Annotated in this window: 54 protein-coding genes, 4 tRNA genes and 2 pseudogenes (1 of these 60 only partly in view); 32 read left to right on the top strand and 28 right to left on the bottom strand. The window is 72.4% G+C overall.

The genetic code is table 11. The features are described from left to right. Window positions 1–545 carry the final stretch of a long-chain fatty acid--CoA ligase gene (locus tag ACZ52J_RS26620; protein WP_465622309.1) on the top strand. It extends 1,117 nt beyond the left edge of the window, so only the last 545 of its 1,662 coding nucleotides appear in the window; the start codon falls outside the window, past its left edge; its stop codon occupies window positions 543–545. A 94-nt stretch (window positions 546–639) separates the two neighbouring features. Here the strand turns inward: ACZ52J_RS26620 and ACZ52J_RS26625 are convergent, their stop codons facing one another. Further along, window positions 640–4,188 (bottom strand): hybrid sensor histidine kinase/response regulator, encoded by a 3,549-nt coding sequence (locus ACZ52J_RS26625; protein ID WP_465622310.1) that lies wholly within the window; start codon window positions 4,186–4,188, stop codon window positions 640–642. Between the two features lie 178 nt (window positions 4,189–4,366). Here ACZ52J_RS26625 and ACZ52J_RS26630 point away from each other — a divergent pair. From ACZ52J_RS26630 to ACZ52J_RS26655, 6 genes are all read left to right on the top strand, one after another. Beyond that, window positions 4,367–4,460: transfer RNA gene (locus tag ACZ52J_RS26630), tRNA-Ser, on the top strand. 241 nt (window positions 4,461–4,701) lie between these two features. Beyond that, a tRNA-Arg gene (locus ACZ52J_RS26635) sits at window positions 4,702–4,777 on the top strand. A 31-nt stretch (window positions 4,778–4,808) separates the two neighbouring features. Then, window positions 4,809–4,884: transfer RNA gene (locus tag ACZ52J_RS26640), tRNA-Arg, on the top strand. Window positions 4,885–5,290: 406 nt separating this feature from the next. Further along, window positions 5,291–8,158: an Ig-like domain-containing protein gene (locus ACZ52J_RS26645; RefSeq protein WP_465622311.1), complete on the top strand. Its 2,868-nt coding sequence runs from the start codon at window positions 5,291–5,293 to the stop codon at window positions 8,156–8,158. 315 nt (window positions 8,159–8,473) lie between these two features. Then, window positions 8,474–9,634, top strand: a complete 1,161-nt coding sequence (locus tag ACZ52J_RS26650; protein ID WP_465622313.1) for an SPFH domain-containing protein — start codon at window positions 8,474–8,476, stop codon at window positions 9,632–9,634. Next, complete coding sequence (locus ACZ52J_RS26655; RefSeq protein ID WP_360496502.1) at window positions 9,631–10,662, top strand: C40 family peptidase; 1,032 nt, start codon at window positions 9,631–9,633, stop codon at window positions 10,660–10,662. Before ACZ52J_RS26650 ends, ACZ52J_RS26655 begins: the two co-directional genes overlap by 4 nt. A gap of 72 nt (window positions 10,663–10,734) precedes the next feature. On the opposite strand, the gene ACZ52J_RS26660 is transcribed toward ACZ52J_RS26655, so the two are convergent. Further along, window positions 10,735–11,691 carry an aldo/keto reductase gene (locus tag ACZ52J_RS26660; protein ID WP_465622314.1) on the bottom strand — a complete coding sequence of 319 codons (957 nt, stop codon included), beginning with the start codon at window positions 11,689–11,691 and terminating at the stop codon, window positions 10,735–10,737. 154 nt (window positions 11,692–11,845) lie between these two features. Between ACZ52J_RS26660 and ACZ52J_RS26665 the strand changes: the two genes are divergently transcribed. Further along, a complete protein-coding gene (locus tag ACZ52J_RS26665; protein ID WP_360496496.1) occupies window positions 11,846–12,052 on the top strand; it encodes a hypothetical protein in 207 nt (68 codons plus the stop codon). Between the two features lie 54 nt (window positions 12,053–12,106). Here the strand turns inward: ACZ52J_RS26665 and ACZ52J_RS26670 are convergent, their stop codons facing one another. The 8 genes and pseudogenes from ACZ52J_RS26670 to ACZ52J_RS26705 all read right to left on the bottom strand — a co-directional run bounded on the left by ACZ52J_RS26670 (window position 12,107) and on the right by ACZ52J_RS26705 (window position 22,323). Continuing rightward, a complete protein-coding gene (locus ACZ52J_RS26670; RefSeq protein WP_465622316.1) occupies window positions 12,107–13,099 on the bottom strand; it encodes an endo alpha-1,4 polygalactosaminidase in 993 nt (330 codons plus the stop codon). 22 nt (window positions 13,100–13,121) lie between these two features. Beyond that, window positions 13,122–13,817, bottom strand: a complete 696-nt coding sequence (locus tag ACZ52J_RS26675) for a spherulation-specific family 4 protein (protein ID WP_360496490.1) — start codon at window positions 13,815–13,817, stop codon at window positions 13,122–13,124. Further along, the gene (locus tag ACZ52J_RS26680; RefSeq protein WP_465622317.1) at window positions 13,814–14,731 is read right to left on the bottom strand and encodes an NAD-dependent epimerase/dehydratase family protein; all 918 of its coding nucleotides are present in this window, start codon (window positions 14,729–14,731) and stop codon (window positions 13,814–13,816) included. The genes ACZ52J_RS26675 and ACZ52J_RS26680 overlap by 4 nt, the downstream gene beginning before the upstream one ends. Window positions 14,732–14,856: 125 nt before the next feature. Beyond that, a pseudogene (locus tag ACZ52J_RS26685) lies at window positions 14,857–15,558 on the bottom strand (nucleotidyltransferase family protein); the annotation flags it as partial. Between the two features lie 73 nt (window positions 15,559–15,631). Further along, a complete protein-coding gene (locus tag ACZ52J_RS26690; protein WP_465622319.1) occupies window positions 15,632–16,624 on the bottom strand; it encodes an SDR family NAD(P)-dependent oxidoreductase in 993 nt (330 codons plus the stop codon). A gap of 176 nt (window positions 16,625–16,800) precedes the next feature. After that, entirely contained in the window at window positions 16,801–18,327 is a 1,527-nt protein-coding gene (locus tag ACZ52J_RS26695; RefSeq protein WP_360496481.1) for a hypothetical protein, read from the bottom strand. Continuing rightward, on the bottom strand, window positions 18,324–19,838 hold the full coding sequence (gene pelF, locus ACZ52J_RS26700) for a GT4 family glycosyltransferase PelF (protein WP_465622321.1): 1,515 nt from the start codon (window positions 19,836–19,838) through the stop codon (window positions 18,324–18,326). The genes ACZ52J_RS26695 and pelF overlap by 4 nt, the downstream gene beginning before the upstream one ends. Window positions 19,839–19,950: 112 nt before the next feature. After that, window positions 19,951–22,323 carry a hypothetical protein gene (locus tag ACZ52J_RS26705; protein ID WP_465622322.1) on the bottom strand — a complete coding sequence of 791 codons (2,373 nt, stop codon included), beginning with the start codon at window positions 22,321–22,323 and terminating at the stop codon, window positions 19,951–19,953. A 416-nt stretch (window positions 22,324–22,739) separates the two neighbouring features. Here ACZ52J_RS26705 and ACZ52J_RS26710 point away from each other — a divergent pair, with 416 nt between their 5' ends. Continuing rightward, entirely contained in the window at window positions 22,740–23,621 is an 882-nt protein-coding gene (locus tag ACZ52J_RS26710) for a tyrosine-protein phosphatase (protein ID WP_360496472.1), read from the top strand. A 73-nt stretch (window positions 23,622–23,694) separates the two neighbouring features. On the opposite strand, the gene ACZ52J_RS26715 is transcribed toward ACZ52J_RS26710, so the two are convergent. From ACZ52J_RS26715 to ACZ52J_RS26735, 5 genes are all read right to left on the bottom strand, one after another. Further along, window positions 23,695–24,630, bottom strand: a complete 936-nt coding sequence (locus ACZ52J_RS26715) for an RNA polymerase sigma factor SigF (protein WP_360496469.1) — start codon at window positions 24,628–24,630, stop codon at window positions 23,695–23,697. A gap of 144 nt (window positions 24,631–24,774) precedes the next feature. After that, the gene (locus ACZ52J_RS26720) at window positions 24,775–25,575 is read right to left on the bottom strand and encodes an RNA polymerase sigma factor SigF (RefSeq protein WP_465622398.1); all 801 of its coding nucleotides are present in this window, start codon (window positions 25,573–25,575) and stop codon (window positions 24,775–24,777) included. 395 nt (window positions 25,576–25,970) lie between these two features. Further along, a complete protein-coding gene (locus tag ACZ52J_RS26725) occupies window positions 25,971–26,264 on the bottom strand; it encodes a Dabb family protein (protein WP_465622324.1) in 294 nt (97 codons plus the stop codon). Between the two features lie 180 nt (window positions 26,265–26,444). Next, window positions 26,445–26,609, bottom strand: coding sequence for a hypothetical protein (locus ACZ52J_RS26730; RefSeq protein ID WP_465622326.1), 165 nt, complete (start codon window positions 26,607–26,609; stop codon window positions 26,445–26,447). A 912-nt stretch (window positions 26,610–27,521) separates the two neighbouring features. Beyond that, window positions 27,522–27,992, bottom strand: coding sequence for a hypothetical protein (locus ACZ52J_RS26735; RefSeq protein ID WP_465622327.1), 471 nt, complete (start codon window positions 27,990–27,992; stop codon window positions 27,522–27,524). 337 nt (window positions 27,993–28,329) lie between these two features. Between ACZ52J_RS26735 and ACZ52J_RS26740 the strand changes: the two are divergent. Continuing rightward, a pseudogene (locus ACZ52J_RS26740) lies at window positions 28,330–28,548 on the top strand (site-specific integrase); the annotation flags it as partial. A gap of 280 nt (window positions 28,549–28,828) precedes the next feature. Here the strand turns inward: ACZ52J_RS26740 and ACZ52J_RS26745 are convergent. After that, on the bottom strand, window positions 28,829–29,530 hold the full coding sequence (locus ACZ52J_RS26745; RefSeq protein ID WP_465622328.1) for a histone deacetylase: 702 nt from the start codon (window positions 29,528–29,530) through the stop codon (window positions 28,829–28,831). Between the two features lies 1 nt (window position 29,531). After that, window positions 29,532–30,296: a GntR family transcriptional regulator gene (locus tag ACZ52J_RS26750; protein WP_465622330.1), complete on the bottom strand. Its 765-nt coding sequence runs from the start codon at window positions 30,294–30,296 to the stop codon at window positions 29,532–29,534. A 502-nt stretch (window positions 30,297–30,798) separates the two neighbouring features. Between ACZ52J_RS26750 and ACZ52J_RS26755 the strand changes: the two genes are divergently transcribed. The 17 genes from ACZ52J_RS26755 (at window position 30,799) to ACZ52J_RS26835 (ending at window position 42,835) form a co-directional block, all read left to right on the top strand. After that, a complete protein-coding gene (locus ACZ52J_RS26755) occupies window positions 30,799–31,077 on the top strand; it encodes a hypothetical protein (RefSeq protein ID WP_465622331.1) in 279 nt (92 codons plus the stop codon). 94 nt (window positions 31,078–31,171) lie between these two features. Further along, on the top strand, window positions 31,172–32,191 hold the full coding sequence (locus ACZ52J_RS26760; protein ID WP_465622332.1) for a DUF2637 domain-containing protein: 1,020 nt from the start codon (window positions 31,172–31,174) through the stop codon (window positions 32,189–32,191). Further along, window positions 32,188–32,538 carry a hypothetical protein gene (locus tag ACZ52J_RS26765; protein WP_465622334.1) on the top strand — a complete coding sequence of 117 codons (351 nt, stop codon included), beginning with the start codon at window positions 32,188–32,190 and terminating at the stop codon, window positions 32,536–32,538. The genes ACZ52J_RS26760 and ACZ52J_RS26765 overlap by 4 nt, the downstream gene beginning before the upstream one ends. A gap of 71 nt (window positions 32,539–32,609) precedes the next feature. Further along, window positions 32,610–32,921 (top strand): RRQRL motif-containing zinc-binding protein, encoded by a 312-nt coding sequence (locus ACZ52J_RS26770; RefSeq protein WP_465622399.1) that lies wholly within the window; start codon window positions 32,610–32,612, stop codon window positions 32,919–32,921. Window positions 32,922–32,964: 43 nt separating this feature from the next. Continuing rightward, a complete protein-coding gene (locus tag ACZ52J_RS26775; RefSeq protein WP_465622335.1) occupies window positions 32,965–33,414 on the top strand; it encodes a hypothetical protein in 450 nt (149 codons plus the stop codon). Window positions 33,415–33,480: 66 nt separating this feature from the next. Next, a complete protein-coding gene (locus tag ACZ52J_RS26780) occupies window positions 33,481–33,783 on the top strand; it encodes a hypothetical protein (RefSeq protein WP_465622337.1) in 303 nt (100 codons plus the stop codon). A gap of 159 nt (window positions 33,784–33,942) precedes the next feature. Further along, window positions 33,943–36,141, top strand: a complete 2,199-nt coding sequence (locus ACZ52J_RS26785) for a cell division protein FtsK (protein ID WP_465622339.1) — start codon at window positions 33,943–33,945, stop codon at window positions 36,139–36,141. A gap of 150 nt (window positions 36,142–36,291) precedes the next feature. Continuing rightward, window positions 36,292–36,546, top strand: coding sequence for a hypothetical protein (locus ACZ52J_RS26790; protein WP_465622341.1), 255 nt, complete (start codon window positions 36,292–36,294; stop codon window positions 36,544–36,546). 50 nt (window positions 36,547–36,596) lie between these two features. Then, window positions 36,597–36,785 carry a hypothetical protein gene (locus tag ACZ52J_RS26795; RefSeq protein ID WP_465622343.1) on the top strand — a complete coding sequence of 63 codons (189 nt, stop codon included), beginning with the start codon at window positions 36,597–36,599 and terminating at the stop codon, window positions 36,783–36,785. Window positions 36,786–36,798: 13 nt separating this feature from the next. Continuing rightward, on the top strand, window positions 36,799–37,011 hold the full coding sequence (locus ACZ52J_RS26800) for a hypothetical protein (protein ID WP_465622345.1): 213 nt from the start codon (window positions 36,799–36,801) through the stop codon (window positions 37,009–37,011). Continuing rightward, window positions 37,008–37,289, top strand: coding sequence for a hypothetical protein (locus ACZ52J_RS26805; protein WP_465622346.1), 282 nt, complete (start codon window positions 37,008–37,010; stop codon window positions 37,287–37,289). The genes ACZ52J_RS26800 and ACZ52J_RS26805 overlap by 4 nt, the downstream gene beginning before the upstream one ends. Next, complete coding sequence (locus ACZ52J_RS26810) at window positions 37,279–38,271, top strand: DNA cytosine methyltransferase (protein WP_465622348.1); 993 nt, start codon at window positions 37,279–37,281, stop codon at window positions 38,269–38,271. The genes ACZ52J_RS26805 and ACZ52J_RS26810 overlap by 11 nt, the downstream gene beginning before the upstream one ends. Window positions 38,272–38,286: 15 nt before the next feature. Continuing rightward, on the top strand, window positions 38,287–38,472 hold the full coding sequence (locus ACZ52J_RS26815) for a hypothetical protein (RefSeq protein ID WP_465622349.1): 186 nt from the start codon (window positions 38,287–38,289) through the stop codon (window positions 38,470–38,472). 85 nt (window positions 38,473–38,557) lie between these two features. Beyond that, window positions 38,558–39,412, top strand: a complete 855-nt coding sequence (locus tag ACZ52J_RS26820) for a bifunctional DNA primase/polymerase (protein WP_465622351.1) — start codon at window positions 38,558–38,560, stop codon at window positions 39,410–39,412. Window positions 39,413–39,414: 2 nt separating this feature from the next. Then, complete coding sequence (locus tag ACZ52J_RS26825; protein WP_465622353.1) at window positions 39,415–40,887, top strand: ATP-binding protein; 1,473 nt, start codon at window positions 39,415–39,417, stop codon at window positions 40,885–40,887. Window positions 40,888–41,325: 438 nt separating this feature from the next. After that, window positions 41,326–41,559, top strand: coding sequence for a helix-turn-helix domain-containing protein (locus ACZ52J_RS26830; RefSeq protein ID WP_465622355.1), 234 nt, complete (start codon window positions 41,326–41,328; stop codon window positions 41,557–41,559). A gap of 13 nt (window positions 41,560–41,572) precedes the next feature. Then, the gene (locus ACZ52J_RS26835) at window positions 41,573–42,835 is read left to right on the top strand and encodes a tyrosine-type recombinase/integrase (protein WP_465622356.1); all 1,263 of its coding nucleotides are present in this window, start codon (window positions 41,573–41,575) and stop codon (window positions 42,833–42,835) included. Window positions 42,836–42,920: 85 nt separating this feature from the next. Here ACZ52J_RS26835 and ACZ52J_RS26840 read toward each other — a convergent pair. The 4 genes from ACZ52J_RS26840 to ACZ52J_RS26855 all read right to left on the bottom strand — a co-directional run bounded on the left by ACZ52J_RS26840 (window position 42,921) and on the right by ACZ52J_RS26855 (window position 44,771). Then, a tRNA-Ser gene (locus tag ACZ52J_RS26840) sits at window positions 42,921–43,010 on the bottom strand. A gap of 93 nt (window positions 43,011–43,103) precedes the next feature. Further along, the gene (gene tadA / locus ACZ52J_RS26845) at window positions 43,104–43,631 is read right to left on the bottom strand and encodes a tRNA adenosine(34) deaminase TadA (protein WP_396287917.1); all 528 of its coding nucleotides are present in this window, start codon (window positions 43,629–43,631) and stop codon (window positions 43,104–43,106) included. 26 nt (window positions 43,632–43,657) lie between these two features. After that, window positions 43,658–44,215 carry a tRNA adenosine deaminase-associated protein gene (locus ACZ52J_RS26850; RefSeq protein ID WP_360496463.1) on the bottom strand — a complete coding sequence of 186 codons (558 nt, stop codon included), beginning with the start codon at window positions 44,213–44,215 and terminating at the stop codon, window positions 43,658–43,660. A gap of 319 nt (window positions 44,216–44,534) precedes the next feature. Then, window positions 44,535–44,771, bottom strand: coding sequence for a hypothetical protein (locus ACZ52J_RS26855; protein ID WP_360496460.1), 237 nt, complete (start codon window positions 44,769–44,771; stop codon window positions 44,535–44,537). Between the two features lie 211 nt (window positions 44,772–44,982). On the opposite strand from ACZ52J_RS26855, the gene upp reads away from it, so the two are divergent. Next, on the top strand, window positions 44,983–45,618 hold the full coding sequence (upp, locus tag ACZ52J_RS26860; RefSeq protein ID WP_360496457.1) for a uracil phosphoribosyltransferase: 636 nt from the start codon (window positions 44,983–44,985) through the stop codon (window positions 45,616–45,618). 88 nt (window positions 45,619–45,706) lie between these two features. Here upp and ACZ52J_RS26865 read toward each other — a convergent pair whose 3' ends face one another. Further along, window positions 45,707–46,396 carry a LytR C-terminal domain-containing protein gene (locus tag ACZ52J_RS26865; protein ID WP_360496454.1) on the bottom strand — a complete coding sequence of 230 codons (690 nt, stop codon included), beginning with the start codon at window positions 46,394–46,396 and terminating at the stop codon, window positions 45,707–45,709. 266 nt (window positions 46,397–46,662) lie between these two features. Next, window positions 46,663–46,959 carry a type II toxin-antitoxin system VapB family antitoxin gene (locus ACZ52J_RS26870; RefSeq protein WP_030061387.1) on the bottom strand — a complete coding sequence of 99 codons (297 nt, stop codon included), beginning with the start codon at window positions 46,957–46,959 and terminating at the stop codon, window positions 46,663–46,665. A 213-nt stretch (window positions 46,960–47,172) separates the two neighbouring features. Between ACZ52J_RS26870 and ACZ52J_RS26875 the strand changes: the two genes are divergently transcribed. Beyond that, window positions 47,173–48,771, top strand: coding sequence for a helicase HerA-like domain-containing protein (locus ACZ52J_RS26875; RefSeq protein WP_465622358.1), 1,599 nt, complete (start codon window positions 47,173–47,175; stop codon window positions 48,769–48,771). A gap of 74 nt (window positions 48,772–48,845) precedes the next feature. Here ACZ52J_RS26875 and ACZ52J_RS26880 read toward each other — a convergent pair whose 3' ends face one another. Together ACZ52J_RS26880 and ACZ52J_RS26885 are read right to left on the bottom strand one after the other, a co-directional pair. Beyond that, window positions 48,846–50,012, bottom strand: a complete 1,167-nt coding sequence (locus ACZ52J_RS26880; RefSeq protein ID WP_465622359.1) for a hypothetical protein — start codon at window positions 50,010–50,012, stop codon at window positions 48,846–48,848. Between the two features lie 107 nt (window positions 50,013–50,119). Beyond that, window positions 50,120–50,785, bottom strand: a complete 666-nt coding sequence (locus tag ACZ52J_RS26885) for a rhomboid family intramembrane serine protease (RefSeq protein ID WP_465622361.1) — start codon at window positions 50,783–50,785, stop codon at window positions 50,120–50,122. 84 nt (window positions 50,786–50,869) lie between these two features. On the opposite strand from ACZ52J_RS26885, the gene ACZ52J_RS26890 reads away from it, so the two are divergent. Then, window positions 50,870–51,388 (top strand): YbhB/YbcL family Raf kinase inhibitor-like protein, encoded by a 519-nt coding sequence (locus tag ACZ52J_RS26890; protein WP_465622363.1) that lies wholly within the window; start codon window positions 50,870–50,872, stop codon window positions 51,386–51,388. A gap of 163 nt (window positions 51,389–51,551) precedes the next feature. Here ACZ52J_RS26890 and ACZ52J_RS26895 read toward each other — a convergent pair whose 3' ends face one another. Further along, entirely contained in the window at window positions 51,552–52,520 is a 969-nt protein-coding gene (locus ACZ52J_RS26895) for a helix-turn-helix transcriptional regulator (protein WP_360496439.1), read from the bottom strand. Between the two features lie 150 nt (window positions 52,521–52,670). On the opposite strand from ACZ52J_RS26895, the gene ACZ52J_RS26900 reads away from it, so the two are divergent. Next, window positions 52,671–54,146, top strand: a complete 1,476-nt coding sequence (locus ACZ52J_RS26900) for an MFS transporter (RefSeq protein ID WP_465622365.1) — start codon at window positions 52,671–52,673, stop codon at window positions 54,144–54,146. 71 nt (window positions 54,147–54,217) lie between these two features. Continuing rightward, window positions 54,218–54,439, top strand: a complete 222-nt coding sequence (locus ACZ52J_RS26905; protein WP_465622366.1) for a KTSC domain-containing protein — start codon at window positions 54,218–54,220, stop codon at window positions 54,437–54,439. Here the strand turns inward: ACZ52J_RS26905 and ACZ52J_RS26910 are convergent. Continuing rightward, window positions 54,412–54,696, bottom strand: a complete 285-nt coding sequence (locus ACZ52J_RS26910; RefSeq protein ID WP_465622367.1) for a DUF2087 domain-containing protein — start codon at window positions 54,694–54,696, stop codon at window positions 54,412–54,414. The genes ACZ52J_RS26905 and ACZ52J_RS26910 overlap by 28 nt on opposite strands. A 43-nt stretch (window positions 54,697–54,739) precedes the next feature. Beyond that, window positions 54,740–55,384, bottom strand: coding sequence for an HhH-GPD-type base excision DNA repair protein (locus ACZ52J_RS26915; protein ID WP_465622369.1), 645 nt, complete (start codon window positions 55,382–55,384; stop codon window positions 54,740–54,742). Window positions 55,385–55,623: the final 239 nt, after the last annotated feature.

Here is a 55,623-nt window from a genome sequence, read left to right on the forward strand (position 1 = left end):
CGGGCGGCGAGCGGATGCCGCACGACGGCGTCTCGGCGGGCGAGCTGGAGGTGCGTGGCCCGTGGATCGCCGGGGCGTACTACGGCGGCGCCGGGCAGGACCCGGTCCGCCCGGACGACAAGTTCTCCGAGGACGGCTGGCTGCGCACCGGCGACATCGGCACCATCACCGCCGACGGCTACCTGACCCTCACCGACCGGGCCAAGGACGTCATCAAGTCCGGCGGCGAGTGGATCTCCTCGGTCGACCTGGAGAACCAGCTGATGGCGCACCCCGAGGTGGCCGAGGCCGCCGTGGTCGCCGTCCCGGACGAGAAGTGGGGCGAGCGCCCGCTGGCCACCGTGGTGCTGCGCCCGGGCGCGACCGCCGGGCTGAGGGAGCTGCGGGCCTTCCTGGCCGAGCGGATCGCCTCCTGGCAGCTGCCGGAGCGCTGGTCGATCGTGGAGTCGGTGCCGAAGACCTCGGTCGGCAAGTTCGACAAGAAGGTGATCCGGGCCGCCTACGCGGCGGAGGAGCTGGACGTCACGGTGCTCGGCAAGGAGTAGCCGCCGGGACGGAAGAGGCCGGCCGCCCCCGTACGGAACGGGGGCGGCCGGCCCTTCCACGCGTTCGGGGCGTGTCCCGGTGTCTCGGCGTTCCTCAGCCTGCGGCGGCGACGCCCGCCTCGCCCATCGCGCCGATCCGGCCGAGCAGGTCCACGATCCGGCCCTGGACGTCCTCGCTGGTCGAGCGCTCGGCGAGGAACAGCACCGTCTCGCCGGTGCGCAGCCGGGGCAGTTCGCGCGGGTCGAGGCCCATCGAGGTGTAGACCACCAGCGGGGTGCGGTGCAGCCGGTCGTTGGCGCGCAGCCAGTCCAGCAGGCCGACCCGGCGGCGGCGGATCTGCAGCAGGTCCATCACCACCAGGTTGGGCTGCACGCTGCTGGCCCGGGCCACGGCGTCGTTCTCGTCCACCGCGTGCTCGACGTGCATGCCGCGCCGCTCCAGGCTGCTGATCATGGCGGCGGCGATGTCCGGGTCGCCCTCGACCAGCAGCACCCGCGGGGCGTGGTGCTCGCCGTCGCGCGGCGCGAGGGCGCGCAGCAGTACGGCCGGGTCGGCGCCGTACGCGGCGTCCCGGGTGGCCTGGCCGAGACCGGCGGTGACCAGCACCGGGACGCGGCGGTTGAGCGCCGCGGTGCGCAGCGACTGCAGTGCGGTGCGGGTGATCGGGCCGGTCAGCGGGTCGACGAAGAGGGCGGCGGGGAAGCCGGAGACCTGGGCGTCGACCTCCTCGCGGGAGCTGACGATCACCGGGAGGTAGCCGCGCGCCTGGAGGGCCTGCTTGGTCGCCGGGTCCGGCTCCGGCCAGACCAGCAGCCGACGGGTGTTGGCCAGTTCGCCACCGGCGGCCGGCGGCTGCTCGTCGGCGGGCCGGGCGTCGCCGGCCGGGAGCTGGGCCATCGGGCGCGGGGCGGTCCGGGCCTCGGCCGGGACGGACTGGTGCGGGACGGACGGCTGCGGGACGGCGGGCATCGGCGCGTTGCCGAGCGGCCGCGGCGGGGCGAGCTCGCCCAGGCCGGTGCCGACCGGGCGCGGGCCCGACGGGTCCTCGGCGGCGGGCAGCGCGGGCCGGGCGGGCTCCAGCGCGGTGCCGGGGGCACCCGCGTCCTGGCCGGACGGACCGGACGGACCCGTCGGAGCGGGCAGACCGGACGGATCGGAAGGCACGGGGGACACGGCCGAACCGGGGGCGCCCACCGGCGCGTCCGGGCCGGGCCCCGGCGGGACGGCCAGCCGACGGCGGCGGCCGGTCGGCGCGGAGGCCGGCTCGGGCGGCGCGGGCACGGGCGCGGGGCCGGCCGGCAGGGCGTGCTCCAGGCCGGGGTACACCGGAGTGTCGGTCGCCCCGGGCAGTGCGAAGCCGCCGGAGGAGTCGTCGGCGGAGGGCAGGGCGCGGCGCCGGCGGGGCTTGGGCCCGCCCGCGGTCTCCTCCGGGGTGGCCCCGTCGGTCGGGGTGCCGCCCGGCGGGGTGCCGTCGGCGGCCGGGGTGTCGGCGGGGGCCGGGCCGAGCGCGAGCGGCTCGCGCCCGCCGGACCGGTTCTGCGGCGCCCGCTCGCCCTCGACGGGCACGGCGTAGGCGGGGCCGGAGCGGCCGTCGTCCTTGCCCCACGGGTCGCTCTGCACGCCGTCGGGGCCGGCCAGGCCCTGACGGCCGTACGCCGGGTCGTTGCCGGTGCCGTTCCACTGCTCGGGGACGGCCCGCTCGACCCGGGCGGGGGCGTTCGGCCACTGGTCGGCGGCGGCGTCGGGCGCGAGGTTCGTGGGGTGCGCCGGGGTCTCGGCGGCCGGTCGGCCGCGCCGGCCGCGCCGTTCGGTGGCCGGGGGCTCCTCGGCGGGTGCCTGCTCGGCCTCCGGGGCCGTGCGGCCCGGCTGCTCGGCGGGCTCGGCGGCCGCGCTGCTGCTGGGCAGCTGCGGGATGCCCGGCAGCTCGGGCAGGACGGCGCTGTCGCTCTCCTTGGGCCGGTCGGAGCGGCCCTCGGCGGCGGCGCGTTCGGCGGCGGCCTTCGCGGCGACCGGGTCCAGCGGCAGTTCGACGACGTACGTGGTGCCGGCCTTGCCGGGCAGCTCGTGTGGCTGGAGCACGCCGCCGTGCCGCTCGACCACCGCGCGGGCTATCGGCAGGTGGACGGGGCTGCCGCCGACGCCGGGGCCGCGGATCTCGACCCGGGCGACCTCGCCGCGCTGGGCGGCGGCCAGGACGACGGTCGGCGGCTCGGGGGCGGGTGGCAGCGCGGGCGCCGCGCCGCCGACCAGACCGGGCACGGCCAGCCCGGGGGAGGGGGTGGTGGGGGCGTCCAGCGCGAGGCGGACGCCGCTGACGTCGGCGACCAGGTGGGCCAGCGCCTGGGCGAGCCGCCGTTCGTCGGCGATCACCTCGACCGCGGCGGCGTGCACCGAGAACCGCACCCGGCCCGGGCCTACCAGCTCGCCGGCCTCCTCGACGGCCAGGCGGACCACCGTGTCCAGGGCGACCGGCACCCGTGCGGCGGCCTTCCGCCGGCCCTTGCCGTCCTTGGCGTCCCGGCCGTCCCCGCCGTCCTTGGTGTCCGTGCCGTCCTTGGCCTCCGCCGTGCCGCTCTCGCCGGCCTCGCTGCGCTGGTGGTCGAGGACCCCGTCGATCAGCTTCCCGAAGCGGCGGCACTCGTCGGCGAGCCGGCGCAGCGTCCAGTTGGCCTCCGGCCAGAGCTGCCCGGCCGGGTCGGCGGCGAGTGCGTCCAGCCGCTGGTTCAGCGCGTTCAGCGCGCCGCCCAGTTCGTTCTCCAGGACGGCGGTGAGGTGCTCGTTGCGGGCGATCAGGGCGAGTTCGCGGCTGCGGTCGGTGAAGGTCATCACCGCGCCGACCAGCTGGTCGCCGTCCCGGACCGGGGCGGTGGTGAGGTCGACGGTGACCGGACGGCCGTCCTTGCGCCACAGCACGGTGCCGCGCACCCGGTGCTTGCGCCCGGAGGTCAGGGTGTCCAGCAGCGCGGACTCCTCCAGCGCCAGCGGGCTGCCGTCGGCCCGGGAGTGCTGGATCAGCGGGTGCAGCTCGCGCCCGCCCAGCTCGCTCGCCCGGTACTCCAGGATGTGCGCGGCGGCCGGGTTGACCAGCACGCAGCGGCCTTCGAGGTCCACCCCGAGCACGCCCTCGGCGGCGGCGCGCAGGATCATCTCGGTCTGCTTGTGCTGGCGGCGCAGCTCCGCCTCGACGCCGAGCCGGCCGGAGAGGTCGCGGACCAGCAGCAGGAGCAGGTCGGAGGAGGACGGCGAGCGGGAGCCCTCGCGGTACGGGTCGTAGGGGACGAGCGGGGAGAGCGCGTAGCCGCGGCTGGTGTCGTTGTCGTCGGCGAAGTCGTTGCCGGAGACCTCGACCGGGAAGGTGGTGCCGTCGGTGCGGTGCGCGGTCATCCGGACCGGGCGCTCGAGGGCGTCGCCGTCGCGGGTGGCCGGGCGCATCGAGCCGGGGATCCGGCTGGGGTCGAACTCGGGGAGCAGGCCCAGCACGCCCATGCCGACCAGGGAGGTGCCCGGCGCCTGCAAGGCGTGGACCGCCGCGTTGTTGGCGTCCACGACGGTGCCGTTGCTGTTCACCAGCAGCAACGCGTCGGGCAGGGCGTCGAGTATGGCGGCGAGGCGAGCAGCGCCTCGGATCGGCCTGCTGCTCACGTCGACAGGTCTCCTCGGCTCGGGGCAGCTCCTCCGGATACGGCAGTATCTCATTCTTCTTTGCGGCGGGGACGACCCGCCTAGTAACGTTGGCGGTGGTTGGTGCCGAACCCCAGGGTTGTGGCATCATCATCGACACACGGAACGGGTCCGCTTCGCGCGGGTGTGCTCCATGTGGGGAGGCTTCGCCTAGTCCGGTCTATGGCGCCGCACTGCTAATGCGGTTTCGGGGTTATTCCTGATCGAGGGTTCAAATCCCTCAGCCTCCGCCAGTCGGGAGCCCCCGTCGACGATCTCGTCGGCGGGGGCTCTTCGCGTTCCCGGGGCAGGGCGGGCCGGGTCCGTGCCGGTCCCCGGCCCTCCCCGGTGCGGGCCGGGACCAGGCCCGGAGCAGGCCGGGAGCAGGCCGGGAGCAGGCCCGGAGCGGGCCCCGGGCCAATCGATTTCGCCCCACGTCGCAGGTCATGTAATGTTGTCCCCGCAACGCCCCGGAGGCAACGTTCACCAGGGCGAGCGCTCATAGCTCAACGGATAGAGCACTTGACTACGGATCAAGAGGTTGCAGGTTCGAATCCTGCTGAGCGCACCAAACTCCGCAAGATCGGGTTCGCCCGTTCCTTGCGCTCATAGCTCAACGGATAGAGCACTTGACTACGGATCAAGAGGTTGCAGGTTCGAATCCTGCTGAGCGCACCAGCGAGAAGCCCCCGGCCACCGGCCGGGGGCTTCTCTCGTTTCCCGGCCCTCGGCCCGCTCGCCGCGCCGACGGGGGCGTGCCCGGCCAGACTCCGCCCGGCGGGCGGGCGGGCCGGTCGGACAGATTTCTCCGATGAATGGTCAGGTCCCGGCCGCTGGGGTCCGCTGAATTAGCCGGGATTTCCCGTTGCTACGTCCGTGCGGGTGTGCCGATTACCGCCTACCGGATGGAATGCGGCGGTTTCGGGCAGGTCCCGTCCGGCCGCCCGGACGGCCGCCAAACGGGTGGGACACGGTCGAAAGCGCAGGTGTCGCAGGATGACCGGTCCGGGATCCGTGATTCCTTTTTGTCGGATCTTGTGCCCAGACTGCCCGTCCTCGGCAGCCGACCGCGAAGGAGAGCCGGATGAGCCGACAGTTCCCCCGCACCGCTGCCGCCCTGGCCGTCCTCACGGCCGGACTGCTGACCGGCTGGAACGCTCCGCTCTCGGTGGCCCAGCAGTCCCCTGACTCCTGGTCGGGGGACCACCGGGCGGTGCTGCCCTCCGGACTTTCCGTCCGGATCGATTTCGATGCCTCTCCCGGGGTGGCGGTCACCGCCGGATCGGGAGAATTGGCGGACCGATCCGCCGGGGGTCATTCCGCCGCCCGCTATTCGGACGGAATGCACCCCGGAAGCCCCGCGCAGACCTTCGAGCTCACCCCCAGCGGTCCGCAGACGGACGGTTCCTGGAGCACGGCGGGAACGCTCCGGCTGACTTTCTCCCGGCCCGTCCGCAATCCCCGGCTGCACCTCAGCGGGCTCGCCGCCGTCGCCACCGGGAAATCCGGCACCACCGGCACCGCGACCCGGCTGACCCTCACCGGCGGCTCGCCCACCGCCCCCACCCTGGTCAGCCGCACCGACTGGCCCGGCTGGACGGTCGACGGCACCACCCTCGCCCCCGCGGGCCGCGACGGCGCCTCCGACGGCGCGCCCGGCTCCGCCGCCGAGGGCTCGCTGGAGCTCGCCGGGACCTTCCGCACCGCACTGTTCCGGATCGAGCAGCGCTCCACCGCCCGGGCCGGCAGCGCCACCGCCCCACCCGTCCTGCGCCAGGCCTACACCGTCACCGTCGACGAGGACCTCGGCACCGCGCCGCAGGCTTACGGCAACGCCTCGCACGTGGTCTCCGACCTCTTCCTCGGCGCCGACGCCGCCAACCCGTCGCGGCGCGCCCGGAACCGCTCCGCCGAGGCCGCGGACGACGAGCCGTTGGTCCGGCTCGACCACGGCGCCTCCCTGCGCAGCCCCTTCGCCGGCCCGCCGCCGCCCAAGCTCCAGCCCGGCCGCGGCGAGTACCGGGGCGCCGACCCGTCGATCAGCTTCCCCGCCGAGGCCGCGATCGGCCGCTACTACCGGCTGACCGTCCCGGTCGCGGTCGGCGACCAGCCCGCCACCCTGGCCGGCTGGATCGACTTCGGGCACACCGGACGGTTCGAGCCCGCCGGGCGGGTGCAGACCGAGGTCCTGCCCGGCGCCGACACCGCGACCCTGGAATGGACCGTCCCACCCGGCGCCGCCTCCGGCGAGACCTGGGCCCGGCTGCGGATCGGCCGCGACACCAGCCAACTCGTCCCCTCCGGCGGGTTCGCCGACTCCGGACAGGTCTCCGACCAGCGGATCAAGCTGACCGTCGGAGCCGCCCGGCCGGAGATCGCCGAGCCCGTCGACGGCACCGTCCTCGCCGACGCCCGCCCGGAGGTCAGCGGCGAGGGCGCGGTGGCCGGCGCCACGGTCGAGATCCGGGAGGGCGACGCCGCGCTCTGCAAGGCCAAGGTCGGGCGTGGCGGCGACTGGTCCTGTCGCCCCGCCGCGGCGCTGCCCGCCGGCCCGCACAGCCTCACACCGGTCGAGACCACCAGCGGCGGCGTGGTGCTGCGCGGCGAGCCGGTCAAGGTCACCGTGAAGACCGCGCCGCCGACCGCCCCCGCACTCACCCTCCCGGCCTACACCAATGACCCCGGGCTGCCGGTCACCGGCACCGGCGACGCGGGCAGCACCGTCTCGGTGACCGACCGCCCTACGGGTGGCGAGCTGTGCAGCACGGCGGTGCGGAGGGACGGCCAGTGGTCCTGCCTGCCGGTCGAGGACCTGACGGAGGGAAAGCACCAGCTCACCCCGGTCGCGGTCGACGCGGCGGGGAACCGGACGGCCGGGCAGCCGGCCACGCTGGTGGTCGACACCGTTCCGCCGGACCGGCCGGTGCTCAACGCGCCGGCCCCGGGAGCGACCCTGCGGGTCAGCCGCCCCACGCTCGCCGGACGGGCCGAACCGGGCTCGAACGTGCTGGTCACGGCCGGGTCGAGCACGAGCTCGGACCAGCGGACCGTGCTCTGCGGGGCGACGGCGGCCATCGACGGCAGCTGGACCTGCACCGCCAACCGGGACCTGACGGACGGCGAGCAGTGGCTGACCGTCACGGCCACGGACCTGGCGGGGAACGGGACCTCGGCGGACCCGGTGCGCGTGCGGGTCACCGCTGCGGCGGTGGCGCCGACTGCGGCGGTGTCGGGCTCGCCCAGCCCGTCGGTGCCGGGTCCGACGACCCCCGGCCCGACGGCGTCGGCGCCGGTCGCGTCGAGCACGACCGTGGCTTCGGCTTCGGCTTCGGCTGCGGTTTCGGCCGCGGCGAGTCCGAGCCCATCCGTTGCGGTGGCGCCCGAGGTGCCGGTGCCGGTCCCGCCGGGGGTGCTGCCGATCCCCGTGCCGCCGCGGGTCGCCCCGTCGGCTGCGGCGAGCCCGGTGGTGTCCGGCCCATCGGCGGTTTCGTCGGGCACCGCGAAGCCGAGTCCGAGTGCGGTGGGTTCGACGGTGTCTTCGCCGAGGCCGGCTCCGGCTCCGAGCCCGTCCGTTGCGCCGGGGGCACCCGTTGCGCCGGTGGTTCCGTCGGTGTCCCCCGTCCCGACCGCTGCGAGCGCCGCGACTGCCTCTCCGACCCCGAGCCCGACCTCTGCCCTCGGTTCGTCCCGGGCGGCCGTCGTCGCCGTGATGAGCCGGCCGTCGCCGACCGGACCGGCCGGAGCCGCCGCCGGAGCCGCCGCTGAAACCGCGGACTCCGCCGAGGCCGCGGTCCGGCCGCTGCCTCTGCCGGAGGGTCCGCAGAGCGTGGTGGGCCGGTCCGGGGATTCCGGCTGGCGCGGTGGGCTCGCCGGGATCCTGCTGGTGCTCACCGGGATCGGGCTGATCACCCGTCGGGTGTTCGTCCACGGTCCTGGTGCTCGACGGCGCTGACCTGCGCCGAACTGTCCCGACCATCCGTTCATGTGCCTGCGCGTCAGGTCGGCTTTGGACGATTCGTCAGTAAATGTCGACACACCTCGGCTCAAATGTCGCATTTGATGACGTATGAACTTAGCCTGACCCTGGCACTGCCCGTCAGATCCGGGCCGCCCGTTGCGCGACACACCGACCCCAGAGGACCCGTGCATGGACGTCACCCGCGATTCTTCGCAGCGACCCGACAACCTGCCCCAAAAGCTCCCGCCGGCGCTGCCGGAACGTTCCGCCTCCGGTGCCAGTCCGCTGGCCAGAGTCACGGCAGTCACGATGGCCAAGGTCGCCAAACCGGTCGGCCCGGCCGACGGCGGCCCGGCGACCACCCCGATGGCCGTCGTCCCCGCGCCGTCGTCCGCCGACCCGGCGGACCTGCGGGATCCGCTGGAGACGGCGGCCACCCCGGAGACCGTCGAGCTGCCGGACGCCACCGCGGTCGGCTCCGCCACCGCCTCCCGGCGCCCGCCGCGCGCCGACCAGGCAGTGCGCGAGCACGGCGCCACCACGCTGCCCGGCTGGATCGCCCTGCTGGTGGTGCTGCTCGGGCTGGCCGGCATGCTGTTCCTCCTGCTGCGCACCGGCGTCGTCCCGCACTGGGACGTGCTGCCCGACCTGCGCGGCGCCGCCGCGCGGGCGAGCGGGCGGGCGGACGTGGATGCCACGTCGATCGCCGAGGTCAGCGCGGTCGGCCTGCTGGTGGTGGTCGCGCTCGCCGGGCTGCTGGCCAACGCGGGCGGCGAGACCCGGGTGCTGACCCGCTGGGGCCGCTACCGGGGCACCGTCCGCCGGACCGGTCTGGTGTGGGTCAACCCGCTGCTGCGCCGCCGTCGGATGGACGTGCGGCTGCGGCACTGGCGCAGTGAGCCGGTGAAGGCGGTCGACCGGACCGGCACGCCGATCGTGGTCCGGCTGCTGATCGTCTGGCGGGTCAAGGACACCGCGCGGGCGCTGCTGGCGATCGAGGACCACGAGGACTACCTGCGCGAGCAGATCCAGGCGGTGCTCACCCGTACCGCGTCCATGCTGCCCTGTGACAGCAACGCGGCGCCCGGGCCCGCGCTGCGCGACGGGCAGTGGTTCGCCGACGAGCTGACCAGGTCGCTGGCCGCCGAGGCCGCCCCCGCGGGCCTGGAGGTGTACTCGGTGCAGCCGCTGGCGCTGGACTACGCGCCGGAGGTCGCCGAGTCGATGCGCCGCCGCCGGCTGGCCGACCTGGACGCGGGCCTGCGGACGGTGCTGGTGGACGACGCGGTGGAGGCGGCGGCGCTCGCCGTCCGGCGCCTGGAGCGCGTCACCGCGCACGAACTGGACGAGGCCGCCCGCAGCGCGCTGATGGAACAGCTGCTGGTCGCCTTCGTCGCCCCGGCCGGAGTGGCCGCCTCGGTACCGTCCCCGGCCGCCCGTGCCGGGCGGAAGGAAGGACGACCCGCATGAGGATAGCCACCGGCGCGTACGCCGAACCCGCCGTCACGGTCGGCTCGGTCGGCCTCGACGAGGATCCCGGCCTGATCGGCTTCGAGGAGCGTCTCGGCAGCATCCCCGCGATCGCCGGCTGCGGCTGCCCGAACTGCGCCCCCCGGCCGCGCACCGCCCACGGCGCCGCGGCGGCCGGCGGCAGCCGGATACACCGCGCCGTGCGGAGCACCTGTCTGGCCACCACCGTGCTGGCGGGCGCCGGCGTGGTCGGCCTGACGGCCGGTGCCGGGTCCGCGCACGCCGCGGCCGGGAAGCAGGGCTGGGACGGGTCGAAGTACTGGTTCAAGAACAGTGCGGGCGAGTGGCGCTGGACCGGACACTACGACGTCTACGCGAGCCGCACCGGCCGGTCCACCGGCTCGAGCGGCTCCGGTGGGTCCGGTGGGTCCGGCGGGTCCACCGCCTCGGGCGCCAAGGCCGTCTCCAACGGTTCGGCCTCATCCTACGGCCTGCGCCAGGGCTGGGACGGGTCGAAGTACTGGTTCAAGAACGGCAGCGGCGAGTGGCGCTGGACCAGCCACTACGACGTCTACCTGAACCGCACCGGTCAGTCCGGCGGCGGTTCGGCCCCGGCGCCCGCCCCGCCCGTGAGCCGTCCGTCCGCGGACACCGCGCCGGCCTCCGAGAGCGAGGAGACCGCCGTCGACTACGCGCTCGCCCAGCTGGGCAAGCCGTACGTCTGGGGCGGCAACGGCCCGTCCGGCTACGACTGCTCGGGACTGGTGCAGCAGGCCTACCGGCGGGCGGGGATAAGCCTGCCGCGGGTGGCCGACGACCAGTACGCGGCGACCACGCCGATCAGCGCGGGGCAGCTGCGCCGCGGCGACCTGGTGTTCTGGTCGGACAGCGGCCGCGCCTCGGGGATCCACCACGTGGGGATATACCTGGGCGGCGGCACGTTCGTCGAGGCGCCCCGGCCGGGCAGGACCGTCCGGGTCTCGACCCTCAACTCGGGCTACTACCCGACCCACTTCGGGCGGCCGTAGCGCCGGGAGACGCCACCGGGCCCCCGACAGCATCGCGCTGTCGGGGGCCCGGTGGCGTGCGCGGGTCGGTGCTCAGGCGAGGGAGGCGGCGTCCAGCAGGGCGGTCTGCTCCGGGGTGAGCTTCAGCGTGGCGCCGGCCAGCAGCGGCGGGAGCTGCTCGACGGTGCGGGCGCTGGCGATCGGGGCGGCGACCGTCGGACGGGCGGTGAGCCAGGCCAGGGCGACGGCGGCGAGCTCGACCTCGTGCTCGGCGGCGACGGTGTCCAGCGCCTCCAGCACCTTGGGTCCGCGCGGCTCGTCGAGGTAGCGGGCGGCGCCCTCGGCGCGGGCGCTGTCCACGCCCGCGCCGCCCGGGCGGTACTTGCCGGTCAGGAAGCCGGAGGCGAGCGCGTAGTACGGGACGGTGGCCAGACCGTGCTCGGCGACCACGTCGGCCAGCGGGCCCTCGAAGGTGTCGCGCGAGACCAGGTTGTAGTGCGGCTGGACGGCGACGTACTTCGCCAGTCCCTCGCGCTCGGCGAAGGCCAGCGCCTCGGACAGCCGCTCGGCGCCGATGTTGGAGGCGGCGACCGCGCGGACCTTGCCCTCGCGGACCAGCTCGTCCAGGGCGGTGACGAACTCCTCGACCGGGGTGTCGTCGTCCCGGTGGGTGTAGTACAGGTCGATCCGCTCGACGCCCAGGCGGCGCAGCGACGCCTCGGCCGAGGCCTTGATGTTGGCGGCGCCGAGGCCGCGCGCGTCGGGGTGCATGCCGACCTTGGTGGCGATCACCACGCCGTCGCGGTTGCCGCGGCTGCGCAGCCAGTTGCCGAGGACGGTCTCGGACTCGCCGCCGGTGTTGCCCGGGGCCCAGGCCGAGTAGACGTCGGCGGTGTCGACGAAGTTGCCGCCGGCGGCCGCGTAGGCGTCCAGGACCGCGAAGGACTGCTGCTCGTCGGCCGTCCAGCCGAAGACGTTCCCGCCGAGGGAGAGCGGGAAGACGGACAGGTCGGAGGTGCCGAGGCTCACCCGGCTGTGGTTTCCGGTCATGATCGCAGTCAACCCGATTCCGCGGTGGGGCATTCCGTGCGCCGGGTGGTGTTCACGAGCCTGTCGTACCACCGTCGCACGCCGGGGTGGTGCGCCGGCCGGGAAGGGGGTCCGGGCTGTGCCTGAGGTGGGCCGATTCGTTAGAGTCCCTGCCATGGCTGACAACGACTACGACCCCGCCGGCAGCACCCAGATGTTCCGGGCGTTCGTCGACGAGACCCCGGCACGCCAGGAGCCGGGCAACGTTTCCACCTACGGCCGCAGCACCAGCGGCGGCGGCAACCGTACCGGCGTGATCGCGCTGGTCGCCGTCGTCGTGCTGGCCGTGCTGGGCACCGTCATCTGGCTGGCGGTCAAGTGACCCTCGCGCGGGTGACCCTCGTCCGGGTCACCCGCGCGACGGGAGTGGAACACCTCAGCAGGGCTTGCGCCAGGCGTTCAGCTCGAGCTTCTTCTGCATCGAACTGAAGCCCAGCGACTTGGCCTTGGCGCAGAACTGGTCCGTGTCGAGCTTGTACTCGACATGGAAGACCGCCTTGCCCGCCTTGACGAAGGGTGCGACGCGGTCGCACTCGTCGAACTGCGAGCACTCCTCGTTGACCGCGAAGTCGAAGTCCGGCAGCAGCGCGGGGATCTGGTCCAGGTCGTTCTTCAGGCCGATGGCCAGGCCGCGTTCGTGCGCGAGCCGGGCCAGCATCCGGTTGTACTTGAGCTGGTCGTCGGGCGTCAGCGGGAAGCCGCTGTTCTGGTTGTAGGCCTCGATGGTGTCCGGCTCGATGGCGTCGAAGCCCTTGCTCTTGCACATGTCGAAGCGGGCGGCCATCAGCGGCTTCAGCTGGTCGAGCTTGCGGATGTCGAACCACTTCTCGCCCTTCCAGCCGGTGTCCGAGCCCTGGAGGGCCTTGGCGAAGGCGGTGGCGTCCGGGCGGAAGTTCTCCCAGGAGCCGGCGTTGAGGTAGCAGATCACCTTGCGGCCCTTGGCGTGCAGCGCGGCCACCACCGAGGCGTCGTTCTCGAAGCCGTCGATGTCGTAGACCGGGACGTCCACCGACTGGTCCACGGTGCCGCCGCCGAGCTGCCACTGCCAGGCCAGGCCCGGGGTGGGCTGCCAGCGGGCGCCGGTCGGCGGCGGGGCGGTGGTGCCGGGCGGGGTGGTGCCCGGGGGAGTGCTGCCGCTCGGCGTGCCCGGGGTCGCGCTCGTGGCGGGGTCGCTGGGCGTGCCGTCGGGGGTGCCCGGGTCGGTGGTGCCGGGGGTGCCCGGGGCGGTGGCCGCGGGCGGGGTGCTCGGGGAGCCGTCGGCCGAGTCGCCGTCGTCCTCCGAGCCGGAGCTGCTGCACGAGGTGGCCAGCAGGGCGGTGGCGGTGGCGAGGGCCAGGGCGGCCGGCAGGAGCCGGGTGCGGCGGTTCACGGTAGTCGAACTCCGGATCGGGTCAGGTCAGTTCAGCAGCGGTCAGACCGTACGGCAGAGTGCGCCAGGGGTTCTCCCCGGCGCCGGGGACGGCGCAGCCGACACCGGCCCGACGGGCGGCGATCAGGGCGGTGGCGTCCTGGGCGTGCTCGGACGGGACGTCGTAGACCAGGTGGCAGAAGCGGGAGGCCGCGTGCCGGCCGGTCCACAGCGGTTGCGTCATCGCGCGGTAGGTGTCCCAGTCCCCCTCGAAGGTGACCAGCAGGTCGGCCAGGCCGACCTCGGCGTAGCCCGGGTCGGGGTGCTCGCCGTGGCCGAAGATCACGGTGCCGCAGCCGGCCGCGCGGGCCGCCGTGGCCAGCCGCCGGTAGTGCGCCAACGCGCCCGGGTGGGTGGTCACCTGGTCGAGGTAGACGCCGGTGATGCCATGTCGCTGGCGGTACGTCAGGATGTCCGCGACCACGGCCGCGTGGGACCTGTGGCCGTAGTCGGTGTCGGTGTACCCGACCAACGGCAGTCCCGCCGCGCGGAGTTCTTCGGCAGCCTCGGCGAAGACGTTGTCCGGGACCTCGCCCGGGCCGTCGGCGAGGTTGAGCACGACGGCGGCGATCCGGTCGGGGTCGGCGGCGGCGACCGCCTGCCAGGCCGCCGGGTCCACCGCGGGGTGGACGTACAGCGGCACCAGCAGGCGGCCGTCGGGGTGGTGCCCGGTGGTCATGCGACCACCGGGGTCGGCGTGGGCTCGGCGGTGCTGAGCCACAGGTCGCGCAGGGTGTCGGCGAGGTCCGTCTCCGGGTGCCAGCCGAGCTCCCGGGCGGCGGCCGAGACGTCGGCCTGCTGCCAGGAGACCGCGGCCGAACGCTCGGAGCCGGCCCCGCTCTCGTCGATCCGGCCGGTGAAACCGGCCGCGGCGACCAGGCCGTCGGCGATCGCCCGGACCTGCTTGGCCTGCCCGGAGGCGAGGTTGAGCACCCGGGGGAGCGGACGGTCGGCCGCGACCGCCAGGCCGACCGCCTCGGCGACGTCCCGGGCGTCGACGAAGTCGCGGTAGGCGGAGAGGTCGCCGACCGTGACCACGCCGTCGGTGCCCTCGGGCGCCACCCGGCGCAGCTCGGCGGCCAGCCGGCCGGGCAGCGAGCCCGCCGGTGCGCCGGGGCCGACCGGGTTGAACACCCGCAGCACGACGGCGTCCAGCGGCGAGCCGGCCACCGCGAGGGAGCCGGCCAGCTTGGTCGCGCCGTACACGCCGACCGGGCGGGCGTCGGCGTCCTCGGGCAGCGAGCTGCCCTGTGCGCAGACGCCGTACTCGCCGGCCGAACCGATGTGCACCAGGCGGGCCTTCGGGACGCCGAGCTGCAGCGCCTCGCAGAGCACCGCCGGGCCGCGGGCGTTCACCTCGGCGAGCTTGACCGCGCTGCCGGCCACCGCGCCGGCGAAGTTGACCACCGCGTCGGGGGCCAGCGCGGCCAGTTCCTCGCCGAGCGGGCCGGCCTGGGCGGTGGCCAGGTCCAGCCGAAGGTCGTGAGTGGACCGCCGGCCCGCGGTCAGCACGGTGGCACCGGGCAGCGACCGCAGGACGGTGGTGGCGTGACGGCCCAGGAAGCCGTCGCCGCCGAGGAGCAGGATTCTCACGCGGCCCGTCCGTCGCTCTCGGCGCCCGCGGCGGCGGGCTCGTCGGACGTGTCGTCCGGGGCGGTGCGGGCGGCCGGGAGCGGCAGCTCCGCCACGCCCGGCACGACGCCGACCGACTCGAAGGGCATCAGGACCGGGCGGATGGTCGAGAACTCGGCGTTGGCCCGATCGTAGTCGTCCGGGCGGCCGATGTCGAGCCAGTAGCCGCCGAAGTCGTACGCGGCCGGCGGGGTCTTGGCGGCCAGCAGGTCCAGCACCAGCTCGTCGAAGCCCAGCGGCAGGCCGGGGGTGTACTTGGCGAGCGCCGAGCGCGAGACGCCGTACACGCCCATCGAGACGCGGTAGTCGATGCTGGGCTTCTCCTGGAAGCCGGTGATGGTGCCGGAGTCGGTGGTCAGCACGCCGAAGTCGATCTTGACCTGGCGGGCGTAGGTGGCGATGGTCAGCGGGGCACCGGACGTCTCGTGGTGCTTGAGCACCCCGGCGAAGTCCAGGTCGGTGAGGATGTCGCCGTTCATCACCAGGAAGTGCTCGGGCAGGCGGTCCTGCATGGTGAGCAGCGGGCCCATGGTGCCGAGCGGGCTGTCCTCGACGGCGTAGCCGACCCGCAGGCCCCACTGGGAGCCGTTGCCGACGTAGGCGCGGATGATGTGGCCGAGGTGGCCGATGGCCAGGGTGACGGTCTTGAAGCCCGCGGCGGCGAGCTGGCGCATCACGATCTCCAGGATCGCGTGCTGGTCGCCGATCGGAACGAGCGGCTTGGGAAGCGCGGTGGTGTACGGGCGGAGGCGGACGCCCTTGCCGCCGGCCAGGATCACTGCGTGCATGGTTTTTCCCCCACGGAAAGGATGTGCAGGCCACGAACCTTGGTTACCAGGACGAACATGATCGTGAAGGCGGTCAGACGTTGTAGATGTCGGTCTTGTAGCGAGCCAGGTTGGCCGGGTCGCGGAAGAACTCGATGGTCTGCTCCAGGCCCTGCTCCAGGCTGAACTGCGGGGCCCAGCCGGTGGCCTTGCGCAGCCGGGTCGCGTCCGCGACCAGGCGCATGACCTCGGAGTTGGTCGGACGGATGCGCTGCTCGTCCTCCTTCACCACCAGGTCGACGCCCATCAGCTTGCCGACCAGGGTGACCAGGTCGCCGACCGAGATCTCGCCGCCGGTGCCGGCGTTGAAGGTGCGGCCGACCACCGTCTCGGCGGGCGCGGTGCCCACCGTGCGGAAGGCGTTGGCGGTGTCCTTGACGAACGTGAAGTCGCGGGTCGGGCGCAGGTCGCCCAGGGTGATCTCGGTCTGGCCGGCCGCGACCTGCGCGATCACGGTCGGGATGACGGCGCGCATCGACTGGCGCGGGCCGAAGGTGTTGAACGGGCGCAGGGTGACGACCGGGGTCTCGAAGCTGGCGTGGTAGCTGTCCGCCAGCCGGTCCCCGCCGGCCTTGGAGGCGGCGTACGGGGACTGGGTGTTGATCGGGTGGTCCTCGGTGATCGGCACGGTCTGCGCGGTGCCGTAGGTCTCGCTCGTGGAGGTGTGCACCAGGCGCGGGATCTCCAGGTGGCGCACCGCCTCCAGCACGTTCAGGGTGCCGGTGACGTTGGTGTCCACGTACGAGTGGGGAGCGCGGTAGGAGTACGGGATCGCGATCAGGGCGGCCAGGTGGTAGACCGCCTCGGTGCCCTTGACCAGGCCGTTGACCGAGCCCGGGTCCCGGACGTCGCCGAGGATGATCTCGACCGAGTCCAGCACCTCCTCGGACAGGGTCTCCAGCCACCCGAAGGAGGAGAAGGAGTTGTACTGGACCATCGCGCGGACGTGGTGCCCGTCGGCGACCAGGGTCTCGACGAGGTGGGAGCCGATGAAGCCCTCGGCTCCGGTAACCGCGACGCTGCTCATGCGGGGTTCGCTTTCTCGATCTGCCGGGGCGGCCGGACGCTCTGTGGTGGTCGGCCGCCGGTGGCCCGGTGGGTGTCTCAGGTGAAGCGGGTACAGCGGTGCACGCGAAGGAGGCGTGCGGGATATTCGATGTGGATCAGAACTGGTTCGGATGTGGTGCGGGTGGTGCGGGTGGATCAGCGGTGCTGGGTGGTGCGGCCGAGCGCGGGCCCGGCGATGGCGGTGAGGAGGACGGCGGCCGCCCCGCAGCCGGTCAGCTGCAGGACGATCGGATCCACACCGGTCAGCAACCCGGCGCTCTCGGCACCCGCGGCGGCCAGACAGATGAGGGCGGTGCTCCAGCTGAACCCGAAGGCGTTCAGCAGCAGCGCCAGCCAGAGCGAGCCGCCGAGGAGCAGCATCGCGCCGAGCTGCGGCACGCCGAGCGCGGGAGCGCCGGGCCACAGCACGGTCGCGGCGGCGTCCAGCGCGGCCACGGTGGTGAGGTAGATGAACAGGCAGCCGAGCAGGATCCCGCCGGTGCGGCGGGTGAACTGGCCGCTCGTGTGGCTGATGCGCAACGCGGCCACCGCCATCGCCCGGTAGCGGAAGAGCAGCCACTCGGCGAGACCGAGACTGAGCGTCAGCGCGATCATGGCCGGGCCGGTCGGGGTGGTCGACGTCGCCTGCGTGGCGTGGCCGCCGGTCTGCACGGCCTGGTGGATGGTCGTGCCCAGGCCGGCGATCAACGTGAGCGCGCCGCAGGCCAGGCCGAACAGCAGGTGCGGGACCTCCTGGCGGAGCGGCAGCTTCAGCGACACGGACTCGCGTTCACCGCCGCGGACACAGACCAGCAGCTCCCGGACGGCCAGCCCGGTGGCCAGCACCACCGAGGCGAGCAGCACGACCGTACGGACCACCTGCGGGACGTCCGCCGCCAGCACCACGCCCGCGCCGACCGAAGCCGGCGCCAGCGCCAGCAGCAGGAACTTCTCCCGGCCGAGCACCAGCAGCACGGTGGCCGCGCCCAGGTAGCAGGACTGCCCGGCGGCGAAGCACAGCGCCCCGAGCGGCCCGCCCACCACGTACGCGGCGGCGGCCGCGATCAGCGCGCCGAGCGGTGCGCCGACGGTCAGGCAGACCGCGGCCTCCCGACGGCGCAGCCGGCCCAGCCAGCGGTACGCGCGGTGCGCCAGGGCCTGGTTGAAGCCCCAGCTGACCAGCGTGGCGATCGACAGCGCGAGCATGCCCGAGGGCAGGCCGAAACGCATCCGGGCGGTCGCGAACAGGTTGGCGCCGAGCAGGTAGCCGAGGCCGGGCAGGGCGAACACCAGGCCGCGCACGACGCAGCGCCAGGGGTCGGCCCGCCAGGGATTGGCGAACTCGGAGCTCTGGCCGGGGTAGCGGCGCGGGACCTTCTCGAACAGCTCCTCGGCGACGGTGAACGCGTCGGGGCGGCCGTACAGCAGGGCCGCCTGCTCGTCCGAGAGGCCGTCGGACTCCAGGATGGCCGCGATCTCGTACGGGTGGACGGCGTCGGCGCAGATGTCCCGCAGACGCTCGGCGAGTTCGTCCAGCGGGTCCGCGGAGAGGCCGAGCTGCTCCTCGGGCCCGGGCTCGGGCTCGGTCGGGGCGGGACGGCGGAGCTTGAGCGGCAGCGTGCGCAGCTGCATCGTCCGCTCGGAACCGCCCTCGTCCGGAACAAGACGCAAAGGACCGCTCATGCGCCCACCTCGCTCGGCTCGGGCCGGGCGGTGGCCAGCTGCTCGTCCCAGTCGGGGCTGGGGGCCTGGTCGGTGACGGCCACCATGCCGCCGGGCATCCAGCGGGCGGTGCCCAGGAGCTCGGTGTAGATGCTGCGGAAGCCGTCGATGTTCTGGCGCAGCGTGAACTGTTCGATCACCCGCAGTCGGGCTCCTTCGCCGAGCCGGGCGCGCCGTTCGGCGTCGCGCAGCAGCTCGATCGCGGCGGCCGCCATCGGCTCGGGCTCGCGCGGCGGGACGACCAGGCCGGTGTCGCCGACGGCCTCGCGGACGCCGCCGACGTCGGTGGAGACGGTCGCGCGGCCGCAGGACATCGCTTCGATCAGGGTGAACGGGAAGCCCTCGCTGATGCTGGAGAGCATGACCACGTTGCCCGCCGCGTAGGCGTCGGTGATGTCGGCGACGCGGCCTTCGAAGGCCACCGAGTCGGCTATGCCGAGTTCGGCGGCCAGGGTTATGCAGCCGTCCCGGTAGGCCTCGCCGCCCTTGGGCGTGCCCCCGAAGAGCCGCAGCCGCGCCTCGGGGATCTCGCGGTGGACGATGGCGAAGGCCCGGATCAGCGTCTCCAGGTCCTTGATCGGGTCGACCCGGCCGGCCCAGCTGAGGGTCGGGGTCTCGGGTTCGGGGCCGGCGGGCGGGAAGGCCGCCGGGTCCACCCCGTTGTAGACGGTGCGGATGTGCGCGGACGGCGTGCCGCCGCGCTCCTCCCAGCGCCGGTTGTACCGGTTGCCGGGGGTGACCAGCGCGGCCACCCGGTAGCTCTCCTCGGCGAGCATCCGGTAGAAGCCGAGCAGCAGCGCCTTGACCGGCCAGCGGTACGGGCCGGTGCGGTAGCCGAGGTAGCGCTCGCGCAGGTAGATGCCGTGCTCGGTGAGCAGAAACGGTACGCCGTACTGCTGGGCGGCGATCAGCCCGGGCAGGGTGGCGAGGCCGCCGCTGGCCGCGTGCGCGACGCCGTCCTTCGGCGGCTCGACCGAGAGCGGCCGCAGGGCGTGCTCCAGCAGGTCGGTCGCGTTCAGGGCGTCGTGCAGGGTGGGCCGGGAGACGGCGGTGGGCAGGTAGTCCCGGGTCCACACGTGCTGGAGGGTACGGAGCGCACGCTCGCTGCGCAGCGCCGGGCTGAGCAGCCCGCGCCGGGCGAGGTCGGCGAAGCCGTACAGCTCGGTGCCGAAGTGCGTGGTGTAGACCGGATCGAGGATGGAGTGCAGGAAGCGCTCGTACGCGTTGAGGAAGCGCCGCATCTCCTTGCCGCGGGGCGGCCTGGCCTCGGAGGCCGGGCCCCACAGTGGAGCGGTCGTGACCGACTTGACGTTGGCGGGCAATTCCCAGGCCAGTGCTTCGTGGCCGGTCCCGGTGACGGCGATGACGTCGAAGTCGACGTCCGGCATGCCCTGAACGAGCTGGTCGCACCAGACACTCACGCCGCCGTGCTGGTGCGGATACGTCCCCTCGGTGAGCAGGGTGACGCGCATCTCCTGTCCCCCCTCCTGTTCTTGCGTCGGTTCCGGCCTGGGTGGCCGGAACGGGCGCCGTGGCGGGGTCGGGCCGGTTGTCCGGTCCGACCCCGTCAGCGGCTGGTACGGGTTACCGGTTGCCGGAGCGTCCGGTGGTGCTGATCGGCGTGGCCGTCCCCCCAGAGGCCTTGCCGTTCTTCGCCGCGGTCTTGTCGCCGCGGCCGTTCTGGCCCTTGTCGCCGTGACCGTTGTTATCAGCGGTCACGCCCTTGCCGGGCACCGGGGCCCCGCTGCCCGGCACCAGGGACGGGGCCGGCTTGCGGGTGGTGTCGCTCGGGCCCACCGGGACCGGGGTGGCGACGCCCTGCGGGACGACCGTCTTGTCCGCCGGCGCCGGGGCCGGGACGGACTTGGCGGCGACGCTCGGCGCGACGGGCGCCGGGGCGGCCGGGGCGGACGGCAGCTGCAGGGTGATGTTGCTCTGCAGGGCGCCCGGGGACACCCAGCCGGAGAGCGTACCGGCATAGGACGAACCGAAGGCGGTCGATCCGATGGCCAGCTTCTGAGCGGTTCCGGTCGGCATGGTGGCCTGGACCTGAACGCCGGCCGGCGCGTTGACCGTGACGGTGTTGCCGACCCGGTAGGCGGTGATCTGGCCGGCGGCGAGGGCCGTGTTCCAGGCCGCGCGCTTCTGGAACTCCTGGCCGATCTCGCGCTCGCCGAGGTTCACGATCGGGGTGTTGGCGGCGTACAGCGACCGGTAGGTCCCGAGGATCTTCTCCAGCACCGGGTAGAGGATCTTGTCCTCGGACAGGTTCGACTGGTGGATGAAATGCGGCCGCGGGTCGTTGTTCAGCACGTGGCCGAGGTCGATCCGGGCCTCCAGCGGCACGATGTACGACTGGTAGCCGGTGTTGACGTCCAGCGGCGCCGACAGGCAGGTCGAGTTGGCGTTGTTCTCGCAGACGCCGCTGCCGCCGTTGGCCTTGCTGGTGTAGATCCAGTTGTACTCGTCGGCCTCCTCCTTCGCCGTGCCGGCGTTGTAGAAGACGTTCATCGGGTACCGCGGCACGGTCAGCGTGGAGGAGCCGACGGCCCGCTGGGCGGGCTCGCGCGAGGCGTCGCTGCCGGTGAACTTGATGCCGTTCGCGGCCAGCGCCGGAGCCAGGTACGGGTTGTCGCTGGTCTCCTGCGGGGCGGTCAGCAGGCCGGAGTGCTCGCCGGTGACCAAGGCCTGCGGGTCGGGCTTCAGACCGTTCGCCGTGGCCCAGTCGAAGTTGTTCTTGATCTGGGTGGAGATGGTGTTCTGGTCGACCCAGACCGTGCCGCCCGAGGCGTTCTTGGTGCAGACCCACGGCACCACCGAGACGTCCTGGACGCAGCCCAGGTACGGGTGGGTGTACGTGTGGTTGACCCAGCGGTAGCTGTTCTGGTCGGCGATCATCTGGTTCGCCGTCGGGTCCACGGTGGTCGCGTGGTCGGCCTTCCAGTCCTCGCTGCCGCCACCGTTGAACACCATGTCGAGGGTGAAGTTGTTGGCGGTCTGCCACTGCTTGAGGTACTGCGCGTCGGCCTGGGTCATCCGGATCGGGTTGGCGGTGTCCGGGGTGCCGGGCGGGCAGGTGACGTCGCCGGGGGTGCACTTCAGCACGGTGTCCCAGCGGTCGTCGGCCAGGAAGACGTCGTCCACGTGGGCCGCGAAGTAGTTGCGGTCGTAGCCGAGGTGGACGCCCTGGGTGATCCAGTCGACCATGCCGCGGGCCAGCAGGCGGTACTGCTGCTGGTACTGGTTGTAGACGAAGGTGACGACCAGCTCCTTGCGGCCGTCGTGGGTGTACTCGCCGACCAGGGACCCGCGCGAGGTGGTGCTGGGGATCGGGGCGTCGACCAGCGGGACGAAGGAGGCACCGGCCGGGAGGTTGGCGAGCGGGGCCGCCAGGTAGCCGTAGCTCTCACTGACGCTCGGGTCGTTGTCCTCGAACGGGACACTGCCCTTGAGGTACCCGAACGGTCCCGAAGTTCCGGCCGAGGTGGTGGCGCCCTGGAATCCGTCGAGAGTACCGACGAAACCGGGATTCTGAGCGTAGTTCAGCCCCACCGCCGGACTGGCCCACGTGTACGCGTCGATCTGGCGGATGTTGAAAGCGGCTTCGTAGCTCGCGATGGCCGTCATCTCGGCGGCACTGTTGGGGAAGGGGTTTTCGTTGGGCAGCACGATGCCCTGGAACTTCCCCCGGGGCTGACCGTTCACCGTGTCACTCAGGAAAGCGGAGTTGATGACGGGACGGTTGGGGTCATTGAGGCTGATGACCTTGTACGGCGTGCCCTGGCTCTTCAGCTCTGCGGTGATGGCCGCGACCGAGGGGCCGCCGTCGTCGACGACCAGGATGGTGAGGTCGATCCTGGGCGGCGTGGTGTCGCCAAAGGCCAGGGTGGTCTGCAGGCCGCTGGCCAGCAGAACTGCCGCCGCGCACGCGGCGACTCTTCGGGTCGCTCGACCCATGGTTGATCCTCCCCTTGGGCCAGGCGTCGCGCTGCTCGGCGCTCGCCTGCCCGTGTAGCTGTTCGCGGGCAGCAGGCTGCCCGGGGCCCATCCTGGTCGAGGGTCGGCCGTGCGAGGGACCAAAAGGGCGAGAGTGCAGCGAACCTGTTACCAACGTTCATGGCGATGCCATGAAGGCGCTGATTGTGACCGGAACTGTACCGGTGGCGCAAATAATGAATTGAAAATGAAAAACCGGAAGCTGAGCGCTACACGTGGTTACCGACGGTGCGGCTCGTCGGTGCGGGCGCGACACCTACACTGTCGTCGTTGCGCATGACACTCTTGCACATCTTGCCGATCCAATGGGCAGGTTCATGCAATATCGGGCACCGCTGTGCCATGTGACAGTCCGAATATGCAATGGGGGCGCCCGTATGGCCGATCAGCAGACCGAGTCCGGGAGAATCGGGGGCGCACGGATATCGGCGTCGGAACCGGCCGGAACCGAGCTGGTCGGCCGCAGTCTCGGGCTGCGCGGCGCGGTCAACGCGCGTGATCTGGGCGGGTACCGGACCGCCGACGGGCGGACGCTGCGGTGCGGGGTGGCCCTGCGCAGCGATGGCCTGAACCACGTCACCGCCGAAGACCTGGGCCCGCTCGGCGCGTTGGGCCTGCGCCGGGTGGTGGACCTGCGCAGCATGGACGAGATCCGCGACGCCGGCCAGGATCGCCTCCCCGGCGGCGTCATGTTGCATCAACTGCCGTTGCTGGCAAAGGACTTCGACATCTATCTGATGATCAGGGGAGCCCTGGCCGACCCCAGCCCGCAGCGGCAGCGCGCGCTGCTCGGCGAGGGCCGGGCGAGCGCGACGATGGCCGGCCTCTACCGCTGGTTCGTCACGAACCCGGTGGCACGCGAGCGCTTCGCCGCCCTGCTGCGCCTCCTGGCCGCCCCGGACGGGCCGCCGCTGCTGTTCCACTGCTCGGCCGGCAAGGACCGTACGGGATGGGCGGCAGCGCTCCTGCTGACCGCCCTCGGGGTGGACCGCGAGACCGTCGTCGCCGACTACCTGCTCACCAACGAGCGCTCCGCCGCGGTCGTCGACCGGGTGCTGGACGACTTCGCCGCCCGCGGCCTGATGCGCGAACCCGAACTCCTCCTGCCGGTCTTCCGGGCCGACCGCGCCTACCTGGACGCGGCCTTCGCGGAGGTCGAGGCCGGCTGGGGCGGCTTCGACCCGTTCTGGCGGGAGGGGCTCGGGCTGGACGACGACGTGCTGGCCGGACTGCGCGTCAACCTGCTGGACGGCAGCTGAAGTCGAGCAGCTGAAGTCGAGGGCGCGGCTCGGCCCTCGCTCGAAGTCGGGGGACGGGCTCAGCTCCCGCTGATCAGCCCTCGCTGATCAGACCCTCGCGGAGCTGGGTGAGCGTCCGGGTGAGCAGCCGGGAGACGTGCATCTGCGAGATGCCGATCTCCTCGCCGATCTGCGACTGGGTGAGGTTGCCGAAGAACCGCAGCATGATGATCCGCCGCTCGCGCGGCGGCAGCTTGGCCAGCAGCGGCTTCAGCGACTCCCGGTACTCCACGCCCTCCAGCGCGAGGTCCTCGTAGCCCAGCCGGTCGGCCAGCGGCCCGTCGCCGTCGTCCTCGCCGGAGCCGGAGTCGAGCGAGCTGGCGGTGTACGCGTTGCCGACCGCGAGGCCCTCGACCACGTCCTCCTCGCTGACGCCCAGGCAGACGGCCAGCTCGGCGACGGTGGGGGAGCGGTCCAGTCGCTGGGACAGCTCGTCGCCGGCCTTGGTGAGCGCCAGCCGCAGCTCCTGGAGCCGCCGCGGCACCCGGACCGACCAGCTGGTGTCCCGGAAGAAGCGCTTGATCTCGCCGACCACGGTGGGCATCGCGAAGGTGGGGAACTCCACCCCGCGCTCCGGGTCGAAGCGGTCGATCGCCTTGATCAGGCCGATGGTGCCGACCTGGACGATGTCCTCCATCGGCTCGTTGCGGCTGCGGAAACGCGCGGAGGCGTACCGGACCAGCGGCAGGTTGAGCTCGATCAGGGTGTCGCGGACGTAGGTGTGCTCCTCGCTGCCGGGCTCCAGTGCGGCCAGCCGCAGGAACAGCGAGCGGGAGAGCGTCCGGGTGTCCAGCCCTGCGCCGGGCGGTGCCTCGGGTGCCGGGTCGGCGCCGAGCGGCGTCTTTGGTGCGGCGTCGGGGCCGGGCGGCTCGACGGACTCGACCCGCTGCCGCGGGACCAGGGCCTCGGCGACGGCAGTGCCGTTGGCCTGACCAGCGTGGATCTCCGCAGTGCCCAGCTCTCCGGACATGCACCCACCCCCTCGTGACTGTCACTTGAACGGGGGCCCTCGCGCGGAGGTTCCCGGCGGGGCCCTCCCCCCTCCATACCGGAACACGGTGCACGGCAAACCCGAACGTCGCAAGATGTCACACGGGGGTAACGCGCTGCAATCTCATTCTTCCCAGGAGTTGCCGGTCCGAAGCCGGGTGAGGATCCGCGAGAGCAGCCGCGAGACGTGCATCTGGGACATCCCCAGCTCGGTGCTGATCTGGGACTGGGTGAGGTTGGCGAAGAACCGCAGCATCACGATCCGGCGCTCCCGCTCGGGGAGTTGGACCAGCAGGTGGCGGACCATGTCGCGGTGCTCGACCTCGGCCAGCGCGGAGTCCTCGTAGCCGAGCCGGTCGAGCAGGGCGAGCCCGCCCTCGTGCTCCTGGGCGGCCTCGAGGGAAGCCGCGTTGTAGGCCCGCCCGGCGTCCAGGCAGGCCCGGACGTCCTCCTCGGGGATCCGCAGGCTGGCGGCGATCTCCGGCACCTTGGGCGCCCGCCCGTGCAGCACCGTCAGTTCCTCCATCGCGCCGCTGACCTGGACCCACAGCTCCTGGAGCCGGCGCGGGACGTGCATGGTGCGGACGTTGTCCCGGAAGTAGCGCTTGATCTCGCCCAGGATGGTGGGCAGCGCGTAGGTGGGGAACTGGACGCCGCGCTCGGGGTCGAAGCGGTCGATCGCGTTGATCAGGCCGATGGTGCCGACCTGGACGACGTCCTCCATCGGCTCGCTGCGGCTGCGGAAGCGGGTGGCCGCGTAGCGCACCAGCGGGATGTTCACCTCGATCAGCGCGGCCCGGACCCGCTCCCGCTCGGGGGCGTCCGGGGGCAGCTCGGTGAGCCGCTCGAACAGCACCCGGGTCAGCGTCCGGACGTCCACGGCGGGCCGGCCGCCGGGGCCGCCGCGCAGGCCGTCCGGGCGCAGCTCGCCGGCCGGGCTGATGATCGCAGCCAGAACCTCGTCCACGGACACGTCACCCCTCCCATAGTCGACAACGGCGGCGGGCCCTGCGGATCGGGTGTCGCGGCTGGTTCACCACCTCGCCATGTCCGGCAAAACCGGTCATAGCATCACAAGGTGGGCACAGGTCGGGCAAGCACCCGGTGGAGGTGTGTTGGTCGGGTGTTCAACCTTTACCGGGTCCAGCGGTGAAGCGCCGCAAGGGTCGTTCCGGGACAGAGCACGGCGCCCCGTCCGGAGGTCGGACGGGGCGCTGCGGGCCGTCCGAGGGAAGGACGGGGACGGACTCCGGGCGGGAGCGGGCCGGGATCGGTTCGCGATCGGGCCGGGACCGGGCCGGGATCGGGTCGGACGGGGGCTCAGACCTCGATGTCGGCGATCACCCAGGTCGCGAACTCGCGCCACTGGCCCGCCGCGGCCTGGTGGGCCGGGTGGGTCAGGTAGGCCTGCAGGGCGGTGCGGTCCTCGACCAGGCTGTTGATCGCATAGTCGTACGCGATGTCCCGCTCGGTGGTGTTCCAGCCGCAATCCCACTCGCGCAGCTCGGGGATGACCGCGCCGAGTTCGGAGAACGCCTTGGCGCCGGCGAACGCGCGCTCGTCGTCCTTGCTGACGCCTTCGTTGAGCTTGAACAGAACCAGGTGCCGGATCACGATTGCCGCTCCTCGCGGACGGGGGGTGAGGGTCCCGCCCACCGTAGCCGGTGTGCCGAGGTCGGTGGACGGCCGTCCGCCACCCGGGCGCGGGCCACCTGCCCGGGCCGGTCCACTCGAGCGGCGGTCCGCTCGGTCGGCCCGATCTACCTGGTCAGCCTGGTCACCCGGTCACCCGGTCTACCTGATCAGCCCGGTCATGAAGGTGCCGACCGCCTTGGCCGCGTTCGAGATGCCCTCGAACCCCAGCTGGACGAGTTCGGCGGACCGGGCCGGCGACGTGATGATCGAGTAGAGCACGAAGACGAGCAGGAGGACCATGCCGATCTTCTTCGCCTGCGCCATCGGGTGACCTTCCTCCCAGCTGTGGGCCGCCGTCGTTCGGTCCCCGAGCGGCCTGCAGGGGGCAGCTTATCCACCCGGACGGGCTATCAAGTGTGTGACGCGTTCGGCCGGCGGGACGAAGGTCCCCGCGAGTGGGGCCTTTCTCCGGGTGCCCGGCCGCGACCCGGGCGGCAGGATGGATGACGTACCGAGGATCTGGCAGGAATCCCCGGTACGTGGATCCGGAGCTCCCCGCTGTGGGACCGGCCGCCGCGGCTTCCCCCCGACGCGGTGCCGGTTGTGGGACTCCGTCGGGGGAGCGGTCAGTCCCCCCGAGCCGCTCCCCCTCCAGGCTCCGTACGAGCCGGGTGTCGGTGGTCGTCGGCCCGGTGTGCGGAGCCATTTCCATGTCAGAGGGCGGACACGTCCGAGGGTGCGTCCGTCCGAGGGCGCGCGGAAACGCCGAGGGCCCGTCCGGATCGGACGGGCCCTCGGGCTTTCTGGCGGTAGCGGTGGGATTCGAACCCACGGTGGAGTTGCCCGCACACATGCTTTCGAGTTCTGAGGTGGCGATCAAGGGCCTTGGTCGCCGCCCTGGTGAAGGCCGTCCCACCTCGTTCCCGCCGGTTTCCTGAACTGTGGCGAACTCTGGCGACCGGGGATGAACGAGACGAGAACTGAGACGAGAATCGTGGCCCGACCAGCGCCCCCACTACGAGTCATTCCGAAGTGATCGTGATCAGCTTGTCGATGGGCAAGGGGCCATTCGGGGGTGTGCTGCTGATCAGTGGACATGCAGGCCTCCCGCGCCAAGGCGGGCTTCGCATCCCCTGAGAAGCCGGCGAAGTAGATGACGCTCGCCGCGCAATGGAGGCCGGAGCTGGTGCTGCGTGTCCCGGGTCGCTTACGACAGCTGCCGAATCGCTCCGGGGTTCAACTCAGCTGGTCGCGCACGAGATCAAGGAATGCCTGTCGGCTCGGACGGATGTGCGCCCAGACCTTCTCGTCCTGCGGATCTTCCGGATCTTCGGGACCCTTCCTGATCACCTCCTGCACTGCCCACGCGAGGTTGCGTGCCGCTTCGCCGACCTCGGATGCGCACAGTACATGGATCGTCTTCTGCATCACCCACACCCTGTCAAGGACCTGCCGTGCCCGGGCCTGCCACTGCTCGTCAGCCAGGTTGTGGTGATACCGATCCACCGCGACTCGTTCAGCTTCCTGCACCGCAGACAGAAATTCGATGAGGTGAGTAAGCCGCTCGTTGCGGCGCGCCTCGGCACGTTCACGAGCACTGCGGCGCGCCTCGCCGCGTTCCAAGGCGCGTCCTGCCGAGCGCTGGGCCAGCATCGACATGAGCCCGCCGAGCAGGACGCCGATGAGCGGCGCAAGCGTTGTCCACACAACGTCCGACTATGACATCGATGGCGTGAACACGGTACGGGGTTCGGGCAATCTCGGGCGGGGGCCGGGACGCGGCCAGGTCGTCGCCGCCTTCGACAACGGCGGGCAGCAGACGGCGGAAGATCTGAGATCTTCGCGCTGCCCCTGGTCGCTCTTGGCCACAGCGCGGACCGGGAGATCCAGCACGGGCGGCCATGGCTGCGACGTCCGGTCTCGGTGGCGCGCTGGCCTACGGCGTCGCTGTCTGGCCTCCCACTTGCGGCCCGAGAAGAATGCGCCATGCGCCTACGGGTTCCCCCTGCTGAGCGCGTTCAGGTGCTCAAGGTACGTCTGCGTAGCCGCGACGGTCCTCCTGCTGCTCGGCGTGAGCGAGCGCGCGGTGATGGCCACCATGGGCTGGTCGTCCACCGCCATGGCCGCGAGGTACCAGCACATGGTGGATCCGATCCGCCGGGACATCGCCAAGCGGGTCGGCGGGCTGCTCTGGCAGTCGGCGGAGGCCCGCGCCGAGGCTGAGCCGGACGCCTCCGAGCAGGGCCCCGAAATGGGCAAGTGAGACGGAAACTGAGACGACGAACGAACGAAGCCCCGTCCGGATCCCGGGCGGGGCTTTCGTTTTTACTGCTCAGTGGCGGTAGCGGTGGGATTCGAACCCACGGTGGAGTTGCCCCCACACACGCTTTCGAGGTCTGTGCGGCCGTGTACGGCGGGGTTCGCCGGGGTTCCGACCCTTGGTGGGAGGGGTGTCGTAGGGGTGCGGTGAACCCCTGCGAACGGGGGTGAATGAGACCAGAACTGAGACCAGGGACCCTGTCGCTACCTGGGCGTTTTCCCGACTACGACTCCGGGCCGCCGATGCTCGCGGGCTGGGCGCTCAGCGCCGCCACGATCGCTTTCGTGGTCCACGTCCCGGCCGCACCCGGGCGGGCGCTCAGGTACTCGGCCGAGTTCTCCACGGACCAGCCGTGTGCCTCGCTCAGCCCGGATGCGAAGTTCCGGAGGTAGGCGGCCGACGGGCGGGTCACCACGGCGTCCACGCGCCGCCACGGGGCGGTGAACGTCAACACCGGGTAGCCGTCGATCTGCCCCGGGCAGACCAGCGTCTCGTAGCGGCCGGGCCCGAGCCGGACCTCTCCCGACGCCAGAACCGGCGCGAGGTCGACGTTCCGCCCGGGCACGTCGTGCATCTCCTGCGCCGCGATGTCGGAGAACTGTTCAGGAGTGATCAGGTAGGCCCGCGCCGGCATCTCGCCGTCATCCGTCTGGTCGTAGAAGCCCATGCCTCCGGTCCAGACCTTCGACTCCAGGGAGAAGTAGAGCTGCCCCGGCAGCAGCACGGGGAGCGCCGCGCGCGGCGGTCGGCGGTCGCGACACCCCGGGTACACCCGGGCGCCGCCCGGAGGACGGCCACCCGCGATGTAGTGCATCAGCCGGTCGAGGTGCATGTTCGAGCCGTAGGCCGCGTACCAGACAAGCTCTGGACTCGACTCGTGGTCGGTCAGGGGTTCTGGGCGTCGCGCGGTACTCAGAGCAGTCATGTCAGTCCGTAGAGACGTCGTAGCGAATGACGTGCCTGTCGCCGGGGAGGGTGGTGATCATCACCCGGAGCGGCTTTCCGTCCTTGTCGTAGCCGGTGCGGCGGTGGACCGCGACTGGCGTGGCTGCCGGAAGAACGAGCCGCTCGCTCTCGTCCCGGGTGGGCATCCGGATGGTGATCTCATCGCTGTACCGCACCTGGATCAGGCCGGCGCTGGCGAGCACGCCGCCCGGGGCCGACACGTCCTCGGGGAGCATCAGCGGCGTGTTCCGGACCAGCTCTTCTGGGAAGTAGGAGTCGGCGAGGGCGTACGGCTCGTGGTCGACGTAGCGAATTCGCTCGCGGACGACGGTCAGCGCGGTCGCGGGGTCGAGCTGGAGTTGGCGCGCTACCTCCTCCGGAGGCCGCCTGATCGATACCCGGATCTCCTGGCGCGGTTCCTGGCCGTTGGCGGCTATCTGGCTGGCCCACTGGTCGCCGGCAGTGTGGTTCGCCTCGTGGACCGACCGAGACTCCATCGTGGTCCAGTTCCACACGGCCGGCGTGTAGCTCTCCCTCACGAAGGTGCCGCGCCCCTGGGCGGACACCAGGAGTCCTTCGTCGGTCAGCCGGCCGAGTGCGAGTCGCACCGTGTTCCGGCTGACGTCGTACGTCGCGGTCAGTTCCTCCTCCGACGGAAGCCTCTGGCCGGGTGCCAACCGCCCCTGCTCTATCTGAAGCCGCAGGTCATCGGCGATGGCGTGGTAGCGCGGGGTCTGCTTGGCCATGTCTGATCTTCCTGACTTGGAGGACTTGTTCCAACAAGGTACCTCGAAGCGCTTGACGACGCGAGCACCCATGCCCCAAGCTCATGCCATCAGCTTGTTGGAACAAGTCAGCCAACAAGACCAGGTGAGATTGCATGCCTGGTGGGTCCTTCTTTGGGCTGCTCTGAGCTGCACAAACGCGCCTATCAATGGACGGCTACCGCCGTACCCAGGGCGAAGCGGCCTTACGGGGCCATGGTTCCCGGCGCCTTTTCAGTCCGGAGGGCAGTGATCGAAAGATCCGCGTCTGCCTAAAGCGGGAGCACGCTCCCGAAAGACGCAACAGCTCAACAACGAGTGTCTTTGGTCCCCGATCCGTGCCGCCTGTGGCGGGTCGGGGGTCATGGCTGCTCGTGACATGACGAGTGGTCTGGGCCCGCATGCGTCGGGGCCGCCGCGCCTTCCTTGGCCGGAGCGCGGCAGCCCCTGGGGCCCACACCCCATCGAGAGAAGAGGTAGACCCGTGAGGTCGATTGTTGCAGGCCAGCGCGCCGTGGGCTCCGAGGAGTTCGCGGAGCTGGCGTTGGGCGTGGACGAGGAGCTGTTCGCCGGCATCGCCGGTGAGTCGGCGCTGGAGTGCCAGGCCCGGATGGACGCCGCCGAGGACATCCTGGCGGATCTGCGCCGGGAGGACCCGGAGCTGGCCGCCTACGCCGAGCGTCTGCTGAAGACGGCGCCGGTGCCGCTGCGGCGCCGGCCGGGCGTCCGCCGGGGCCCGGTCGCCGGGCAGGTGGCGGCGTGAGGGCGGGGACCGCGCTCATGGCGCTCACGGTCGCTCACCACTCGCTCACGACGCGCTCTCTGCTCGCTGGGTGGTGGTCGCGGTGAAGGCGCCGATGAGCCAGGAACAGATCCGTTCGGCGGAGCGGGCGCTGGCCGTGGGCACCTGGACGATCACGCTCGGCGCGGTCCTCTACAGCGTGCTCACGGTGACACCGCTGATGTCCGGACACACCCCCAAGGGGTGGCAGTGGACGGCGCCGATCCTGCCGCTGGTCGTGGATGCGGCGGTGGTGATCGTGATCCGCATGGACAGCACGCTTGCCCGCCTCGGCGGCAACGGTGGCCGCTGGCCGGTCGTGCTGCGCTGGATGACCGGCCTGATGACCGTGCTGCTCAACGTGGGTCTGTCCGCTCTGAACCGGGATGCGGTCGGGGTCGCGGTCCACGCGGTGGCGCCGCTGCTGCTGATCGTCACAGCGGAAACCTCGCTCGCCTACCGGCGGGCGATCGCTGCCGCGCTGGCCACCCGTGAGGCCCGTGAGCGCGATGAGCGGGCCGAGCGCGAACGCCGCGCCGACGAGCGCCGCCGACAGGAACGCGAGGACCGGATGGCCGAGTACGACCGGGCCGACCGCGCCGAGCGTGAGCGCCGTGAGCACGAGGAGCGGATGGTCCTCGGGCAGCGTGAGCACGAGGAGCGCATGGTCCGCGAGGAGCGCCAGGAGCGGGCCCGCCGCGAGGACGCCAAGCGCGAGGAACAGCAGCGCCGGCAGGACGCCGAGCAGGCCGAGCGTGAGCGTCGTGAGCGCGAGGCGAGCGAGCGTGAGCGTCGTGAGCGCGAGCGTGAGCGGGACGCCGAGCGCGAGATCGAGCGGCTGCGGCAGGACCTCCTGTCCGCCCCGGCCGTGGACGAGCGCCTGCCCGAGGACCGGGCCCGGCTGAAGATCCAGACCTGCGTAGTGGCCGGCGTCCCGCAGCGCCGGGCGGTAGAGCTGACCGGCTGGTCGGCCGGATGGGTCGCCGCCCGCTACCGGGAGTTCGGCACGGCCGGCACGGAGCGTCCCGCCCTGCACGCCGTCCCGGCCGGCACCGAAGAGACCACCACACCGCACACCGAGGAGAAGGCATCGTGACCACCCTCGACAGCACGACCACCAGCGGCGAGCAGATCGGCGCCGCCGGCGCCCTGATGGCCATCCTCACCGCCCACGCCGACCTGCCCGCCCCGAGGTTCGACCTGCGAGAGACCCACGTGCCCGACACCGGCACGACGTGGGGCCTGCGCGCCACCCTCCACGACGACCTCGACGCGTTCGAGCAGTGGCGCGCCGCCCTCGACCTGGACCCCGCCGCCGTCGACCACAAGCACAACTACGGCAGCGCCCTGGCCTGGCTCATCGTCACCGGCACCGTCTACGGCGCCCCGGTCGAGCTGGTCGGCTTCTACAACCTGCCCGAACCCGCCACCACCTGGGCCTGACCGTGTCCCGGCCCCGGTTCTGGGATCCGCAGGGCCGCCGGTTCGGGGGCATCCCCACCTACCCGTGGAAGATGGCCCCGCCCGGCCTGCTCACCCGTCGACAGCTCCGCGCCAAGGGCCTGCGCCCCGGCGGACAGGACATCGCCGCACAGCTCATGTGGCGCTCCCGCCGCTCCACCAACGGTGTGCGCGTCGCCTACCTCTACCGCCTCACCCACGCCAAGCCCGTCCGCCCCATGACCGAGGGCAGGCGCCGGGCCCTGGCCGCCGCGAACACCGCCCGCCGCACCTGCCCCGCCTGCGGCCAGGACGCCGGATACGTCCTGCCCGCACACCTGGGCACCTGCCTGCGCTGCGCCGACGCCATGCCCCTCGCGGCATGACACCAACCGACTCGCCCACACCACAGCCTTCTTGGAGCCTGCCATGACCAACGTCCGCGCTGCCCGCTTCGCCGCCGCCTACGCCCTCTTCCGCGCCGCCGCCGACGTCGCGGACCACTGGATCCAGACAGACCACCAGGCCTCGACCAAGGGCCACCACGACCACAACGACGGGCAGTCCAGCGCGGCCGGCCGCCGCGCTTGTGCCGCCCACGTCGCCGCCTACACCGCCACGCAGGCCGCCGCCCTGCTGGTCGGCGCCCGCCTGCTCGGCGTCCGCCTGCGGCCCGGTCCGACCGTCGCCGCGCTCGCCCTCTCCGCGACCACGCACTACATCGCCGACCGGCGCGAGCCCCTGCGCAAGCTCGCGGACGCCACCGGCAAGGGCCACTTCGTGCGCCTGGCCGACCACGGCATGAACGGCGCCTACGCCCTCGACCAGGCCTGGCACCACGCCTTCGAGACCGTCGCCGCCCTCATCGCCTCCGCCTGAACACCGCCCCACCAGCCACGCCGGGCCCACCGGGCCCGGCCCCACCTGATCAGAAGGAAAAGAACCATGGGCTTCTTCAGCCGCAAGAGCAGCAACGACAACAGCAACAACCACGGCTACGTCTCCGGCCGGAACGACCCGCCGCTGGACCTGACCGGCGGACGCGGCGGGCGCCGGGACTACCGGGCGGAGCACCGTGCTTCGTTCACCGAGGCGGAGTTGGAGCCGTACGCGCACTGCAAGGGCGGCCCCCTCTACGGCCTCAACCGCAACCCGGACGGCAGCCCGGAGACCATGCGCCAGCACATGCGCCGTGAGGCGGAGGAGCAGGCCCGCGAGGAGAAGGTGCGCCGCTGGGGCCGGGGCTGACCGGCCGAGGGGCGGCCGGGCCCCGCCGCTCCATCCCCTGACCACACCTGCCCTGCCCTGCCGCTAATCATCACCCCGGGACGGCCGCCCAGCCTGGCAGCGTCCGGCCGTCCCGGGGCCCCTTTCCGCACCACAAGCGCAGTGAGGAAGGAAGCCCCAGTGAACCACCACACCCCCGGCGACGACGCCGAGAACGAGCTGTTCGCCCGCCTGGCGGCGGAGATGGCCGAGGACGGCGTGGTCGACCTCGACAAGGCCCGCGCCGAACGCCGCCCCACCGCGACAGCCCTGGACGACGGCAGCGACGGGGACGACGACGGCCCGTCCGTCTACGTCGACCAGCCCGTCACGGTGCCGCTGCCGGTGCCGGAGGGCACCCGCCGCCCGATCCTCCCGGCGTGGCTGCTGTCCAAGGCCGAGCTGAAGACCCAACTCGCCTACACCGCCGGGCGGATGGGACACACGGCGGCCTACCACGCGATCCGCACCCCGCTCTACGCCGCCCGCCTCGCCGGGCGTGCCCCGCGCGGCACCGCCCGGGCCCTGACCTTCCTCGGCCGGTGGACCTCCGACGCCGAGGGGCAGCCGCTCCGCGCGGCGGCCGCCCGGCGCGAGGACGCCGAGCTGTACCTGAAGCTCACCCGCCAGCGCGACAACCGGGTCCGGCTGCGCTCCCTGATCACCCTGCTCGGCAGCGTTTTCGGCCTCACGGCGGTGGTGGTGTTGTGGGTGCTGACCAGCACCGCCACCCTGATGGCGCTGGCCTCCGCCGTGGTGCTCGCGTTGGGTGTCGCCGGGGCGCCAGCGGACGAACCGCTGATCGGCCGGGCGGTGGTCAAGGCCAAGGCGCCCAAGCTGACCTCGGACATGGTGGTGCGCGCGCTGGAGTCGCTGGGCATCGGCGGGATCACCTCCGCCAAGTCCAAGGGGTCTGGCATCACGTTCCCGGCGCCGATCATGCGCGACGGCCCGGGGTGGCGGGCGGACGTCGAGCTGCCGCACGGCGTCGAGGTCGCGGACGTGATGGGCAAGCGCGGTCAGCTCGCCTCGGGCCTGCGCCGCCCGCTCGGGACCGTGTGGCCGGAGCAGGCCCCGGGTGAGCACCCCGGCCGGATGGTGCTGTGGGTCGGGGACCAGGACATGGCCACGGCCAAGCAGCCCGCGTGGCCGCTCGCCCGAAAGGGCACGGTCGACCTGTTCGACCCGGTCGCGTTCGCCACCGACCAGCGCGGTGCCTGGGTGAACGTCACCCTGATGTTCATCGCGGGCGTGATCGGCGCCGTCCCGCGCATGGGCAAGACGTTCCTGCTCCGTCTGCTGCTGCTGATCGCCGCACTCGACCCCCGGGCCGAGCTGCACACCTACGATCTCAAGGGCACCGGTGACCTCGACCCGGTCGGCGAGAAGGTGAGCTACCGCCACCGGGCCGGTGACGACGACGAGGACATCGAGTACGCGATCGCCGACCTGCGGGAGCTGCGCGCCGAGCTGCGGCGGCGCACCAAGGTGATCCGGTCCCTGCCCCGGGACGTGTGCCCGGAGTCGAAGGTGACCAGCAAGCTCGCCGACAACAAGAGCTTGCGGTTGCACCCGATCGTCGTCGGGGCGGACGAGTGCCAGGTCTGGTTCGAAAACCCCAAGTATGGGGCCGAGTTCGAGGAGATCTGCACCGATCTGGTGAAGCGCGGCCCCGCCACGGGGATCGTGCTGCTGCTGGCCACCCAGCGCCCCGACGCCAAGTCCCTGCCCACGGGCATCAGCGCGAACGCGATCCTGCGGCTGTGTCTGAAGGTCATGGGACAGACGGAGAACGACATGGTCCTGGGCACCTCCGCCTACCGGCGCGGCGTGCGGGCCACCACGTTCACCCGATCCGACCGGGGCATCGCCTACTACATCGGCGGTGAGGGCGCCGACGCGCAGATCATTCGCTCGGTGTTCGTGGACGCCCCCGCCGCCGAGGCGATCGCCCAGCGCGGCCGGGAGGCCCGCGAGAGCGCCGGGCTGCTGACCGGCCACGCCGCCGGCGGCACCGACACCGCCCCCGCGACCGCGCCGCGCTTCGACCTGCTCGCCGACATCCTCGCCGTCATGGGACCGGACGAACCGAAGCTCTGGTCGGAGACGATCGCCGCCCGCCTCGCCGAACTCCGCGCCGACGCCTACGGCCCGTGGGGCGAACTGGAAGGCCGCGCGAAGGCCGACCAGATCGCCACCGCGCTCAAGCCCTACGGCATCACCACCGGCCAGGTCTGGGGCACCACCGACACCGGCAAGGGCGCCAACCGGCGCGGCGTCGAACGCGACCACATCACCAAGGCCATCACCGAGCGCGACAAGAAGCGCGACGCCGGATAGCCCCGGCGGGCCCCGAAACGGTCGCTAGGCCTAGCAAGCACCCTCGCTAGACCTAGCGACCCCGCTAGCGAACCGAACATGCCCTGATCAGGGGCCTAGCGGCTAGCGAACCCGCCGCTAGAGCCCCGGAAACCGCCCCCGGAGGCACCCATGACCCCCCTGATACTCGCCTCGCTGGCCGCCGCCATGTTCGCCGCGCTCTGTTACGCAGCGTTGTGTGCCGCGAGCCCGTTCGGCGACTGCCGCAAGTGCGACGGACTCGGCTTCCGGCTCACCAACGACCGGCGCGGCAAGCCCAAGCGCGGCAAGCACTGCCGCCGCTGCCGGGGCGTCGGCAAGCGCATCCGGGTGGGCCGCCACCTCTACAACGTCGCCCACCGCACCTGGACCGCCGGCACCAACTAGCCCCACCCCGCAGACCCCGCCCGCCCACCACTCAGCCCGGGAGAACCCGCATGAACGTGACCCTCTCCGTCGCCGCTGTCACCGGCCTGATCACCATCACCCTCGTATGGACCAAGCGCGTCGGCGCCGGCACCGCCCTCGTCGTCTGGCTGTCCGGCCTCACCGCCGCCTCCACCGGCCTGGCCGGGCCCGTCAACAACCTGCTCGCCGCTGTCGTCTCCGCCATCAGCAGCCACTGACCAGCGGCCCGCCATGACCACGCCCGCCGCGATCCGGCCGCTCGCCGCCGTCCACCTGCGCGAAGCCCTCACCGCCGCCGCCAACCACGAACCGGCCGCAGCCCTCGCCGCGCTCATGCACATCGACCCCCAGTCCTGGACCGCGATCGAGCAGCGCGCCGCGTTGCTCGGCACCGACCTGGTCGATCTCCTCGCCCACGCCGCCCGCACCGGAGGAACCACGTGAGCACCACCACCGACGCCATCACCGCCGCCGTCCTGTTCGGCCCCGGCGCCCTGCTCGGCGCCGCCGTCCTCATCAGCCAGCGCGGCGCCCGCACCGACTCCGCAGCCGTGCTGCAGGTCCTCGCCGAGTCCGCAGCCGAACGCGCCAACCGCACCGCCGAGCTGGAGAGCGCACCGCCGGACGGCGGCGAGGGCGCCCCAGCCCCGACCGCCGAGCAGCCCGCCCACCTCGCCACCGTCCACCAGTTCCCGAAGGGGCGGGTGCGGCGTGCGGCCTGACATCCCCACCGTCCCTCGGTGGCAGGGCGTGGACCTGTTCGCCGGCGTCGGCGGCCGCGACCTGCCCGCCCGCGCGCTCGGCATCCACGTGACCGGGATCGAGTGGAGCCCGGACGCGTGCGCCACCCGCCGCGCGGCCGGGCTCACCACCATCGAGGCGGACGTACGCCGCTACGGGCCCGGCGACTTCCCCGACGCCGACCTGTTGCTCGGCGGGCCGCCGTGCCAGCCGTTCAGTGCGGCGGGCACCGGCGCCGGCCGCCGGGCCCTGGCCGACATCGTCGCCCACGCCCACCGGCTCGCCGAGCGACAGACCGTCGCCCGCCACGGCCACAACCCCGTGGACGACCTGATCCGACTCGTCCTGGAACCGCTGCGCTGGGCGTTGGACGCCCTCGACGCCGGACGCCCGTTCGAGGCGATCGTGTTGGAGCAGGTCCCGGCCGTCCTGCCCGTCTGGAACACCTACGCCGCGATCCTGCGCGCCGAGGGCTACAGCGCCGTGGCGGGCACCGTGCGGGCCGAGCAGTACGGCGTCCCGCAGACCCGCAAACGCGCCGTCCTCATCGCCCGCAGCACCGGCACCGCCGCCCTGCCCGTGCCCACCCACCGGCCCTACACCAAGGGCACCCCCCGCACCGCCGGCGACCCGGCGCTGTCGCCGTGGACGGCCATGGGAGACGTCCTGCCCGAACGCGGCCCCTTCACGGTCGTCTCCAACTACGGCACCGGCGGCGACCCCAAGGCCCGAGGACGGCGCACCTCCGGCGAGCCGTCCGCCACCGTCACCGGCAAGGTCTCCCGCACCCGCGTCGTCTCCGACGACGGCACCGAGGACCGGTTCACCTGGGCCGAAGCCGGGCGCTTGCAGTCCTTCCCCGCCGACCACCCCTGGTCCGGCCGCGACATCGGCCAGCAGATCGGCAACGCCGTCCCGCCCCAGCTCGCCCACCACCTCATCACCGTCGCCATCGGCACCTGACGAAAGGCCACGCGCGTGTACGACGACTACGACCCGGACGAGTACGACACCGACAGCCTCGGGGACTGGCAGCCCGGCGAGTGCGACCACTGCGGCGGTGGCGAGCCGATCGAGACCCCGATCGGGCTCATCCACTGCGCCTGCCGGATCGGCCAGGGCGCCGACCCCGCCGACTGCATGTGCGGCCCTGACCAGGACTGACTTCGCCCGGAGCGGCCGGCCATCCCGGCCAGGAACCCCGGCCGCTCCGGTTCCCCCGCCCATCGAGACGAGGAGAACCCCCAGCATGACCCACCAGACCCACATCCGGGGAGAACACCTGCCCACCGCTCTCTCCTTGGCAGCCAGCGGAGTGCCCGTGCTGCCGTTGCGAGCCGGGAAGGTGCCGTTCGGCAACTGCCCGCGCTGCGTGGACAACGCGTGCGGCGGACGGCCGAACATGAAGACCCCCGGCCCCTGCAGCTGCACGCTGCCGTGCCACGGCTGGGCCGCCGCCACCACCGACCCCGACGTCATCAGCTCCCCGGCTTGGGCGCGGGCGTGGCGGGATGCGGCGGCGGTCGCCTACCACCCCGGCGGCGCCGGCCTGACCGTCGTCGACCTCGACAACGCCGACGCCATCACGTGGGCGCGCGGGGCCCTGCCCGCCACCCGGACCGTGTGCACCACGCGGGGTGAACACTGGCTCTACCGGGGCGCCATGTCCTCCGCCAACCGCGTGCGGCCCGGCGTGGACATCAAATCGACCATGGCGTACGCCCGGTGGCTCGGCCCCGGCACCGGCACCATGGCGGCCCTGCCGGACGTCGTTCGAGCCCTGGTCGTGAAGAAGCCCGCCCCGGTCCGGCCGGCGGCCGTTGCCGTGCCCGTCCCGCCCCGGGCCGGTGCGTGCCCCCACCGCACCCCGTCGTATCTGGCCCGGGGTATCGCCATGGCCGAGCAGCGGATCGCCGAAGCGTCCAGCGCGGTGCACGCCACCGTGTTCGGGGCGTTCCTCGCGGTGCTGTCCACGCACGGCCGGTGCGGCTGCCTCACCCAGGCCCACACGGAGCGGCTGTTCGTCGCCGCGCAGGCCCGGGGCGAGTCGCCGAGGCACTGCGCCGACGCGTGGACCAACGCCCTGACCAGGTTGGGGATGTAGCCGTGGCCGAGGACGAGAAGACTCCCGCCCGCGAGATCATCGCCGACTACGCGCAGACCCACTTCCGGTACTTCCGGACCGCCGACGGCACCGTGTACGCCCAGAAGACCGGCCACCCCGTGGCCCGGCCGATCCGCTCCCAGGGCACGACCGGCAGCCACCGCCAGGAACTCATGGTCGGCCTGTACCTGGACGGCGTCGGCGCCTTCAACGGAACCGCCCTCAAGGAGGCACTGGACTTGATCGAAGCACTCGCCCTGTCCGAGGAGGTGCAGCCCGTCCACATCCGCGTCGCCCCCGGGTTCGACGGGGCGACGTGGCTCGACCTCGGGCGCGCCGACGGCAAGTCCGTGCGCATCCACCCCACCGGCTGGGACATCACCGTCCCCGACCCGCGTGAGGTCTGCTGGCGGCGAACCCAGCTCACCGGAGAACTGCCGCTGCCCGTCAAGGACACCGACGGCAAGGGCGTCGACCTGCTGCTGCGGCTGACGAACTTCGCCAACGCCGCCACCGAGTGTCTGGCCCTCGCGTGGCTGATCGGCTGTCTCTCCCCGGGTGTGCCCGTCCCCGCCCCGTTCCTCACCGGCCCCCAAGGCGCGGGCAAGTCCACCGGCGGCCGAATGCTCGTGCGCATCATCGAGGGCATGAGCGGTGACCTGCGCCGGGCCCCGAAGGACGAGGAGAACCTGATCGCCGCCGTCGCGGCCGGATGGGTCACCGCCCTGGACAACCTCTCCCACATGACCCCGGACCTGTCCGACGCCATGTGCTGCATCGTCACCGGCGCCGAGAGCGTCAAGCGCGCCCTGTTCACCGACGGGGACGTCCACCGCTCCGCCTACCGCCGGCCCCTGCTCCTGACCGGCATCGACGTCGGCGTCATCCGGCCCGACCTCGCCGAACGCCTCCTCCCGTTGCGGCTGGAGCGGCCCCGCGTCCGCCGCACCGAGGCAGAACTGTGGGCCGAGTACGCCGAGGTGCTGCCCGTCGTCCTCGGGTCCCTGCTCGACCTCACGGTCACGGTCCGCGCCGCCGAGGCGGAGACGCCCACCGATCTGCGGATGGCCGACTTCGCCCACCTGTGCGCGCAGCTCGACGCGGCGACCAACCTCGGGGCGCTGGCCGCCTACCGGGCCAGCCTGGACGACCTCAACGACGACGTCATCGAGGGCGATCTCCTCGCGCAAACCGTCCTCAAGCACGCCGAGACCATCGAGCCCGGCACCGCGCAGCGCATGACGTCCACCCAGTGGCTGAGCCACCTGAGCCGCATCTACAGCGGCGACGAACTCCGCTCCCTGCCCAAGGGGTGGCCGACCACCGGCAAAGTCCTCTCCGACCGCCTCAAGCGCCTTCAGCCAACGCTCGCGGCCCGAGGCGTCCTCATCGACACCGGCCGCACCTTCGAAGGCCGCTACCTCGAAATGGCCCGACCCGCCCCGTCCCCGCACGAACAGCTTCAGGTGACCTGACCACCGTTCGAACAAGCAAGAGGAGCACCCGCCTGCCCGCCCGGGTGCTCCTCTTGCAGTTCGGCGAAGCCGCCCGAGGTCGCGCCGCGAAGCGGCTCCTAACTTCGCCCTTGGGTGACTCCTACTGCTACAGACACCCCTCCTTTTTCCTAAGTAGGGAGACTCTGCGTCATGTGCGTCATGCGGGAGGGAAAACAGCCCCTGACCTGCTCTGACGGCCATGACGCAGACGACGGACGCTGCGTCATCCTGCGTCATGTGCGTCATGCGATGACGCAGCCCATGACGCACCCATGACGCAGGCCACGGGCGGTGCGTCATGCAAAGCCCCAGGTCAGAGGGCCGCATGACGCTGATGACGCAATGACGCAGAAATCCGCACCTAGGACAGCGCGCCCGGACCCCGCCACCCGCTCCCCTCGCCAAGGAGTAGCCGCCATGACCACCACCGCCCCCGAGGACATCCCCGACCACGACCGCACCCTTGTCGCCCTCAAGGTCGAAGAGGCTGCCCGCCGGCTCAGCATCGGCCGCACCACCATGTACGCCCTGATCCGCGACGGCGAGATCGAGACCATCCCGATCGGCCGGGCCCGCCGTGTGCCGGCCGAAGCCGTCGTTGAGTTCGCCCGCAACCGCATGCGGAAGACCACCACCCCTATCGCAGCCTGAGGAGGCAGCACCCTTGGCGACCCGTCAGCCGAACGGAGCATCCAGCATCTACCAGGACAAGGACGGCAAGTGGCACGGCCGCGTGACCGTCGGTGTCAAGGACGACGGCACGCCGGACCGCCGGCACGTCCGGGGGAAGACCCGGGCGGAGGTGACCAAGAAGGTTCGGGAACTGGAGAGGAAGCGGGACGACGGCAACGTCCCGAAGGCCGGGAAGAAGTGGACCGTCGCGGCCTGGCTCACCCACTGGGTGGAGAACATCGCCGCGCTGCACGTCCGGCCGAACACGCTCGCCGGGTACCGGGTGGCTGTGAACGTCCACCTGATCCCCGGGGTCGGTGCCCACCGGCTGGAGAAGCTGGAGCCGGAGCACCTGGAGCGGCTCTACAAGAAGATGCAGGCCAACGGCAGCAAGCCTGCCACCGCCCACCAGGCGCACCGCACCATCCGGACGGCGCTCAATCAGGCGATCCGGCGCGGGCACCTCACCCGCAACGTCGCCTCGCTGGCCATCGCACCCAAGGTGGAGGAAGAGGAGGTCGAGCCGTACGAGGTGGAGGAGGTTCAGGCACTCCTCTTGGAGGCGGGGAAGAACCGGAACAGCGGCCGGTGGGCGATCGCGTTGGCGCTCGGCCTGCGGCAGGGTGAAGCGCTCGGACTCCAGTGGCGCGATGTCGACCTAGAGACGGGCACCTTGCGCGTCCGGCAGGCCCGACAGCGACCGAAGTACAAGCACGGCTGTTCGGACCCGTGCGGTCGCAAGCACGCCGGCCGGTGCCCGGAGAGGGTCCAGACGAACGCGGACGCCGCGCTCACGAAGTCGAAGGCGGGCAAGCGGCTGATCGGCCTGCCGGACCAGCTGGTGAAGCTGCTCAGGCTCCACAAGGAGGAGCAGGACCGGGAGCGCCTGGCCGCTCGTCAGGAGTGGGTGGAGGGCGGATGGGTGTTCGCCTCGGAGACCGGACACCCGCTCATCCCCCGGACTGACTGGGACCGGTGGAAGGAGCTGCTCGTGGCCGCCGGCATCCGGGACGGGCGCCTTCATGACGCTCGTCACACCGCCGGGACGATCCTGCTCCTGCTCGGCGTGCCCCCGCGGACCGTGATGGCGATCATGGGGTGGTCCAGCTCTGCCATGGCGGAGCGGTACCAGCACGTGACGGCCCGGATCCGCCGGGACGTGGCGATGCAGATCGGCGGCCTCATCTGGGAGGTGGCCAAGGAGTCCACCGACGGCGAGCAGGGCGACCCCGACGGCACGGAGCAGGCCGCCTAGCGGGTGAACTGAGACCAAAACTGAGACCGGCACGACGAAGGGCACCCCCGAAATTTCGGGGGTGCCCTTCGTTTTTCCTGCTCAGTGGCGGTAGCGGTGGGATTCGAACCCACGGTGGAGTTGCCCCCACACACGCTTTCGAGGCGTGCTCCTTTGGCCGCTCGGACACGCTACCGAGGGGAACTCTACCGGACGGGTGGCTCGGGGACGAAATCCTTCTCGGAGGGCTGTCGGCGGGCGCCGGGAGGGTGTTCGGCCGGGAGGGGGTTCAGCGGTGGGTGTCGAAGAACGCCCGCAGCTGCTCGCCGCACTCCTCGGCGAGGACGCCCCAGATCACCTCGGGGCGGTGGTTGAGCCGGCGGTCGCGCATCACGTCGAAGAGCGAGCCGGCCGCGCCGGCCTTCTCGTCGAGGGCGCCGTAGACCACCCGGTCGATCCGCGAGAGCACGATGGCGCCGGCGCACATCGTGCACGGCTCCAGGGTGACGACCAGGGTGCAGCCGGAGAGCCGCCATTCTCCGATCTTGGCGGCTGCCTGCCGGATCGCGACCACCTCGGCGTGCGCCGTCGGGTCGCCGACCGCCTCGCGCTCGTTGTGGCCGCGTCCGATCACCTCGCCGTCCGGGCCCAGGACGAGCGCCCCGACCGGGACGTCCCCGGTGGCCGGCGCCAGGGCGGCCTCGGCCATGGCGAGGCGCATCGGCGCCGACCAGCGGTCGCGGACCGGGTCGGGGCGGACGGGGGCGGGCAACGGGGGGACGTACGGGACGGGCTGCGCGGTGGATGCGGGCTGCATGGCATCCAGTGTCGGGTATCCGGCCGCTACCGGACGGCCTCCAGGACCTCACCGCAGCCCAGGGCCTCGGCGATCTGCTCCAGTGCGTCGCCCGGCACCGCGCCCTCGCCGCTGAGGGAGAGCAGCTCGTCGGAGGCCAGGCCGAACTCGGTGAGCAGGTGGGCGTCGCCCAGCGGGCCGACCGGGACGCCGCCGTGCGGCTCGGCGTCCTCGTCGTCCAGGTCCTGGGTCTCCTCGTCCTCGTCCAGCAGGTGGTCCAGGTCGCCGAACTCGCTCTCGCCGGCCTGGTCGACCAGTTCGTCGGTGAGGACGGAGCCGTAGGAGCTGCGGGCGGCGGCGGCGCCGTCCGACACGAAGATCCGCGGGTCGTCCTCACCGTCCACGCGGACGATGGCGAACCAGGAGTCCTCCTGTTCGATGAAGATCAGGACGCTGTCGTCGTCCTGCGTGGAGTCGCGGGCCAGGTCGGCCAGATCGGCCAGGGATTCGACGGTGTCGAGCTCGGTCTCGCTCACATCCCACCCGTCCTCGGAGCGAGCAAGCACTGCAGCGAAGTACGCCACCAGGGACACTCCCAAGATCATCGGTCTCGGCTGTCGGCGCGCTCGGGCAACGCGGAAAACTGGCCGCCCCCGCGCCAGAGGCGGCCCGCTTGTTCGGACCGTCCCCTCGGAATCGTGACAGAAAGCCCGCCCTTGCGGGGGGTGTTCGGCAGCGCGTCTTTGCAGGTCGTGTCGGAAGGGCCGGGCCGCGGAGGGCGGAGTCGCGCCGGGGCGGTCCGAAGCCGGTCGAAATTTGCTCCGAACGCCCGCCGGGGCCGATCGCGGCCTGCCGTGGGGCCAGCCGTGGGGCCAGCCGTGGAGCGCGCCGTGGACCTCGCCGCGGACCCCGCCCGGAGGCCCGTCAGATCCGGAAAGTTCGCATCCGCATGGCCTCGCGCATCCGCCGTTCCTTGGTCCGCCGGGGCTGGACCCGCTCCCGCAGTTCGCGCGCCTCGGTGAGCTCGCGCAGGAAGACGGCCCGCCGCTTGCGGCGCTCCGCCTCGGTCTCCGGAGGGTCGTGCGGCGGGCCCGGGCTCGGACCCGCCCCGCCGACGGGCTCGCCCGCCGAGCCGTCCCCGGCCTTCGGGTTGCTCGTCATAAGACGTGACATTCCCAGAACGGCCCGGTTGATACCACAGCAGACGCATCCGTCCGGACATTCGCCCTGCGTCACGGCGTGTCACGGCGGGGTGACCCGGCCCGTCGCCCGGTCCGTCAGCCGGCTCGTCACCCGGCCCGTCACCAGGTCCGATGCCCCGGCCGGGCACGGCGTGTCGTACAGGCGTCCAGACCCGGGCTAACCTCGGTACATGCGTCTCCACGTCGTCGACCACCCCCTGGTCGCCCACAAGCTCTCCACCCTGCGCGACGAGCGCACCGACTCGCCGACCTTCCGTCGCCTGACCGACGAGCTGGTGACCCTCCTCGCCTACGAGGCCACCCGGGACGTCCGCACCGACGAGGTGGAGATCACCACGCCCGTGGCGGTCACCCACGGCACCCGGCTCAGCTACCCGCGCCCGCTGGTGGTGCCGATCCTGCGGGCCGGTCTGGGCATGCTGGACGGGATGACCCGCCTGCTGCCGACCGCCGAGGTGGGCTTCCTCGGCATGGTGCGTAACGAGGAGACCCTGGAGGCCTCCACCTACGCCACCCGGATGCCGGACGACCTCTCCGGCCGCCAGGTCTACGTGCTCGACCCGATGCTGGCCACCGGCGGCACCCTGGTCGCCGCGATCAAGATGCTGATCGAGCGCGGCGCCACCGACGTCACCGCCGTGGTGCTGCTGGCCGCCCCCGAGGGCGTCGAGCTGATGCAGCGGGAGCTGGCGGACCTGCCGGTCACCGTGGTCACCGCCGCACTGGACGAGCGGCTCAACGAGAACGGCTACATCGTCCCCGGCCTCGGCGACGCGGGCGACCGGCTGTACGGCACCGCGGGCTGAGCCCCTCAGGAACAGCAGGAACAGAACGACGAGGGCCCTCCGGCGTGCTGCCGGAGGGCCCTTCCGTTCGTGCCGTTCGTACCGGGTGTCAGCAACTGCCGTTCGCGGTCGGGGTGGGGGAGGGCTTGGTGGCCAGGGCGAGGGCGGCGGCCGCCTGGGTCTCGTCCAGCAGGGCGTTGTAGCTGTCGCCGATCACGAAGTCCACGCTGGTGTCGGTGCGGGCGTCGGCGGTGACGGTGGCTCCGGCGATCTGCGAGCCGACCAGGGTGCCGGCTCCGGCGCCGGTCGGGCCGGCGATCACCTGGGCGGTGCCGGGCACCTTCTTGTCCAGCTCGGCCGGGGCGTTGCCGACCTTGCCGATGGTGAAGCCGCGCTTCTTGAACTCCTCGGCGGTCCGCCCGGCCAGACCGGCCTTGGTGGTGGCGTTGTAGATGTTCACGGTGACCGTGGCGGGCTGCGGGACGGCGTGCGGGTCGCCCTGGGCGGCGGCGGGCGCGCCGGAGGCGGCGGGGGCGCCCGGGGTGGCGCCCGGCGTGGGGGCGGCCAGCGGCTTGCCGGACGCGGTCGCGCAGGCCTGGGCGGAGGAGTTCTTGTTCCTGCCCGTGAAGATGTCGTACAGCTGCAGGCCGCCGAGGGCGATCAGGGCCAGGGCGAGCAGACCGGCGAGTGCGGCGATCACCTTGCGGCTCTTCTTCGGGGGCCGGCCAAGCCGCGGGTAGGAGTTGCCGGTGATGCGGTACTGCTTCCCCTTGAGGCCTTGGGGAGTCAACATGCTCATGGTTTGTCTCCCCCTTGTACCGGGGCGGGGTCGGGATGACGGTCGGCCGGGTAGGGGCATCTCCCGGTGCGGGCGGATTCCCTGGTCGCGGCCGTAGTCAGCAGCGTAGTGCCGTACAGCTGCGAAGGTACTAAACGATCATCATCTGGAGTACCCCGGTACCCGAAAGGGGGTACCGGGCACACGTGGACCGCCCTCCGCCGGGGTGGCGAGGGGGCGGTCGGGAAGCCTGCGGTGGATGGGACGAGCCCGGTGCCGGCGGCCCGTCACTCCATTTCGAGGACGCGGGCGTGCAGCACCTGGCGCTGCTGCAGCGCGGCCCGTACGGCCCGGTGCAGCCCGTCCTCCAGGTAGAGGTCGCCGTGCCACTTCACCACGTGGGCGAAGAGGTCCCCGTAGAAGGTCGAGTCCTCGGCCAGCAGGGTTTCGAGGTCGAGTTGGCCCTTGGTGGTCACCAGCTGGTCGAGCCGCACCGGACGCGGGGCGACGTCAGCCCACTGTCGGGTGCTCGTCCGGCCGTGATCCGGGTACGGCCGCCCATTGCCGATGCGCTTGAAGATCACACGGAAAGCCTACCGTTTGGGCGGCGAATGGCGCAGCAGCCGCGACGGTGCCACGCGCGCCGGTGTGAACTGCGGGTGGATGAATGCGGCTGTTTGATGGGAAATGTCGCGAACATCGGCCCGGTACCGATCGGGTCCGGTTCCGGCGCCGAAGCGTTCCGACGCGTTTTGATGCGTTCCGACGCGTTCCGATCCGCCCGGGAGTGTGCACCGATGTCCTCCGCCCCCACCCCCCAGGCCGTCCGGGAGATCGCCGACGGGTACGCCTTCACCGGGCCCGCCCTCGACCTCGGTGCGGTGCTGCTGGACGGCACCGTCTACGCGGACGCCCAGGTGCGCATCCCGCTGGGCGTGCTCAACCGGCACGGACTGGTCGCCGGGGCCACCGGCACCGGCAAGACCAAGACCCTGCAGCTGATCGCCGAGCAACTCTCCGGACAGGGCGTGCCGGTGTTCCTGGCCGACATCAAGGGGGACGTCTCCGGCGTCGCCGCGCCCGGCACGCCGAGCGAGCGCACCAGCGCCCGGGCCGCCGAGGTCGGCCAGCAGTGGGCCGCGCAGGGCTGCCCGGCCGAGTTCTACTCGCTCGGCGGGCAGGGCGCGGGCATCCCGATCCGGGCCACCGTCACCAGCTTCGGACCGCTGCTGCTGTCCAAGGTGCTCGACCTGAACGAGACCCAGGAGTCCTCGCTCAGCCTGGTGTTCCACTACGCCGACAGCAAGGGTCTGGAACTCTACGACCTCAAGGACCTGACCGCGGTGATCGCCTTCCTCGCCTCGCCCGAGGGCAAGGAGGAGCTGAAGACCATCGGCGGCCTCTCGGCGGCCACCGCCGGGGTGATCCTGCGCGCGCTCACCGTGCTGGAGAACGAGGGCGCCGGGGCGTTCTTCGGCGAGCCCGAGTTCGACACCGCCGAACTGCTGCGGACCGCGTCGGACGGCCGGGGCGTGGTCTCGGTGCTGGAACTGCCCGCCGTGCAGGACCGGCCGCGGCTGTTCTCCACCTTCCTGATGTGGATGCTCGCCGACCTCTACCAGGAGCTTCCCGAGGTCGGCGACCTCGACAAGCCCGAACTGGTGTTCTTCTTCGACGAGGCGCACCTGCTGTTCAAGGGCGCCTCCAAGGCCTTCCTGGAGGCGATCACCCAGACCGTGCGGCTGATCAGGTCCAAGGGCATCGGCATCTTCTTCGTGACCCAGACGCCACGGGACGTCCCGTCCGACGTGCTGGCGCAGTTGGGCAACCGGGTGCAGCACGCGCTGCGCGCCTTCACCCCGGACGACGCCAAGGCGCTCAAGGCCACCGTCTCGACCTTCCCGCACTCCTCGTACGACCTCGGCGAGGTCCTGACCTCGCTCGGCACCGGCGAGGCGGTGGTGACCGTCCTGTCCGAGAAGGGCGCGCCGACACCCGTCGCGGCGACCAGGCTGCGGGCGCCGCAGTCGCTGATGGGGCCGATCGAGGCGGAGGCGCTGCGGACGGCCGTGGACGCCTCGCCGCTGACGGCGCGCTACCGGGACGCGATCGACCGGGAGTCGGCGTACGAGAAGCTCGCGGCGCGGGCACCCCGGCCGGAGGCGGCGCCGACTCCGGTGCCGACGGAGGGGGCCCCGGAGCCGACTTCGGAGCCGGCTTCGGAGCCGGCTTCGGAGCGGCGGGAGTCCCGGGAGGCGCAGAAGGAAGGTGTGGGTGGGCTGCTCGGGTCGCTGCTGAGCAATCCGACGGTGAAGTCCTTCGCGCGCTCGGCCGGACGGCAGCTCGGGCAGGAGATCTCGCGCAGCCTGTTCGGGACGTCCAAGCGGCGGCGGTGACGCCCCGGCCGGAGTGGACGGATGGCGGTGGGGACGGCGGTGACGGCGGTGGCGGCGACGGTGGTGGCGGTGGTTCAGCCGGAGAGCGCGGCGCCGATCCGGTCCAGGGAGGACAGGCGCATCAGGCCGTAGTGGTGGAACTCGACCTCGGGGACGCCGAGTTCGCGCAGGGTGGCGATCTTGGCGGCGAGGTTCTCCGGGCCGTCGCAGTCGGAGGACATCGGGCGCAGGATCACCGCCATGTCCCGTGGGCGGACACCGTGCAGAGCGAAGGCGGCGATCTTCTCCCGGACGGCCTCCGGCGTCCTGGCGTAGCCGAGCGTCTCGATCTGGTCGGCGGCCCTGGCGAGGGCGGGCAGGTCGATCCCGGAGAGCCAGCCCTTTCCGGGGCCGCCGCCGTCCATGAAGCTCAGCCGCATGCCGTGGCGCCGGGCCTGCTCGGACAGGTCGGCGGCCAGCGAGGTGACGGTGGCGGCGGAGGCGTCCACGTACGCGGCGAAGGCGCCGTCGGCGAGGGCGCTCAGGTCGGCGGGCTCGGCGGCGGCGGACTCGTCGGCCAGCCGGCGACGCACTTCGGCGCGGACGGCCCCGGCCGCCTCCTCGGCCGGGACGCCGGCGGCGGTGGCGGCGGCGCGGCAGTGCGGGCAGAAGCAGACCCCGAGCAGGGCCTCGGCGGTCGGGCCCAGCTCCTCGAAGTAGCGCTCGTGGTGGTAGCCGTGGCGCAGCCCGTGGAAGTGCAGCGACTCGGCGCGGATCGCGTCCACGCCGTACCGGGCCAGCTCGGCGACCAGGGTCAGCGCGTACGCGCGGACCTCCGGGTGGGCCGGGCAGAGCTCGGTGAGGTGGCGGTCGCCGAAGGCGTTGGCCGGGGCGCAGTCGGGGTGGGCGAAGCCGAGCCGGTCGTTGTGGCAGAACACCGTCCAGGCGTGCAGCTTCAGCCCCCGGCGGCGGGCCTCGTCGGCGGCCTCGGCGAAGGGGTCGCGCCCGCCGATGGCGGTGGAGGGCGTGGGCGCCAGGCGGCGGCCCCGCCAGGCGGCCGGGTCGGGACGGAAGTACGCCGCGCCCGGCTCCAGGTAGCGGACCACCCGGTGGGGGTTGTGCGGGAAGACGTCGCGGGCCCCGTGGTAGACCGAGGCGAGGGTGACGCCGCCGACCCCGGCGCGGTCGGTGAGGTTGCCGAAGAAGGCGTCGGCGCCCTCGTCGAGCAGGTCGGTGGCGAAGGCGAGGACGGACGACTCCACGGTGCGGCTCCGGGGCTGGGGGCAGGTGCGCTGTTCACGCCGCTGTTCACGCTAGCCGCAGGGGTGGGGTTGGTCTAGACCTGACCGGGGGAGTCGTGGAGGGGGCCTCAGAGGCCGAGGTCGTCCAGCTCCTTGAGCAGGGCGGACCTGGAGTCGGCCGGGGCGCCGGGCTTCGCGGCGGGCGCGGGCTTCGGCTGCGCCGCCCGGTTGCGGAGCAGGACGGCGGCGGCCAGTCCGCCGATCAGCCCGCCCAGGTGGCCCAGCCAGCTGATGTGCTCGTCGAGCGGCAGCACGCCGAGCAGCAGGCTCGAATAGAGGACGGCGACCACGATGCCGACCACCGCGTCCAGCACCTTGCGGTCGAGGACCCCGCGCAGCACCACGTAGCCGAGGTAGCCGTAGACCATGCCGCTCGCGCCGACCGTCACGGTGTTCGGGCGCTCCAGCAGCCAGATCGTCAGCCCGCCGGACACCGTGATCACGAGGCTGGCCAACAGGAACGTCCGCAGGCCGCGGTAGGCGGCCAGGAAGCCGAGCACGAACAGCGGCCAGGAGTTGGCCTCGATGTGATCCCAGCTGCCGTGCAGGAACGGCATGGTGAACATCTCGGGCAGATCGCCCAACTGCCCGGTGCGCAGGCCGTAGTCCCTCGACAGCCCGTAGTCGTCCAGCCAGTTCACCACCTGTACCGACCAGATGACGACCTGGAGTCCGAGCATCGTGAACAGCGCGCGGCGAGAGTCCGAGAACAACTGGGCGATTTTGGCGGCCATACGTCGACTCTAGGGGCGGCCGGATCGGACGTGCACCCCATTACAGTGACTCGTGTCATTCCGATCGTGAGAGGTGACCACCCCATGAGCAAGCGCCCGCCGCTGCCGTACGAGTTCCTGCCGCAGGTACCGTCCTTCGAACTGAGCAGTCAGGACTTCACCGAAGGCGGCACGCTGGCCCGGGAGTTCATCCACGCCGGCGGCAACCTCTCGCCGCAGCTGGCCTGGTCGGGCCTGCCGGCGGGCACCCGGAGCATCGCCGTCACCTGCTACGACCCCGACGCGCCCACCGGCTCCGGCTGGTGGCACTGGCTCGCCCTCAACCTGCCCGCCGACACCGCCGAACTGCCGCGCGGCGCCGGCGCCTCGGACGGCAGCCTGCCCGGCGCGGCCTCCTTCCACGGCCGCAACGACTTCCCGGGCAACAAGTACGACGGTGCCGCCCCGCCGCCCGGCGCCCCGCACCGCTACGTCTTCGCCGTGCACGCCCTGGACGTGGAGAAGCTGGACGTCGCCGCCGACACCCCGCCGGCGCAGGTCGGCTTCCACATCACCTTCCACACCCTCGGCCGGGCGCTGCTGACCGGTGAGTACGGGGTCTGAGCATGGCCGCCGGCCGATCGTCCGGTCGAGGTCCGGCGGCTGCCCGAGGACGAGTGGCGGGCCGGCCGCCGGGCCCTGACCTGCCCGGTCGACCCGGACGGGGAGCCGGCCGTCGAGCCGAGGAGCTGACGGACGGATGGGCGCGCAACGGTCCGGCCCCGGCCTAGCCCGCCCCTCCCGCGGCCCGGCCGGCGCGGGTGGCGACCGTGCGCAGGTGGTCGCGCAGCTCCGGGGGCTCGTGCACCTCGAAGTCGCAGTCGAGCAGCAGCAGTCCGCTTGCCAGCCACTTGAGGGACTCCGCGCGGGAGGTCAGGCGGCAGCTGTGGTCGTCGATCGGCTCGACCTCGTAGTCGCCGGTCCAGGGCATCCAGTTGTCGACCTCGGCGGCGGGGCGGTGCACGGTGGCGACCATGGTGTGGGCGTGCGTCCGGCGGCGCAGCTTGCTCGCCACGAACACCGCGGCGTTCTCGGCGGGCAACGGGCGCGGGGTGAAGCGGGCGCCGGTGGCGAGGGGGCCGCTCAGCCGGTCGACGCGGAACAGCCGCCAGTCGTCGCGGTCCAGGTCGAAGCCGACCAGGTACCAGCGGCGCCCGGTGGAGACCAGGCGCTCGGGCTCGACGTGCCGGCGGGTCTCGGCGCCGTCGCGGGCACGGTAGGCGAAGCGCAGGCGTTCGTGGTTGGTGACGGCGCCGGCGAGCACGGTGAGGTCCTCCGGGTCGACCGTCGGGCCGTCCCCAGTGAGCAGCGGCACGGTCGCGGTGTTGAGCGTGCCGACCCGGTGCCGCAGCCGGCTCGGCAGCACCTGGAGCAGTTTGCCGAGCGCCCGGACCGAGGCCTCCTCGATGCCGACGACCGCGTGCCCGGCGGCCGCCCGCAGCCCGACCGCGATGGCCACCGCCTCCTCGTCGTCGAGTAGCAGCGGCGGCATCGCCGTGCCCGCGACCAGCCGGTAGCCGCCGACCGCGCCCATGGTGGCCTGCACCGGGTAGCCGAGGTCGCGCAGCCGGTCGATGTCGCGCCGGATCGTCCGGGGGCTGACGTCGAGCCGCTCGGCGAGCTCGCTGCCGGGCCACTCGCGCGGGGTCTGGAGCAGGGACAGCAGGTTCAGCAGCCGGGCCGGGGTGTCGCTCATGCCCTCCAGCATGCCGGATGAACTGGGACAGGATCTGACCTACATGGCCCGTACTGTCGTGGAGGTCGAGATGAGCGAGAAGTACGGGACGTACGGGACGTGCGAGAAGTGCGGGGCATAGGGGACGTGCGAGAAGTCGAGGAGTACGGAATGAGCGTGGCGGGAGCCGACCGGCGGAGGTGGATCGCGCTGGCGATCGTGATGGTGGCCTCCTTCATGGACCTGGTGGACGTCACCATCGTCAACATCGCCATCCCCAGCATCCAGGCGGACACCGGCGCCTCCTTCAGCGCCGTGCAGTGGGTCACCGGCGGGTACGCGCTGGCCTTCGCGATCGGGCTGATCACCGGCGGGCGGCTGGGTGACATCCACGGCCGCAAGCGGGTGTTCCTGATCGGGATCGGCGGCTTCACCCTGGCGTCCGCGCTCTGCGGGCTGGCCGCCGGGCCGGAGATGCTGATCGCGACCCGGCTGCTGCAGGGCGGGACGGCGGCCCTGATGGTGCCGCAGGTGCTGTCGATCATCCACGCGACGTTCCCGGCGGAGGAGCGCGGCAAGGTGTTCGGCATGTTCGGCGCGGTGGTCGGACTGGGCGCCGTCTCCGGTCCGATGATCGGTGCGCTGCTGACGGAGGGGGACCTGTTCGGCCTGGCCTGGCGGCCGATCTTCCTGATCAACCTGCCGGTCGGCATCGCCGGACTGCTGCTCGGCCGCCGCTTCATCGACGAGTCGAAGGCCGACCAGGCCCTGAAGCTCGACCTGGTGGGCGTGGTGCTGGCCAGCCTGGGCCTGCTGATGCTGATCTACCCGCTGACCCACGGGCGGGAGGCCGGCTGGCCGCTCTGGGGATACCTGTCGATGGCCGGGAGCCTGCCGGTGTTCGCGCTGTTCGTGGCGTACGAGAAGGTCAAGGCGCGGCGGGACGGCTCGCCGCTGGTGGAGCTCACGCTGTTCCGGGTGAAGTCCTTCGCGGCCGGGATCTGCGTGCAGCTGGCCTTCGGTGTGGCACTGGGCATCTTCTTCCTGGTCTGGACGCTCTACATGCAGATCGGCCTGGGCTGGAGCCCGCTCAAGGCCGGTGCGACCGGCATCCCGTTCTCGATCGCGGTCTCCACGGCGGCCGGGCTGTCGGTGCAGAAGCTGGTGCCGCGGTTCGGACGGAAGGTGCTGCAGGCGGGCGCGCTGGTGATGGCGGCGGGTGTGCTCACGTACATCTGGGAGGCCGACCGGTACGGGACGGCGATCTCGCCCTGGCAGATGGCGCTGCCACTGGTGGTGATGGGCCTGGGCATGGGGCTGATCGTCGCGCCGATCACGGACGCGGTGCTGGCGGAGGTGCCGCGCGAGCACGCCGGTTCGGCCTCCGGACTGATCAACACCGTGCAGCAGGTGGGGAACGCGCTCGGGCTCGGCCTGATCTCGGTGGCCTTCTTCGGGGCGATGGACGACGTGGTCGCGCCGGAGGCGGTCGGGACGGCGTTCGGCGGGGCCTTCGTGCACGCGCTGTGGTGGGTCGCGGGGGTGCTGCTGGTGGTGTTCCTGCTGATGTTCGCGCTGCCGCGGCGGCGCAAGGCCGTCGGTGCGGCCGCCGAGGACGTGGTGGAGCGGGAGGCCGCTCTGGTCTGACGGGACGCACCCGTTGTGAGGGCCCCGGTCGCGCCGCGCGACCGGGGCCCTCGTCGCACACTGGGAGGGCGATGGACCGTACGGCGGTGGACTCCTCGGTGCTGCGCTCGGTCGGGTACGACCCGGCCGCGCGGCTGCTGGAGCTCGAGTTCACCGGCGGGCGGGTGTACGTGTACGCGGGCGTACCGGCCCGGGTGCACCGCGAGCTGCTGGCCGCCGACAGCCACGGGCGGTACTTCGTCCGGCGGATCCGGGGGCGGTACGCCTACCGGCGCTCCGAAACCAGCCGGTAGCTGCTGCCGTCCCGGGGGCGGGCGAGGTGGCCGGCCTCGACCAGGGCGCGGCGCAGGGCGGGGGCGTCGTCGTGCACGGTGTGCAGCACGGCGTTGACCTCGGCCTCGGTGTAGCCCCGGCCGGCTTCGAGCAGGGTGTCGGCGAGGTGGGCCAGGAGCTGCTCCCGGCGGGCTGCCTTGCGGGGGACGGTGATCAGGCGCCCGTCGGGGGCGAACAGGGCGGACACACTCGGCGGTGTCGGGGCGGTTGCGGTCATGCCGGGAGCGTCGCCCGCTGGGGCGGGGCGGGGCAACCGGTTTTCAGTGCGCGCCGGTCGGAGTCGGCGCGGCCGTCGTCCGGGTGGTGGTGCGCGGTTTGGCGGCGGCCTTGGCCTCCTTCGCGGCTCGCTTCACCTCCTGCTTGAACTCCCGTACCAGGGTGAGAGATTCGGGGCCGGTGATGTCGGCGACCGAGCGGTGCGCACCCTCCTCGCCGTACGCGCCGGCCGCGTCGCGCCAGCCCTCGGGCCGTACGCCGTACTGCTTGCCGAGCAGGGCGAGGAAGATCTGCGACTTCTGCTTGCCGAAGCCGGGCAGGGCGTTGAGGCGGCTCAGCAGCTCCTTGCCGGTGCGGACGTTCTTCCACAGCGCGGCGGCGTCGCCGTCGTACTGCGCGACGAGGAACTGGCAGAGCTGCTGCACCCGTTTGGCCATCGCGGCGGGGTAGCGGTGGACGGCCGGTTTCGCGGAGAGGAGCGCGACGAACTCCTCCGGGTTGTAGGCGGCGATCTCGTGGGCGTCCAGGTCGTCCCGGCCGAGGCGCTGGGCGATGGTCAGCGGGCCGGTGAACGCCCACTCCATCGGCACCTGTTGGTCGAGCAGCATGCCGACGAGCGCGGCGAGCGCACTCCGCCCGAGCAGTTCGTCGGCCTCGGGCTGCTGTGCGAGCCGAACGGTGGCGTTCATGGGCTTGCCCTCCTCGGAGTTGACGTCGGGTCGGCGCCCAGTCTGGTGGACGCGGGGTTGACCGAGGCGGTCAACACGCCCGTACCAGGGGAAGTCTTGGTGTTCCAAGCCTTGCCATGCCTGCATTGTTCGTTGGCGGAGCGGTTGTTGGGGTCGCCGGAGGGGGCGCGGAATATTTTTTGCCCGCGCCTGTCACATCCGCCGGGGGCGCCGGGTCAGAGGGGTGTCGAACCGAATCG

This window comes from Kitasatospora sp. NPDC034035 (assembly GCF_055575755.1).

Coding starts and splice junctions, on each gene's coding strand:
- ACZ52J_RS26645 (WP_465622311.1), top strand. CDS start 5,291: ATGAGCCGACAGTTCCCCCGCACCGCTGCCGCCCTGGCCGTCCTCACG.
- ACZ52J_RS26650 (WP_465622313.1), top strand. CDS start 8,474: ATGGCCAAGGTCGCCAAACCGGTCGGCCCGGCCGACGGCGGCCCGGCG.
- ACZ52J_RS26655 (WP_360496502.1), top strand. CDS start 9,631: ATGAGGATAGCCACCGGCGCGTACGCCGAACCCGCCGTCACGGTCGGC.
- ACZ52J_RS26660 (WP_465622314.1), bottom strand. CDS start 11,691: ATGACCGGAAACCACAGCCGGGTGAGCCTCGGCACCTCCGACCTGTCC.
- ACZ52J_RS26665 (WP_360496496.1), top strand. CDS start 11,846: ATGGCTGACAACGACTACGACCCCGCCGGCAGCACCCAGATGTTCCGG.
- ACZ52J_RS26675 (WP_360496490.1), bottom strand. CDS start 13,817: ATGACCACCGGGCACCACCCCGACGGCCGCCTGCTGGTGCCGCTGTAC.
- ACZ52J_RS26690 (WP_465622319.1), bottom strand. CDS start 16,624: ATGAGCAGCGTCGCGGTTACCGGAGCCGAGGGCTTCATCGGCTCCCAC.
- ACZ52J_RS26695 (WP_360496481.1), bottom strand. CDS start 18,327: ATGAGCGGTCCTTTGCGTCTTGTTCCGGACGAGGGCGGTTCCGAGCGG.
- pelF (WP_465622321.1), bottom strand. CDS start 19,838: ATGCGCGTCACCCTGCTCACCGAGGGGACGTATCCGCACCAGCACGGC.
- ACZ52J_RS26705 (WP_465622322.1), bottom strand. CDS start 22,323: ATGGGTCGAGCGACCCGAAGAGTCGCCGCGTGCGCGGCGGCAGTTCTG.
- ACZ52J_RS26710 (WP_360496472.1), top strand. CDS start 22,740: ATGGCCGATCAGCAGACCGAGTCCGGGAGAATCGGGGGCGCACGGATA.
- ACZ52J_RS26715 (WP_360496469.1), bottom strand. CDS start 24,630: ATGTCCGGAGAGCTGGGCACTGCGGAGATCCACGCTGGTCAGGCCAAC.
- ACZ52J_RS26730 (WP_465622326.1), bottom strand. CDS start 26,609: ATGGCGCAGGCGAAGAAGATCGGCATGGTCCTCCTGCTCGTCTTCGTG.
- ACZ52J_RS26745 (WP_465622328.1), bottom strand. CDS start 29,530: ATGACTGCTCTGAGTACCGCGCGACGCCCAGAACCCCTGACCGACCAC.
- ACZ52J_RS26750 (WP_465622330.1), bottom strand. CDS start 30,296: ATGGCCAAGCAGACCCCGCGCTACCACGCCATCGCCGATGACCTGCGG.
- ACZ52J_RS26760 (WP_465622332.1), top strand. CDS start 31,172: ATGAGCCAGGAACAGATCCGTTCGGCGGAGCGGGCGCTGGCCGTGGGC.
- ACZ52J_RS26770 (WP_465622399.1), top strand. CDS start 32,610: ATGGCCCCGCCCGGCCTGCTCACCCGTCGACAGCTCCGCGCCAAGGGC.
- ACZ52J_RS26775 (WP_465622335.1), top strand. CDS start 32,965: ATGACCAACGTCCGCGCTGCCCGCTTCGCCGCCGCCTACGCCCTCTTC.
- ACZ52J_RS26780 (WP_465622337.1), top strand. CDS start 33,481: ATGGGCTTCTTCAGCCGCAAGAGCAGCAACGACAACAGCAACAACCAC.
- ACZ52J_RS26790 (WP_465622341.1), top strand. CDS start 36,292: ATGACCCCCCTGATACTCGCCTCGCTGGCCGCCGCCATGTTCGCCGCG.
- ACZ52J_RS26795 (WP_465622343.1), top strand. CDS start 36,597: ATGAACGTGACCCTCTCCGTCGCCGCTGTCACCGGCCTGATCACCATC.
- ACZ52J_RS26800 (WP_465622345.1), top strand. CDS start 36,799: ATGACCACGCCCGCCGCGATCCGGCCGCTCGCCGCCGTCCACCTGCGC.
- ACZ52J_RS26820 (WP_465622351.1), top strand. CDS start 38,558: ATGACCCACCAGACCCACATCCGGGGAGAACACCTGCCCACCGCTCTC.
- ACZ52J_RS26830 (WP_465622355.1), top strand. CDS start 41,326: ATGACCACCACCGCCCCCGAGGACATCCCCGACCACGACCGCACCCTT.
- tadA (WP_396287917.1), bottom strand. CDS start 43,631: ATGCAGCCCGCATCCACCGCGCAGCCCGTCCCGTACGTCCCCCCGTTG.
- ACZ52J_RS26850 (WP_360496463.1), bottom strand. CDS start 44,215: ATGATCTTGGGAGTGTCCCTGGTGGCGTACTTCGCTGCAGTGCTTGCT.
- ACZ52J_RS26855 (WP_360496460.1), bottom strand. CDS start 44,771: ATGACGAGCAACCCGAAGGCCGGGGACGGCTCGGCGGGCGAGCCCGTC.
- upp (WP_360496457.1), top strand. CDS start 44,983: ATGCGTCTCCACGTCGTCGACCACCCCCTGGTCGCCCACAAGCTCTCC.
- ACZ52J_RS26865 (WP_360496454.1), bottom strand. CDS start 46,396: ATGAGCATGTTGACTCCCCAAGGCCTCAAGGGGAAGCAGTACCGCATC.
- ACZ52J_RS26875 (WP_465622358.1), top strand. CDS start 47,173: ATGTCCTCCGCCCCCACCCCCCAGGCCGTCCGGGAGATCGCCGACGGG.
- ACZ52J_RS26885 (WP_465622361.1), bottom strand. CDS start 50,785: ATGGCCGCCAAAATCGCCCAGTTGTTCTCGGACTCTCGCCGCGCGCTG.
- ACZ52J_RS26890 (WP_465622363.1), top strand. CDS start 50,870: ATGAGCAAGCGCCCGCCGCTGCCGTACGAGTTCCTGCCGCAGGTACCG.
- ACZ52J_RS26895 (WP_360496439.1), bottom strand. CDS start 52,520: ATGAGCGACACCCCGGCCCGGCTGCTGAACCTGCTGTCCCTGCTCCAG.
- ACZ52J_RS26900 (WP_465622365.1), top strand. CDS start 52,671: ATGAGCGTGGCGGGAGCCGACCGGCGGAGGTGGATCGCGCTGGCGATC.
- ACZ52J_RS26905 (WP_465622366.1), top strand. CDS start 54,218: ATGGACCGTACGGCGGTGGACTCCTCGGTGCTGCGCTCGGTCGGGTAC.
- ACZ52J_RS26910 (WP_465622367.1), bottom strand. CDS start 54,696: ATGACCGCAACCGCCCCGACACCGCCGAGTGTGTCCGCCCTGTTCGCC.
- ACZ52J_RS26915 (WP_465622369.1), bottom strand. CDS start 55,384: ATGAACGCCACCGTTCGGCTCGCACAGCAGCCCGAGGCCGACGAACTG.